Source organism: Demequina sp. NBRC 110051 (assembly GCF_002090055.1).
Lineage (GTDB): Bacteria > Actinomycetota > Actinomycetes > Actinomycetales > Demequinaceae > Demequina.
The window spans coordinates 1-43,994 of the sequence record NZ_BBRH01000022.1 but is presented as its reverse complement, the minus strand read 5'-3'; the positions used below and the strand labels follow the sequence as shown (position 1 = coordinate 43,994).

The window sequence follows — 43,994 nt, the reverse complement described above, 5'->3', positions numbered from 1 at the left end:
TCTGGTGTCATAGAGTCATGGCCATTTCAGCGGCACAGATCGAGCGCATCGGCTCCCAGATCCGGGAGTTGATGGACGTCGACGTGGCCGCGCTGTCGCGTGATGATTTCCTGGAGCAACTGGAGGCGGCCGCCACGCTCGAAAAGATCGCGGGGGCGTTCTCGGCACGCTACGCCGCCGACGTGAAGCGCCGTAGTGCCCCCGAGGAGCCCGGTGGTGGCTTCGCGCGACGTGAGGGCCATGGCAATGCGGGGAACATGATCTCGTCGTTCACCGGGGGTTCCGTGGCGCGTGCCAAGAACGCGATGGAGGCGGGGGACGCGTTTACGCCGGTGGCTGTGGTGGAGCCGGTGCTGTTGTCCAAGGCTGGTGCTGCGGGGGAACGAGGCCCCGTGCCTGTGCCCGCACCGCCGCCTGCGCCGGTCACCCGGCCCAAGTATCCGTTGGTCGCGGCGGCACAGACGGCGGGCGCGATGTCCATCGAGACCGCGGCCGTGATCGTCGAGGGGCTCAACTTGCTGCGCGACCGCGTCGAGCCGGACTATCTCGATTCGGTCGAGGCCGCCTTTGTCGAGAAGTCCGCAGGGTTGAGCGTGCACCAGATGAAGCGCGTGGTGTCGCGCGCGATTGCGAAGGTCGATCAGAAGGAGCTCGTCAAGCGTGAGCGACGCAATCACGAGGAGCGCTACTTCTGGTGGAAGCAGGACGTCTCGGGGATGGTGACGTTCCATGGCAAGCTTGACGCTGTCACGGCGGCGCCCATCATCACGGTGATCGAGCAACTGGCGACGCGTGACGTGCGCAAGCAATCTCGCGACGAGCAAGCCCCGGGGGACGACAAGCGCACCGTCGGACAGATCCGCGCCGATGCCCTCCATGAGCTGGCCCGCCACGCCTTGGGCTGCGGCAAGATGCACAAGTCAGGCGTGCGCACGTCCGTGGTGGTGCGCGTCGACAAGCGCGACCTGGAGCGCCAGACGGGCCTGGCGACCATCGACGGCATCGAGACGCCGGTGTCGCTCGAGGCGGCCGGGATGTGCTGCGGAGACGCCGAGTTCGTGATGCAGTTCGTCGACACCTACGGCAACGTGCTCCACCAGGATCCGAAGCACCGTAAGTTCACTCAGAAGCAGCGCGACGCCATGCTGGAACGCGACGGCGGCTGCGCACGGTGCCATGCGCCGCCCGCACACTGCGAGACTCATCACATCCGGTGGTGGATGTTCGGCGGCCTCACCACGGTGGACAACGGAGTCATGCTCTGCACCCGATGTCACCATGACGTTCACCGCTACGGCTGGATCATCGAGATCTTCAACGGCAAGGTCTACTTCACGCCTCCCGGCGGTGACGAGACGCAGAGGTTCGTCGGCGGCGACGCTGCCTTCGACCTTGACCTCGCTGCGCCTCCCACGCTCGGCGGCGAACCCGTCATCGACGATCACTTCATTGCCGACCTCCTCGAGAGTGACCGCAAGGTGGACGACTACTGGTGGCCCACTCCAGAGGAAGAAGCCGAGCTCAATCACTTCCTCAGCGTCTGACGGGAGAACTCTGCCCAGCGGCGGGTCGGGCACGAACGCCCTGCTCTCTCAGTCATGCCGCGCTACCGTGGTGCCAGTTGCCGCGGAAGTGGACCGGCCGCGCGTACGTCGCGACCAGTGAGGAGTTGACGCGTGGCCCAGCATCCCAACACCACCGCGCCGAAGGCGCGTGACAAGCGCGAACACTGGTCGGGGCAGACCGCATTTATCCTCGCCGCCATCGGCTCCGCCGTGGGCCTGGGGAACATCTGGCGCTTCCCCGGCGAGGCCTACGACAACGGCGGGGGAGCGTTCATGATCCCCTACCTGATCGCGCTGCTGACGGCAGGCATTCCGATCCTGTTGCTCGAGCATGGCATCGGCCATCGCTTCCGCGGCTCCGCCCCACTGAGCTTTCGTCGCATGCACCACAGGGCCGAGGCGGTCGGGTGGTGGCACGTAGCCATCTGCTTCATCATCGGGCTGTACTACACGGCGATCATCGCGTGGGCGCTGAGCTATTTCGTCTTCAGCTTTGACCTGGCCTACGCGGACGACCCCGCGGGCTTCTTCAGCGGCGAGTACCTCCAGGCGGCGGCGCCCGGCTTCTCGCTCGACTTCGTGCCCGGGGTGCTGATCCCGCTCGCGGTGATCTGGATCGTGACGATTGTGGTGCTGTGGCGGGGCCTGGCCAAGGGTGTCGAGCGGCTCAACGTGATCGGCATTCCGTTGCTGGTCGTCACCTTCGGGATCCTGGTGGTCCGTGCGCTGTTCCTCGACGGCGCCGCCGAGGGTCTTGACGCGCTCTTCACCCCAGACTTCTCGGCGCTCTCCAATCCCGACGTGTGGGTCGCCGCCTATGGCCAGATCTTCTTCTCACTGTCGCTCGGCTACGGCGTGATGATGACCTACGCGTCCTACCGCAGGCGTCGCTCCAACGTCACGAGCCCGGCCCTGGTCGTGGCATTTGGTAACAGTTCCTTCGAGCTGCTTGCCGGCCTTGGCGTGTTCGCGACCATCGGCTTCCTCGCCGCCCAACAGAATGTCGCGGTCGCCGATCTCGACGGGCTCACCGGCATCTCCCTGTCGTTCGTCACGTTCCCCACGGTCATCGCGCAGATGCCCGGTGGTCAGCTGTTCGGTGCCCTGTTCTTCGGCTCTCTGGTCGTCGCGGGATTGACCTCGCTCGTGTCGGTCCTACAAACCGTGTCGAGTGCGCTTCAGGACAAGTTCGGCTGGTCGCCGCAGCGCGGTGCGCTCACGGTCGGAATTCCGTCCGCGATCCTGTCGATCATCGGCTTCGGCACCACCACCGGCCTCAACCTGTTGGACGTCATGGACCAGTGGTCCAACCAGCTCGGCGTGGTGTTCGGCGCGGTGCTGATGATCGCGGCCGCACTGTGGCTTGCTCGCCGCGGACCCGAACTGTCGCGACACCTGTCCGCCATCTCCACCTTCCGCGTGGGTCGCGTGTGGACCATCGTGATCAACCTGGTCGCCGTGCTGTTGTTGTACATGTTCGTGTCCAAGTTCATCGCGCTCCTGGCAGACGGCTACCCGGGCTACCCCGGCTGGTACCTCGCCGCCTTCGGGTGGGGGACGCTCGGCTTCATCGCCGTCGTCGCCATCGCGATGCCCGCCTTCGCCTGGGCCAAGGACCACGGTGAGTTCCACCCGTGGCCCACCCGGCCGCAACTCGACCTGGCGCCCGACCCCATGCTCACGCCCGAGCCGGCGGCCGCTCCTGCACCGCCAACTCAACGCGCCACGCCGCCGCCCCCGCCACCGCAAGCAGACGACAAGGAGGGCCAGCCATGAGCGGCCCCGCCATCGCCCTGATGCTCGTGTCGATGATCGTCATCTGGGGTGGCCTCGCCGGAGCCATCTGGTTCCTGGCTCGCCGGCCAGAGCGCGACGACCTCCCGCCCGGTGGCGAGGACGAGCACGTCGATCCCGCCGCCTCGTAGCCGCGCGGTGGGAATGGCCCGCCTCTCGCGCCTGCCCGAGCGTCACTGACGCGCCCGGCCTACGCGTCCGCCTCGACCATCTGGCCCGCGTCCACGACCTCGCCTACCAGGCGCTCGATGACGTCCTCGAGCATGGCCGCGCCGATGACCTCGTCGGTGTCGGGGTCCTTCACCAACGCGATGTGCGTGCCCCGCGCCTGCATGGCGGTGAGGGCTCGCTCGAGCGAGGCATCGGCCGTCACCCAGGTGAATGGGCGCACCGCGGAGTCCGGGATGGGCTTGGTCGCGGTGCCCCGTTCGGGGTCCACGAAGTCCTTGAGGTGCAGGTAGCCCACGTACCGGTCATCCGCGTCCACCAGCGGGAATCGGGAGAATCCGGTGCGCAGCGACGCCTTGATCGCCTTCTGCGGCGTCACGTCGACGGGAAGCACCTCGAGCTCCTCGCACGGGGTGAGGACGTCGAGCACCGTCTCGAAGGACAGGGTGAGCGAACCCGACATCACCAGGTGCTCGTCCTCGTCGATGAGGCCCTCTTCGCGCGACTCGGCTACGAACGCGGCCACCTGGTCCGCGTCGAAGGCCGATTCGACCTCGTCACGCGGCGACACCCGCAGGGCTCGCAACACGATGTTCGCGAACCAGTTCAGTGCCACGATCACGGGCCGCAGGATCCACACGATGCCGTACAGCGCCGGTCCCAGCAGCAGCGCCGAGCGTTCGGGACCCGCGATCGCGATGTTCTTGGGCACCATCTCTCCCAGCACCATGTGCAGGAACACCACGATGAGCAGCGCGATGGCGAACGCGATGCCGTGCAGCCACGCGCCCTCGATGCCCAGCGCGCCCAGCGGCTTCTCCAGCTGATGCGCCACCGCGGGCTCGCCCAGGGCACCCAGGCCCAGCGAGCACGCCGTGATGCCCAGCTGAGCGCCGGCCATCATGAGGGAGACCTTCTCCATCGCGCGCACCGTGATGCGCGCGCTCCAGGAGCCGGCCGCCGCGCGCGGCTCGATCTGGCTGCGCCTGGCCGAGACCAGCGCAAACTCGGAGCCCACAAAGAATGCGTTGCCGAACAGCAGCAACACCGTGAGGCCAATCGCTACCCAGTCAGACATGGCTGCCCTCCTGCTCGGCGAAGTTCTTGCGCACGGCGTTCTCGTCCTCCGGCTCGATGATCTCGATGATGATGCGGTCCACACGGTGGCCGTCCACGCGCGTGACGGTCATGCGTACCTGGACAGGGGTGGGCAGGTCGTCCTCGTCCAGCTCGGCCTCGTTCATGGCCGCGACCTCGATAGCGTCGCCCGTGACGGGGAAGCGCTCCAGCTGCTCCGTGAGGAAGCCGCCAAGGGTGTCGGACTCCTTCGCCTCGGGAAGGTCAAGGCTCATCGCGTCGCCGGCCTCATCGGGGCGCAGCAGCCCCGACAGCGACCAGCGGTTGTCGTCCAGCTGGCGGTAGCGGGAGACGGGACGGTCCTGCTCGTCCTCGATCTCGCCCACGATCTCCTCGACCAGATCCTCGAGCGTGACGATGCCGTCCGTGCCGCCGTACTCGTCGACCACGACAGCGACCTGCGAGCCGGCGCGGAGGGCCTCGAGCACCGCCGCGAGCGGCATGGTCGACGGCACCGATTCCACCGGCATGCAGATCTCCGACACCGGGGTGGACTTCCGCTGACGCACCGGGACCGCGAGTGCACGCTTGAAGTGCGCCACTCCCACGATGTCGTCCACGTCCTCACCCGTGACGGGGAAGCGGGCGTGACCCGTACGAGAGGCGAGGGTGAGCACCTCGGCGACCGTCGCATCGGCCGCCACAAAGTCCACGCGCGTGCGCGGGGTCATCGCGTCGGACGCCGTGCGCTCGCGCATCTCAGCAGCACGCGCCAAACGCGTCGCGACGCGCGGCTCCAAGGTGCCCTGCGCCGCCGAACGTGACGCGATCGCCTCGAATTCCTCGGCCGAACGCGCCGACGCGAGTTCCTCGCGCGGCTCGATGCCCAGGCGGCGCACCAGCCAGTTGGCGGAGCCGTTGAGGAAGCGGATGAGCGGGCCCATGAACCACGTGAAGCCGCGGTTGGCGCCCGCGACCGCGCGGCCGATGCGCATCGGCTCCGCGATCGCCCAGTTCTTGGGCACCAGCTCACCGAAGACCATCTGCGTGGCCGTCGCGATGATGAAGGCAGCCGTGATCGCGATCGCCATGGCAGAGCCGGACGGCAGGCCCACGGCCTCCAGGCCGGGCGCGAGCAGGGTCGCGAGCGACGGCTCGGCGATGAAACCCACGAGCAGCGAGGTGACCGTGATACCCAGCTGGGCGCCGGAGAGCTCCGTCGACAGCGTCGTGATCGCCGACTTCAGCGACTGCGCGCGCTTGTCGCCAGAAGACGCCTCGCGATCCACGCTGGGGCGGTCGACCGTCATGAACGCGAACTCGGCCGCGACAAAGAGCGCGTTCGCGGCGATCAACAGGATCGCCAGCAGTAAGAGCAGCCACGCGGCGGTCATGCGACACCGCCGAGGTGGCTGGGGTGGACGGGGGCAGGCGCCGGGACTCGCGAACTCGCGAAGGGCCGGCGCTTCGGACTATGGCCGTCGGACATGCGGGGATTCTACGTGAACCTGGGCGTGCACGGGAGTGTCGGTTACGGTGAGTCAGACCATGAAAAGGGGGAAGGCGTATGACGGACTTCACCGTGGACACCGCCCATTGGCAGACGCGCCTGGAGGCGCTCGCGGACCGTTTTGGCGTCCCCGGCGCGCAACTGGGAATCCTCCGCACGGAGGCCGATGCCGCGGACGACCACATCGACGTCCTCAGCCACGGCGTCAGCCGTGTCGCCACCGGGCAGCCGGTGACGGGCGCGACCGTCTTTCAGATCGGGGCGATCACCAAGGTATGGACCGCCACCCTCGCGATGCAGTTGGTCGACGAGGGGCTCCTTGCCCTCGACACCAGAGTTTGCGACGTGCTGCCCGAGCTCACCCTCGCGGACAAGGTCGCTCGTGAGTCGCTGACCGTCTGGCACCTCCTCACCCACACCAACGGCATCGACGGTGACGTCTTTTCCGATACGGGCCGCGGCGACGATGCGCTCGAGCGCTACGTCGAGACCCTGCACGCGGTAGCCCAGGCGCACCCGGTGGGGGAGACGTGGTCGTACTCGAATTCGGGCTACATCCTGCTGGGTCGCGTCATCGAGCGGGTGCTCGGCTCTACCTGGGACGCCGCTATCCGCGACCGCATCGCGGGTCCGCTTGGCTTGGCGCGCACCTCGACACTGCCCGAGGACGCCCTGCTCCAGGACACCGCCTTGGGTCACGTGGTCGGCCTTCCCCATCCCGTGCCGGCCCCCGTGTGGGCGATGCCGCGCTCCGTGGGCCCCGCGGGGCTCGTCAACTCCACCGCCGCCGACCTGCTGACCTTTGTCCAGGCGCACCTGCATGGCGGGACGGGGCTCTCAGGTGAGCGTCTGCTCATGCCCGAGTCGGCCCGTGCGATGGCCGCCCATCAGGTCGACCTTCCCGACCGCGAATCCCTGGGCGATTCGTGGGGGCTGGGATGGATTCGCTTCGACTGGAACGGCGAGCGGCTCTTGGGCCACGACGGCGCCACGGTGGGCCAGCACGCGTTCCTGCGCATCCTTCCCGCGCAGGGCCTTGCGGTGACGCTGCTCGCCAACGGCGGCCAGTCACAGGATCTCTTCGAGACTCTCTTCAGGGAGTTCTTCGCGGACGTCGCGGGCATCGAGGCTGCCCCCGCGTTCGTCCCGCCGGCCGAGACCGTCGACCTCACTTTGGGTGCGTGGGAGGGCAGCTATCGCGGCGCCGCCCTGCAGCTGGACGCCTTCATGGAGGGGCCGCACCCGCGCATGCGCCTGACCATGCTGGGCGCGCTCGCGGACCTCGATCCCGAGCCGGTCCAGGAGTACGAGCTCACGGCCGTCGAGGCCAATGACTCGCGTCAGGTCTATGCCATCCGCTTTCGCGGCGGCGAGACCTGGTCGCCCGTGACCTTCTATCGCTCCGAGTCCGGCGGCGCTTACGCGCACTTCGGCGCGCGTGCCCTTCCCGCGGTCGACTGACATGACGGAGAGTTCCGTACGGCCCACCGGTGAGAGTGTCGAGGACTTTTTGGCGGCCGATGCCGTGGCCGCCGATGACTCTCTCGTCACCGTGGACGCGGTGCTGGTCGCGTCCCTTCCTGGCGCGAGCCGGCGCCTGTGGCGCGGGGTCTTCTGGGGCGGCACCGAGCAGGCCATCGTGGGCTACGGCGACATCACGCAGCCGCGCCCGCGCGGCGCGGATGTCGCGTGGTTCCTGGTGGGGCTCGCCCGCCAGCAGCGTCATGTGAGCCTGTACGTCAACGCGGCCGAGGGGCGCGAGTACCTGTCGCGCATCTACGCGCCCCGTCTCGCGGCGCCGGGACACAAGGTCAAGGCCGGCGCCGCCGCGTTGACGTTCGGCTCGGCCGACGACCTCGACCTTGAGGTGCTCGGCGAGATGGCCCGTCACGCCGCAAGCGTGCAGCCTTACTCCTGACGACCGGTCGTTAGCCCAGGCAGGACAGGATCTCGACCGTCTTCTGGGTGACGGTGGTGGCGGTGTTGCCCGCGGCATCGACCGCCGTCACCTCGACCGAGACCACCCGGTTGAGCAGGCCCAGGTCGAGCGCCGACAGGGGAGAGACCGCCCCGGTCCACGTATTGCCGCCGCTGGGCGCGAGGTCGACGTCGACCAAGGTCGAGCCCGCCACGCCGATCGCGAGCGTGACGTCCTCGACCCCCACGTTGTCGCTGGCCGTGACGGAGACCGCCGAGTCGGTCGCGCACAGCAGCGAATCCAGCAGCCAGGCCACCAGCCCGGAGACGTTGACCGCGTCGATGATGGGCTTCACGGTGTCACGCAGAGGCCCCTCGGGCACCACGTCGACGACCGTGTCCTCGAGTTCCTCGGTCGTGTCCTTGACCCCGTCACTCACGCCGTCGAGGACCTCGCCCACAGCGTCCGTGGTGTCCTCGACGACGCCGCCGACCGCGGGAGACGTCACCTCGGCCTCGACGGCGGAGTCACCGGTGTCGTTCCCGCCGGTGCCGCCCGCGCCGTCCGCGCCCCGAGCGCTGGCACCGTCGGAGCCGCTCGCGCCTTCTGAGCCACCCGACCCGGCGGTGCCTGTGGTGCGCGAGCCGGCCATCGCATCGGCCCCCGACGAGGAGTCCGCCGTCGTGCCGTCGTCCGGCACACAGACACCTGGGGTGTAGCGAACCCCCTGCACAGTGACTGCCTCGCGGCTGGTGGCCGCCTGTTGCGCGACGGAGTCGGCGCTCGAGGCGGTGATGAGGTCATCGGCCGAGGCCGCCCCGCCGATGGCCCACGTGCCGACGAGGGCGAGGACCGCCCCCACCGCGGCCGACGAGATGCCGACCGTCGTGGTCTGGGAACGTTGCGATGCTGGGGATTGGGTTGTCGGGGACATGGGACTCTCCTTTACGTGCTGTGCGTCATTGCATGCCGTGGAGCGGCTCCATGAACGTGATGCACGAGAAGGCGATGCGGTTGACACGCCCCGCGAAGTTTTTCTAGGGGGTGGGCGAGGAATCCTCCTGAGCCGCGTCGAGGACGCGCACCACGCGCGCGGGATTGCCGGCCACGACGACGCCAGCCGGCACGTCCTTGGTGACGACCGCGCCCGCCGCGACGACCGAACCGCACCCGATCGTGACACCGGGGCAGAGCACCACCGACCCGCCCAGCCACACGTCGTCCTCGAGCGTGATGGGGAAGGCGCGCTCCCATCCCTCGCGCCGGGTCTCGACGTCGAAGGCGTGGTTGACGGTATAGAAGCGGGCGTCGGGGCCGATGAGGGCGTGGTCGCCGATCGTGACGATGCCCGAACCAACGATCATGAGGTTTGCATTGATGAACACATTGCTGCCCATCCGTACGCGTTCCTTGTACTCGAAGTAGATGGGCGGGCGGAAGTCGAGCCCCGGCCCGCATGCACCCAGCAGGTCCTCGAGCATCTGCGTAGCGACCCCGGGCTCGTCGTAATACAGCCCGCTCAGCTCGCGCAGGCGCGCCAGAGTCGCGCGTTGCATGTCCGCGAGCTCCGGGCCCGCGCGGTAGCGAAACCACTCGTCGGCGGCGAGTTTCTCGTACTCGCTGCGGCTGTCGTCCTCGACCGGGGTCTCGGCCATCTTGGCGCGGTACTCGTGCGCGCTGTCGTCGGTCACGGTGGCTCCTTGCGGGGTGGGGGACCCCCACAACCTACGGGGTCACGCACACCCCTGGCCGGGACCTACGACGCGGCGTCGCTGAACTGGCGCTCCGGGTGGGGCAGGCGCGGCCCGCCGTCGAGGTCGTGGTGCAGATAGAACGCCCGGTCGCCCGTCGCGGGGTCGCGGTGCACAAAGCCGTGGCGCTGGTAGAAGCGCAAGGCGTCCGCGTCGGGCTCGTCGACGAAGACCTCGGCCGCCGCGATCCCGCGCGCGCGTGCCTGGGCGCCCAGCGCCGTCATGAGTGCGGACCCTGCCCCGCGGCCGCGCTCACTGGGCTTCACATACAGGTCCTCCAACGCCGCCACGTCGCCATCGCCGTAGGCTGTGGCCCTCAGTGCGACCGTTGCGAATCCGATCGCGGGCGCACCCACCAACACTGCGAAGAAATCGCGGCGCGCCAGTAGGCGGCTGAGGCGTGCCTCGACGACCGCGAGGTCGTCGACGGCAGCCTCGAACTCCCTGTTGAAGTCGCACAGCATGGCGGCAAGCGCCGCCGCGTCATGCGGCGTCGCGGTTCTGGTGGGCATCGTCGCCAAGTCCATGCTTCCGACACTAGGCGCGGGCGCACCCGCGCGCACGGTGAAACTTGCGCCGTGCGGGCGGGGTAGTCGTCATCGTGCAGGCGACGACGCCGTCACCGCGTCATCGGTGTCAGCGCCTCGTAGTCGGCCACCGTGCCGTCCGCGAGGCACGTCTCGATGATGCGCCGGCCCAGCTCGGACAGCTCTGGCGTGAGGAACTGCTCGAGCTCGGACTTGAAGAAGCCCGTGAGGATCGCACACCCGCGGTCGTAGACCTCCGTGCCCACCTGAGACTGCATCTCGGGCCGGAGCAGTGTGCGGCGCACCGACTGCCCGTCGAGCGTGACCTCGGTGGGGGCGTACCCGAACAGCGCGCAGCGCGCCGGCTCGAGCTGGTCGGCCCTCATCCGCCCGCCGCCCTTGCGGGCGAGCCACTCGCGGGTGAGCCACTCGGCCGCGAAGCCCACCTTGTAGGCGCCGATGTGTTGGTTGGGGGTGAGGACGTAGCGCGTCCTGTCGTAGGTCGTCAGCTGCTCGAGCAGCAGGTTCGCCGCGGCCACCTTCGTGCCCGTCGAGAACGGCCAATACGAGCCCACGCCCTCCGAGACCATGCCGCCGTGCGCCAAGGTGGCTACGGCATCGGCCGCCTCCCCAATCGAGGGGTTCTTATCGCCGCGCGGGGCGATCAGGCGCCACAGCCATGCGATGGCCGGCGGCACAAAGTGCGCCATGCCCATGATTCCGTAGGTTGGGTTGTCCCTGGTACAGGCGGGCATGCGCACGCCGAAGGTGCGCACGTCCACGGCGGCGGGCTCGTGCACGATCCCCTCGATCCCGCGCCGAGGGATCACCACGCGCGGGTTGGGGCAGGGCGTGCCGTCCGCGTCGGGGGTGTGCTCCCATGGCAGCACCGTCGCATCGGCCACGCCGTCAATGCTGAAGAACACCAGCGGCTCGTCGGGGTGGATGACGGCGCGCTCGAAGTGCGGATCCTGGCCGTACGAGGTGAGGTTGTCGACGCGGACGAACCAGCCGTCCTCGGCATCGGCCACGACCATCTTGCCGCTGCCGTCCTGGATCGACGGGTGGCACAGCGTCATGTCGTCGGTGACGGGCGCGAGGTCCGAGGTCTCCGCGAGGGTGAGGTGGTAGTCCTCGCCCGTGACCACATTGCGTCCCAGCAGCACGCGCCCGTCGTCCTCGCGGCGCAGCTCCTGGCACATCTCGGACTTGCCTCCGCCCGAGGCGCCCTCATGCATGATGACCGTCTCGTTGTCGTACGGCGTGGTCACCCTCACGGACGAGGCGTGTGCGGTGATCCAGCCCTCGGCTTCCCCGATGTCGAGCAGCACCGAGAACACGCCCTTCTTTGCGCTGGGGCCGGGGTACAGGTTGTACGCGAAGATCTCGTGAAGGTCCTCGGTGCGGTCGTGCACCACCACCTGCTTGCCGTCGAAGTGGGTGTGACGGAACGGGGGAGCGACGTAGAGGATCGACCGGGGCGTGAAGGGGCCCAGCTCGTCGAACGTCACCCATCCCTGGAGGTCCACGAGCGCCAGTGCGAAGAACGCCGCATTCATCGGCACGACCGCGAGCGACGGCGACCCATACGTCAGCCCGCCTGCCTTGAACGGCACCACCACGAGGTCCTGGTCCGCGAGCCATGCGAATGTGTCGGAGCGGGTGCCCGCGAAGGACTGCCCGAACCGGTCCGCGAAACGCGTCTTGTCCGTGGGTCGCGAATCCGCGATCACCATGCACTTCGGGTCGCGCCGGCGCATGTAGTCCTCGGGGTAGTTGACGGCCACGCCGTTGCGGCAGCGCGTCACGGTCGCTTCCGTGACGACCTCGCCGTCGACGTCGTAGTCGACCCGGTGGTGAGGGCCGCCGTCGGGCCCCAGCGCGAGCGCATGCAGTTCGTCGCGCGTCGCCGGCACGGTGACCGTGAGGGCGGCCGCAAGCGCCGCCGTGAGCTCCGGGCCCAGCGAGACGCTGGCGAGGACCGGGTTATCGAGCATGATGGACATGGACGGGCTCCTTCGCGTGCGGTGGCCTGGTGGCCTGTGCTGTGATGGTTGTGTGCGAGGCCCGGGCGCCCCACCTTCGAGTATTGCGACGGCAAAGAAATCTCCAAGGGACGTACGTCCCGGGGGCCGATGCGACGGCCGGGTCGCGTTTTTTCTGCACTTTCGCTGGGGTCCGCCAGGCCATATGCTCTGGCCAGGCACGAGCGGGCATGGACGCCCGCGCGGCCGTGAGGGGGCGTCATGGCGCAGACCGCGGAGATTCCTGGGACGGACGAGCGCGCCAGGAGTCGAGCACGCCGGGCGGGGGTGCGCGTCGCGCTGATCGTGACCGTCCTGGTGCTTGTGGTGGTGTGGATCGCGGCGCGCGCGACGCTCGATGACGGGGATCCGCAGGCGGTGGGAGGTCCCGAGGGCGCTCCCGTGGTGGCTGTGGACCCGGCGAGCGGCCTGACGGGGCCGGTGCAGACCTCGTGCGTGGAGCCCTTGGTGTGGGTGGCCTCTGACCTGCGGGCCGCGTTCTTGGCCACGGTGGTGTTCGAGGGTGAGGCGGCGGCGTGTGTCGACGTCTATCGCGTGCCCGATGAGGACCCCGCGAAGGACTACTACCGCGCGGTGGCGAGCGCTCGGTGGGCGACGCAGTCTCGTGACGCTCGGTGGGTGTGGCAGGCGACGGGGGAGCCGCGCGGTGAGGTGTGGGTTGAGCTCGCGTGGGAGCCCGCGACCGTGGACAACTATTGGATGACCGAGTGGGCCGAGTTCGGGCCCTGCCCCACGGGCGGCGAGACCGAGATCTACTACCTCCAAGGACTGGTGGCCGCCGACGACGAGTTCGGGTGCGGCCGCTCGCCGGTGGTGATCGGCCAGCCCGAGGCGGAGGTGGACCACGTCGCGTGGAGCGTTCCGGCGCCGCAGGAGCGCGACGCGACGGCCATGACGGTTGATGTCGCGGTGCCCGAGGGGGAGATGCCCCACTTCACGCTCGGGGTGCGTCAGGTCGATCTCGAGGGCTGATCCGGCGCGGCGCTTGCGCGCCAGTCGAACATGTGTTCGAATCCTTGCATGCGATGGGAAGGGCAGGCGATCGCCGCCGAGAGCGCCGACGCCCTGCCGGGCCTGGCGAGGATCAGCAACCTGGTGCGCTCGGTCACGACCCCCGAGTTCGCCGGCGTGACCTTTCACGAGGTGCTCGCGAAGACCGCGCTGAACAAGGTGGGCCAGTCGAGCGCCGTGCCCTTCACCTGGACCATCAACCCGTACCGCGGATGCAGCCACGCGTGCGTCTACTGTTTTGCGCGGCCCAGCCACCAGTACCTGGAGCTCGACGCGGGCCGTGACTTCGATAACCAGGTGATCGTCAAGGTCAACGTCGTCGAGGCGCTGCGCAAGGACCTCGCCAAAAGGTCATGGCAGCGCGAGCACGTGGCGCTCGGCACCAATACCGACCCCTACCAGCGCGCGGAGGGCCGCTACCGCCTGATGCCGGGCATCATCGACGCGCTCGCGGACGCGGGCACCCCGTTCTCGATCCTCACCAAGGGCTCGCTGCTGCGCCGGGACCTGCCGCGCCTGAGCACGGCCGCCGCACAGGTGCCGGTGGATCTCGCCATGTCGATAGCCATCATGGACGACGAGATTCAGCAGTCGATGGAACCCGGCACGCCCACGGCCACCGCCCGCCTCGCGACCGTGGCCGCCGCCGCCGAGGCCGGCTTCGACGTCGCCGTCTTCATGATGCCGATCCTGCCGTTCCTCACGGACTCCGAGGAACACCTCGACGCCGCTCTCGCGCGCATCAAGGCGGCCGGAGCGACCTCCGTCACCTATACCGCGCTTCATCTTCGCCCTGGTGTGAAGGAGTGGTACGCCCGCTGGCTCAACACCCACCGGCCCGACCTCACCCCGCGCTACCGCGAGCTCTATGACGACGGCTCGTATGCGCCCAAGGGATACCGGAGGTGGCTTGCCGACCGCATCAAGCCGCTGATCCGCAGCCACGGCCTGGAACGCGCCGTCGAGGACCCCAACACCGGCTCGATGGGATCGAGCGCGGGCGCGGTCAAGCGTGCCGAGGCACGCGACGGCAACGGCGAGTGGCGGCGCACCCGCGTCAGTGGCAGGGCTGGACGCGACGCGACCACGGGCGACGCGCCAGGGCACGGCGCCGAGCGCAATCTTGCCGAGCTGCAGGACGCGCTGTTCTAGCGTCGGTTGCCTACCAGGGCGCGATGTTGAGCTCGGTGCCGGCGATCACGGCGGTGCCGTCGTCGTGCAGGTCCAGCGCAGAGATTCCCACGTTGAGGGCCTGCTCCACGGCGTGACGTGAGCGCTCGTCGACGATCCACACCGCCGCGCCCTCGCCGTCGCTGACCATGATGCCGCGCTGGGTGAAGCCCGTGACCCACATTCGCATCGGCGCCCGCTCCCGGCCCATCGCCGACTTGAACGTCGGTACGGGGGTGCGCGTGCTCAGGTGAGCACGCACGGCGGACTGCTGTGCGGTAGTCATGGGGCCTCCTTCCGGCTCCTCGATGCTACGCCCGTCCGCGACGCGCTCGAGACGGCCGTGAGTCCCAGGGAGAGTCCGCGTGACTACGATGAATCCGCAGGCACCAGGGGAGGAGCGGCACACGTGGAGATCCTGATCGTCGGAGTCTTTGCGCTGGTGGCCATTGCCATCGCGACGGCCGTGAGCCCCCGCGTGGGCGTGGCGGCGCCGCTGATTCTCGTGGCGCTCGGCTTCGGTGCGTCCCTGCTGCCCGGGGTTCCGACGGTGGAGATCGACCCCGAGGTCATCCTTGCCGGCGTCCTGCCGCCGCTGCTGTTCGCCGCCGGTGCCTCGATCCCGGCCACCGACTTCCGCCGCGAGTTCCGCTCCATCTCCGGACTGTCGATCCTGCTGACGATCCTGTCGACCCTGGTGCTGGGCGCCTTCTTCCACTGGGTCATCGACGACCTGTCGTGGGCGTGGTCGTTCGCTCTCGGCGCGATCGTGTCGCCGTCGGATCCGGTCGCCACCTCGATCATCAAGCGGCTCGGCGTGTCGCCGCGCATGGTCAGCCTGCTCGAGGGCGAGAGCCTTCTCAACGACGCCTGCGCGCTCGTGCTCCTACGCGGCGCCGTCGCCGCGGCCGCCGCCGCGGTCACCGTGTGGGACATCGCGCTCGAGTTCATCCTCGCCATGACGGTCGCCGTCATCATCGGCATCGTCATCGGCCGCGTGAACCTGTGGGTGTCCAGCCGCATCAAGGACACCACCGCAAACACCGTCTTCACGCTCGCGGTGCCCTTCATCGCCTCGGTTCCTGCCGAGATGGTGGGCGCCTCTGGCCTGGTCGCCGCCGTCGTGTGCGGCCTCGTCACGGGCAACGGTGCCGCCAAGGCGCTGTCGCCACAGGTGCGCCTGTCCGATCAGCAGACCTGGCATGCGATCGAGCTGATCCTCGAGGGAGTTGTTTACCTCATCGTGGGCCTCGAGATCGTCGGTGTGGTGCGCGAGGTCGAGGCGGAGCACGAGGGCCTCGCCTTCGCCGGCATCATCGCGCTCGTCACGATCGTCCTCGTCCTGGTGCTGCGGGCCGCCTTCATCGCGCCCCTGCTCGCCGCCCAGGCCGCACGCGCACGCCGCGCCGAGCGACTCCGCCCTCACCTCGACGGCATACGGACCCGACTCGCCGACCCCGACACGCACACCGAGGCCATCAGGCAGGTGGGTCGCGCCGCCGGCGGCATCACGGGCCGACGCATCGCCCGCGGTGACGTCCCCCACGAGCATGTGGACCGCCACCTCACCCGTGCCCAGGCCGATGCCAGCTACCTCATGCGCGCCCCGCTGGGACGGCGGGAAGGAGCCGTCATGGTGTGGGCGGGGATGCGTGGCGTCGTCACGGTTGCCGCAGCCCAGACGCTCCCCACGGACACCCCCGATCGTGCCCTCTTGGTGCTGATCGCGTACCTCGTCGCGGTCGGATCCCTGGTGATCCAGGGCGGCACCGTGCGTTGGGTGGTCGAGTGGCTGAAGCCTTCACGCGGCGCGAACGCGGACGAGGCCGCGCGCGAGCAGGACGAGCTCGACGCCCACCTGGCCCAGGCGGTGGCCGATGCCGGGGGGAGCGCCGCCCTCGGCTCGAGAATCGCGGTGATCGAGGTCGAGCGCGCGGCCCTCATCGACGCACGCCACCTAGGCATCTTCTCCTCGGCGCTCCTGTCCGACACCCTCAACCGTCTCGACACGGAGCAGATCAGGCTCGAGCTCTAGCGCGAGTGACGCCGCCTAGACTCGCCGCATGACGTCCGCGCGCTTCACCCTTCTGGTCGCGGCCGCCGGGGTGTCCGTCGCGATGGCGCTCACCGGGTGCACGGCCGACGACTCGCGGCCCACCGTCACGGTGACCGCCTCGCCCGGCGCGAGCCCTACGGACGGGGAGACGACGGGAGAGCCCGCCACGGCATCGGCCGTCGACGCTGAGGTGGTGGAGCACGCGGGCAACCGCTACCGGGTCGTGACCCTCCCTCTCGACCAGTGGGACGTGCGGGTCGAGTGGCCCGACGAGACCGGGACCATGCTGCGCGACCTGCTGGAGGTCGAGACCGACATCGAGGTGGCCACGAACGCGGGCATCTTCAGTGACGACCTGACGCCGGGCGGTCTCCTGATCGCTGATGGGGAGGAGTTGTCCGCGGTCAACTTGCGCGAGGGCGGCGGCAACTTTCATCTGCTTCCCAACGCGGTCTTCGCCGTGCGCGAGGACGCCACGGCCGAGGTCACCGAGTCGCACGAGTTTAACCCAGCAGCCGGCTCCACGGTGACCCAGGCGACCCAGTCCGGGCCCGCGCTCCTGCTCGATGGCGACGTGCATCCGGAGTTCACCGAGGGCTCCGCCAATCTCGCGGTGCGCAACGGCGTGGGGGTGAGTCCCGACGGCGACACCGTGTACCTGGCGATCTCGCTGAGCCTGACCAATCTGTGGGACTTCGCCGGGCTGTTCGCCGAGCAGCTCGGCGTGGATGACGCCCTCTACCTCGACGGCGACATCTCCACGCTGTGGGTCGCCGGGGACGGGGAACCGGGGCCCCTTGATGGCCCTTACGCGGGGATCATCACGGTGCGCGAGCGCTGACACGACACGCGGATGGCGGACGGCAATTGTCCGTTGTGTTACAACTTGGCAAAACTTCCTGGCGCGCTCAGGCGCGCTGGTGCTACGTTGAGGCCGCTCGGCACCGGCCGGGCTCGATTCGCTCGAAGGGAGGCGACACGATGATGGATATCCAGAACTCGCTGGGCTTTGACGCCCGCCGTGTCGTCGCGCCCTGGCGCCCCGTAGTGCGCACGCAGTCGTTTAACGGCTAGCGACCCACGGCCCCACGCCCGCGGACCATTGAGTCCGCCTTGCGGACCTCTGCGTCTGCCCCGCGCCACCTGCTGCCCGCTGACTGGGTACGCGTGAGCGCCTCTCGCTCCTGAGCGCTATCCGCGCATCCAGGGGCGTCTCCTCCGTCGCGTCGCGAGCAGACCCTTGTGACGCGTGACGACAGGCCCCTCGACACGCACGAGGGGAGGTGAATCGACATGAACCAGTACCCCGTAGAGACCATGGCGCTGCTCGCGCAGCACCTGGCGAACCACCCCGAGCTGCTGCACGCGGACCGCGTCGCCGAACGCGACCACCGGCCGCGGCTGAGCGCGAGGGAGCACCTCGCCAGGCGCGCCCGGCGCGCCTACTACCGCGCGGTGCGGCGCGCCCGCGCCGCCCGCGCGGGCCTCGCGATGGCAGGTCGCGCCGCCTGATGGGCGGCGCGACCGCGCCTGCGCGGCCACGGCATCGGCCGTGTGAGAAGCCAGCGGAGCCCCTACGGCGTGGGCAGCCCGCCGTTGACGTTGATGGTCTCGCCCACCACGTAGCTCGACTCGGGGGAGGCGAGGAACACATAGGCGGGAGCGAGCTCGACCGGCTGGCCCATGCGGCCCAGGGCCGTGTTCTCGCCGAACTGCTCGACCTTTTCCGGCGGCTGTCCCTCCGTCACCTGGAGGGGAGTCCAGATGGGGCCGGGGGCGACCGCATTGACGCGGATGCCCTCGGCCGCCAACTGCATGGCGAGGCCCTTCGTGAACCCGTTGATCGCGTATTTGGTCGAGGCGTAGTCGATGAGGATGGGCGAGGGCTTGTACGCCTGTACCGACGTGGTGTTGATGATGGTGGAGCCAGGCCCCATACGCGCCAAGGCGTCCTTGGTCAGCCAGAACATCGCGTCGATGTTGGTGCGCAGGGTCTTGTCGAGCTCCTCCTCGTCGAACTCACGGAAGTCCTTCTGATAGACCTGGTTGCCCGCGTTGTTGACGAGGATGTCGAGCCCGCCCAGAGCCTCGACGGTGTCTGCCACCAGGCGCCTGCTGGTCTCTCGCTCACGAAGGTCGCCAGGCAGGAGCACCGCCTTGCGGCCCTCAGATTCGATGAGGCCGCCGATGCGTTCGGCATCGGCCCGCTCGGCCTCCAGGTAGTTGATCGCGACGTCGGCGCCCTCGCGGGCGAACGCGATCGCGACCGCCGCACCGATCCCCGAGTCGCCGCCGGTGATCAGCGCCTTGCGACCCGTGAGCCTGCCGGTGCCTCGGTAGGAGGTCTCGCCGTGATCGGCCGGGGGAGTGAGATCGGCGTCCGAGCCCGGGAAACGCTGGTGCTGTGCCTGCGGCTTCATGTCGGAAAAGCGCTCGGCGGGATTGTCGAACGAGAGCTGGTTAAAGGTCACGTTGTCCTCCTTGCTGTCGGCGTCCATGTCCTCACCGACAACCGGGAGGCGCCTGCGCTTGTTCCATCCTGTGGCCGATGCCGCCGCCAAGCCGTCCGTGCCAGGCTGGACGTCATGCCGACGTACCGCTCTGTCCAGTGGTCCTTCCAGAACACGCTGGTGGCGACCGCGCTGATCGTGTCCCTGATCGCGGTCGTCGTGCTGTTCTTCGCCGCCGACGGCTGGAACGAGGCGCCGTGGCTCGCGGGCGTCACCATCGCCGTGCTCGTCGCGCCGCTGTTCATCCCGATGGTCATTGAGGTGGGGACGGAAGGCATCCGCGTCGGGCTCGCGGGGATGACCGTGCGCACCATCGCGCTCGAGGATGTCGTGGCCGTCGAGCGGCGCGACTATAAGCCGCTGCGCGAGTTCGGTGGGTGGGGCCTCAGGTGGGGCGTGACTCACCGCAACGCGCGCGCGTACACGACGACGGGCTCCTCCGCCGTCGTGCTCACCCTGAGAGACAGCCGTGAGATCTACCTCGGCGTGGCCGACGAGCCCGGCCTGGTGGAGACTGTGCGCCTGAGAGTCGAGGCGTAGCGCGCCCGCGTCCTATTCGCCCGTGGGCTTCTCCTCGTGCCCGCCAAAGCCCTTGCGCATCGCGGAGAGCACCTTCTCGGCGTAAATGTCCAGGTCGCGTGAGGCGAAGCGCGAGTACAGCGCGGTCGTGAGCACCGGTGTCGGTACGCCCTCGTCGATTGCGGCGATCGAGGTCCAGCGGCCCTCGCCCGAGTCGGACACGTGGCCCGAGAACTCCGTGAGGTCGGGATCCCGGTGCAGTGCCTCGGCCGTGAGGTCCAGCAGCCACGATCCCACCACGGAGCCGCGTCGCCATACCTCCGCGACATCGTCCACCGGGATGTCGTACTGGTAGTACTCGGGGTTGGCCATCGGTGCGGTCTCGGCGTCCGCCGTCATCTCCCGCGAGCCGATGTTGGCGTTGCGCAGCACGTTAAGCCCCTCGGCGTAGGCGGCCATCAGGCCGTACTCGATGCCGTTGTGGACCATCTTCACGAAGTGACCCGCGCCGTTGGGGCCGCAGTGCAGCCAGCCGCGCTCGGCGGGCGTGGGATCGCCGGTGCGCCCCGGCGTGCGTTCGGCGGTGTCGATGCCGGGGGAGATGGTGTCCCAGATGGGAGCCAGGCGCTGCACCACCTCGGCCTCGCCGCCCACCATGAGGCAGAACCCGCGCTCCAGTCCCCACACGCCGCCCGACGTGCCGCAGTCGACCAGGTGGATGCCCTTGTCTGACAGTGTCGCGGCGTGCGCGAGATCGTCGCGGTAGTAGCTGTTACCACCGTCGATGATCGTGTCGCCCGGCTCCAGCACCGCGGCGAGGGACTCGATCACGCCCTGGGTGATGCGCCCGGCGGGCACCATCACCCAGATGGCGCGCGGAACCTGGAGCGCCGTCGCAAACTCCGCGACGTCGTGCACGGGGATGGCGCCCTCGGCGGCGAGCGCGTCGATGGCGTCCGCCGACACGTCATGCACCGCGACCGTGTGGCCGTCGCGCATGAGTCGCCGGCTGAGTCCCGCGCCCATCCGTCCTAGGCCGATCATTCCCAACTGCATGGGGGTCGTCGTCATCTGTGTCTCCTCGTCGTCGGGTCTCACGGGCCGATGCCGTGGTCGGCTGGGTAGGTCGGGTCGGTTTGCGGTGTGGCGGCGCGGGCGCCTAATGGCCGCCGTGATCGGGGGCCACGACGGGCCTGTGCCACGGCCCGTCCTCGCCGATGAGCCGGCCAGCGGCTTCCTCGGGTCCCCACGAGCCGGGCTGGTAGGGGATGGCAGGAGCGTGGTCGGTGAGCACCGCGTCGACCACGCGCCACGCGGCCTCGACGGACTCCTCGTGGGTGAACAGGGCGCTGTCGCCTCGCAGGGCGTCGGCCAGCAACCGCTCGTAGGGCTCGCGCTCGAGCGGGCTCTCGGTGGGAAGGCGTAGCTCCTGTTCGTGGCCCACAAACTCCTCGCCGGGCCGCTTCACGCGAACCGACAGGCCAATCTCCCCCTCGGGGGACAGGCGGAACCGCAACCGGTTGGGGTGCTGGTCGGGATCCTGGGCATCGTCGAAGAGCGCCTGCGGCGGACGCTTGAAGTCGACGACCACCTCGCCGGCCGAGACGGCCAGGCACTTGCCGGTGCGCAGGTAGAACGGCACCCCGGCCCAGCGCCACGAGTCGATCTGCAACCTGACGGCCGCGTAGGTCTCGACGTCCGAGTGCGGGTCCACACCATGCTCGTCGCGGTAGCCCACAAACTGCCCGCGCACGTAGTCCGAGCGGGTGAGCGGCCGCATCGCCTTGAACACGTTGGCCTTCGCCGCCTGCACCGCGCCGTAGCCCTGGTACGTGGGCGCCTCCATGGTGAGGAGGGCCACGATCTGGAACAGGTGGTTCTCGACCACGTCGCGCAGCGCGCCCGCGGACTCGTAAAAGGAGCCGCGGTCGCGCACGCCGAAGTCCTCCGCGAGGGTGATCTGGACGGACTGGATGTAGTTGCGATTCCAGATCGGCTCGAACATCGCGTTGGCGAAACGGAAGTACAGCAGGTTCATGATCTCTTCCTTGCCCAGGAAATGATCGATGCGGAAGATCGATTCCTCGTCAAACGCGTCGCGGATGACGGCGTTGAGTTCTTTCGCGCTCGCAAGGTCGCGCCCGAAGGGCTTCTCGACCACCACGCGCGCGTCCTCGTGCAGCCCCACGGACTTGAGGCCGGTGATGACCGTGCCGAACAGCGTCGGCGGGATCGCCAAATAGTGCGTGGGATGTGAACACTCGGCGAGGACCTCCCGCAGTTGCGCGAACGTCGCCCCGTCCCGATAGTCGCCGTCGACATAGCGCAGCAGATCCGTCAGCCGCTCGAGTGCCGGCTCATCGACGTCGTCGCCGTGCTTGGCGTGTACCGCCTCGCGCGCTCGCTCGCGCAGGTCCTCCACGGTCCACTGCGAGAACGCGACGCCGATGACGGGCACCGTGAGGGTGCCCGATTTCACCATGCGGTACAGCGAGGGAAAGATCGATTTGCGGGCGAGGTCGCCGCTGGCGCCAAAGAACACCAGAGCGTCGGACGGGGTGCCGGGTGCGGCTCCAGCCATGGTTCTCCCAACAACGAAACGGGCAGGTAGGTCGTCATTGCCAGCCTACGGGGCGCGACGCGGTCATGCACCAGCGCCCCCAGCCGGTCGCGCCGCCCCGGGCGACATGAACGCTCGGTGACATCGGCTCGCCCGCTCCGCCATGGCATCGGCCGCTGTCTATGCTGGCGGGCGGAATCCCACCTGGGGCGGCCTCGTTGACGCGGATATGCCCCAGTACAGCAACGATGCAAGGAGAGTCCTCATGACCGCCACCAGCCCGCTGGCCGCCCTGTCCGCCGCCGGCGTCTCGATCTGGCTCGACGACCTCAGCCGCGAGCGCCTCGCGAGCGGATCGCTCGCGCGCGACGTCGCGAGCAAGTCCATCGTCGGTGTCACCACCAACCCGTCGATCTTCGCCGCGGCCGTGTCCGGCTCCGACCAGTACGACGACCAGATCGCACAGCTCGCCGCCAGGGGCGTGGACGTCGAGGAGTCGGTGCGCATGATCACCACCGCCGACGTGCGCGCCGCGTGCGACGTGCTGCGGCCCGTGTGGGAGGCCACGGATGGCGTGGACGGGCGCGTCTCGATCGAGGTCGACCCCCGCTTCGCTCGCGACACCGAGGCGACCATCGCGGAGGCACGCCAGCTGTGGTGGCTCGTCGACCGCCCCAACGCCATGATCAAGATCCCCGCGACCGTCGAGGGCCTGCCCGCGATTCGCGCGGCCATCGGTGAGGGCATTTCCGTCAACGTCACCCTGATCTTCTCGCTCGAGCGCTACGCCGCGGTGGTCGACGCCTTCCTCGCGGGTCTCGAGGATGCCCACGCCGCCGGGCGTGACCTCAGCAGCATCGAGTCGGTCGCGTCGTTCTTCATCTCGCGCGTGGACTCCGAGGTCGACAAGCGCATCGCGGCACTCGGCCCCGGTTCGCCGTTGGCGGGCACGGCCGCCATCGCCAACGCCCGCCTCGCGTTCGAGCACCACGAGGACGTCCTCGCGTCCGAGCGCTGGGCGGCGCTCGCGGCCGCCGGAGCCCATCCGCAGCGACCCCTGTGGGCCTCGACGTCGGTCAAGAGCGACGCGTACCCCGACACGATGTACGTGGACGAGCTGGTGACCGCAGGAACCGTCAACACCATGCCCGAGTCGACCATCGACGCCTACGCCGACCACGGCCCCGTGCCCGCCTCGACCGAGGGATGGGACACCGTCCACGGAACCGGTGACGAGGCGCGTGCGACCTTCGCCGCCCTGACGTCCGCCGGCGTGGACATGGATGACGTCACCGCGCAGCTCGAGGACGAGGGCATCGCGAAGTTCGCCGACGCATGGGAGGACCTGCTCACGCGCGTGCGCGAACAGCTCGCTCGCTAGGCGTCAGGAGTCGGGCAGGGAGCCGCAGCGCTCGCGCGTGTAGGAGATCACCGTGCCGAGCGCTGCGGCGCCCTCGCTAACGGAGGCCGCGGCGTCCGGATCGGCGACGAGCGCGGTCATGGCCTCGTTATAGGCCTCCAGGGAGTCGACCGTCGCAAGAATGTTCGCCTCCGGCCCCGCATAGGCGTCCACATAGTGGAGGACGTCTGCGAAGGCCTCGTCCGCAGCGTCGTTGGATACCGCCGAGTCCGCATCGCTCCAAGCCTGGCCATCGATCTGTGCGCGGGCCGCTGTCCAGCGGTCTTTGACCACCGCGATCGCCTCGAGCATGCGTTCGCCCGCGGCGTTGACGACGTCCACGGCCCCGGCCCCCTCCTCGAGGTCCGCCTCCACGCCACCGGCATCCGTGGCGGCCAGGAGGTCCAACTGTGCCAGGTACCCCTCCCGCGCGGCGTCGCAATACGGGTCCACCCCGCCAGCGATCGAGCCGTCACCCGCGGACGTAGGAGCCGCCGATGCCGTGGGCGCGTTCTCCGCCCCGCCCGCCTGGGCGGTGGGTTGCGTGGGCGGCACCTCGTCGTCGCCGGAGCACCCGGCGAGGGCAAGCACCATCGCGAGGCCGGCCGCGACGAGGGTGCGCATAGGACGAGCGTGCCACCATCAGCGGCCCGCCGCCATACTCAGCGGTGCACTGCCACATTCAGCGGTGCACCACGACCTTCCCGATGACGGTGCCGGATTCCACGAGCCGGTGCGCCTCGCGGATGCCCGCCGCGGAGAAGTCGTCGATGTGTACCGTCGCGGTCGGGACGACTGCTCCGGTGTCGACCAGGTCGGCGACCTCGGCGAGCATGCGGCCCTGCTCGCCCATGTCCCACGTCTCGTACCGCGAGCGCGCGAACATGTACTCCCAGTGAAAGCCGATGGACTTGGGGAACAGCGGGAGCAGGTCGAGGTCGCCGCCGTCGATGGACACGATCTGTCCGAAGGGGCGCAGCAGGTTCCCGTAGGCCTCGATATTGCCCGGGGTGTAGGACGAAAAAACGTACTCGAGCCCGTCGGGAGCGAGCGCGCTCACCGAGGCCTCGAGGTCGCGGTGGTCAGCCACGGCATCGGCCCCCAGACGCCGGCACCACGCCGCAGTCTCGTCACGCGAAGCGGTGGCGATGACCCTCAGGGCCGTGAGCTGCTTGGCGAGCTGGATCAGGATCGAGCCCACGCCGCCGGCGCCGCCCACCATCAGGATCGTGCCGGAATCCTCCCGGTTGATCCGCATGCGCTCGAACATGCCTTCCCACGCTGTGATCGCGGTCAGCGGCAGCGACGCCGCATCGGCAAAGGTGATCGAGGCGGGGCGGCGGGACACGATGCGGTGGTCGACCGCTTGAAGATCGGCGTTGGCTCCCGCGCGGGAAGCGTCGCCCGACCACCACACCTCGTCTCCGATCGAGAATCCCTCGACCGCAGAGCCCAGACCCACCACGGTGCCGGCGCCGTCGAAACCCAGGATCTTCGGTGGCCCGCCGGCCTTCACGCGCGAGCGGCGCTGCACATCCGTGGGATTGACGGACACCGCCTCGACGCGGATGAGGAGGTCGGTGTCGCGCCCGGAGGGGTCGGGCACCTCGATGTCTTGGAGGGCGAGCGGATCGTCGACCGGACGAGCGTCGAGCGCGGCGATGGCGTGCATGGGGGTCCTTCCGTCATGGCGGGCCGGACCCGCCGGATTGTCCTAGTCGTGAGGTGACGCGGGCGAGTCAGGGGTGGGGGAGTCCGCCGCCATGGAGTCCGCCGCCATGGGGTCGGGCGCCGTGGGTTCGGGCACCGTGGCATCCGGTCCGGCGAGCCGTGACCTGGCCTCGATCGCGACATCGGTCGCCTGCGCCCACCCCAGCCCGGCCGCGCAGAGCGCGTGCGTGATGACCAGTTGAAGGCCGTCGGTATCGCCCAATGCTCCGGCTTCTGCGGCTTCGATGACGTCGATCGTGGCCTGCTCGATCAGCCAGCTGATGGCTGCGGGCGAGATGTCCGCGCGCACCTCGTGACGCCCGGCCGCGGCTGAGACGGCCTCGCGCAGGGTGGCGCGCAGGGGTGCGAGCGCCTTCTCGACGCCACGACGGTAGGGGCCGCGCGAGGCCATGCGGGTAAGTGGTAGCACCGGTGCCTGGTCCTGCCACACGCGGCCGATGAGCATGGCGATCTGGGTCAGCGGCGGACCGTCGTCGAGGAAGATCGCACCGGCCAGCCTGGTGGCGCCGCGCACCACCGTGGCCTCGACGAGCGCGGCACGCGTGGGGAAGAGTTGCCGGGCGGTGTCCTCGTCGACCTGTGCGCGCCGTGCGACGGCGCTGAGGGGAGCGCCCGCGTCCCGGCCCAGTACTTCCGACGCGGCATTCAGCATGCGATCGCGCGCCCCTGCCTGCTCTGCGGCGGTGGGGTGCGAGCGGTCGCGACGGAAAAACCTCACACGGCCACCTCGGCGAGCGCGGACCGGTAGACGGCCGCGACGCGGTCCAACATGGCGTTGGCGCGGTCGTCGACGCGCTGGCGTGATGCATCGGCCTCGAACCATTCAAGGCATTCACGGATGCCCTCGGCGAAGGAGATGCGCGCCTCCCACCCCGGCACCAGGTCCTTGATTTTGCTGGTGTCGTAGGCCGCGGGGTGCATCTTGTCACCGTAGATCGAACCAGCCTGGTCGGGCGCGGCCGCCACGAGGGCGTCGGAGGGCACGCAGACGCGTTGCTCGCCGAACTGTTCGGGGCTCAGCCCCGCGGCATCGGCGATAGCGCCGTAGATGGCGTTCCACGTCAGCGCCTCGTCCGAGGTGATGTGGACCGCCTCGCCCAGGGCGCGCTCGTTGCCGAATAGCCCCACGGCCGCCGCCGCGAGGTCGCGCGCGTGCGTCAGGGTCCACAGCGAGGTGCCGTCGCCGGGGATCACGACGTCAGCGCCGCGGCGCATGCGGTCCACGATCGTCCACGGGTGGCTGCTGTTGCCGGTAAAGGCGGGAATCTTGGAGGGGCCATAGGTGTGCGCGGGGCGGATGATCGTGTACGCCAGCCCAGCGGCGGCCGCCCGTTCGCGCAACACCTGCTCGGCGCTTGCCTTGAGCCGCGCGTAATCCCAGAACAGGTTCTCTTGGGGATCGTCCTCCCGCGTCAGGTGGAGCCGGTCGAACGTCTGGTAGCTCGCGGACGTGGCGATCAGGGCGTACTGGTCGGTCAGCGGCGCGAACGTCTCGACATCGTCGGCGACGTGCTCGGGGGTAAAGGCCACGGACTGCAGCACGGTGTCGAAGCGGCGCCCCGCGAGCGCACCGCGCAACGCGGAGGCGTCAGTGGCGTCCACCGTGACGACGTCGACGCCCGGCGGGGGCAGCGCGAGGGTGGAGCGGCCGCGGTTGACGAGGGTGAGGTCGTGACCGGCGGAGAGCGCAGCGGCGGCGACCTCCGAGGAGATGAGTCCCGTGCCTCCGACGATGAGGATGCGCATGGCCTCAGGCTAACGGGAGGCGATCGATTCCGGTCACCTCGGGGGCGTAGCCTGAGCCCATGATTGCCGACTGGGCGGTTGCGCTACAGCGCGCCGTGTCCGCCGACCTGCCTCGTGGGTGGCGTGATGCCGCCCCGTGGGGTTTTCCGGCACAGGCGGAGTTGGGACTGATCGGCGGGGTGTTCGCCGCGCAGGTGCCCGGCCGTGTAGTCGATTCGCTCGCGTCGCGCTACATGGTCGCGAGGCCCGGGCGCATGCTCGACAACCTCGGCGACCTTGCCCAGATCTCCGCCGACGACCTCGCGCGCTTCCTCGGCGACGAGTGGGGCTCCTCCACGGTGTTGGGGGTCCCGCGGCGCCGGGTCGAGGTCATCCTCGAGGCGGCGGCGCTGCTCGCCGAGCAAGGTGTGACGTCCGCGGCGGGTTTCCGCGAGGCGGCCGCCGATGCATCGCGTGGGGTGGAGCGCACCCTCATGGGCGTGCGCGGCATCGGCCCCGTCACCGCCGATTCCATTGCCGTGCACATGCAAGCGGACCTCCGTCCCGATACGAGGCTCGTCGCGTTCATCGCCGACAGCATCGGTGAAGACGCGGTCGCGCTCGGCGCGGACGGCGCGTCCGGCGCGCTCTCCGAGGCGGCGCGTCGCATGAGTGTCCAGCGTCGGGTCCTCCAGCACGCTCTGTGGGCCCTCGTGACCGCGGACGACGCGCCGGGGGAGGACGCAGCACTGTAGCGAGTGCGGCCGTCGCCTACACCAGGCCGTCGACCACTACACCAGGCCGTCGACCGTGCGCGCGAGCAGTGCCACGCGCGCCGGGCCGTCGGTGAGGGTGTGCTCGCCCAGGCGGCGGAATCCGAGCGCCTCATGGAACGACATGGAGCGCTGGTCGAGCGGCTCGAGCGCCACCTCGGTGGTGACCTCGTTGGCGCCGCGCTCGCGGGCGCGCTCGAACACCGACTCGTACAGGGCGCGGCCGATGCCGGTGCCGCGTGCCGCCGACGAGACCACGATGCGGTCGATGTACTGGTGGCGGGTGTGTCGCTCCTCGAACCAGCGGTAATTGGGCGACGTGTAGGGCTGCCCGCCTCCCAGGCTGAGGAGGAAGGCCGTGATGTCGCCCGCGCGGCTCGTCGCGACCAGCGCGACGTCGCACATTGCACGCAGCTCGGCGAGTGTCGCGGCCTCCAACGGGCGGATGGTCGGCGCGGCGTCGTTGTTCAGGCGCAGCACTGCGTCGAGGTCGGTCTCGCGCATCACGCGCAGGCGCAGGAACTGCATGGCGACATTGTGCCGTGCCCGTGTCACGAATGCGTGTCGTGCGCGGGTCGTCTCAGTTGCGAGGAACGTCCGTCATCGCGACAGGAGCAGGACCTTTCCCGTCGTCGCGCGGCCCTCGAGTGCCTCGTGGGCGCTCGAGGCGTGCTCGAGACCGAAGGTCGCGCCGATGCGCACGGTGAGGTCGCCGCCTTCGATCGCGCCGAAGAGCTCCGTGGAGCGCCAGCGACGCTCCTCTGGCGTGCGCAGATGATGACCCAGCGTGGGCCTGGTCACAAACAGCGACCCGCCCGCGTTCAGGCGCTGCAGGTCGAACGGGGGGACCTGTCCCGAGGCGCCTCCGAACAGCACCAGCGTTCCGCTCACCGCGAGCGACGCCAGTGAGCCCTCGAAGGTGGCCGCGCCCACGCCGTCGTAGACCACGGTGACCCCGTTGCCGCTCGTCAGCGCCCGTACCGCGGCGGGCAGGTCGCTGGTCATGTCGGCGAAGCGGTCGTAGCGGATCACCTCGTCGGCGCCCGCCTCCCGCGACAGGCGCTCCTTGTCCTCGCTTGAGACGGTCGTGATGACGCGTGCCCCGCGCGCGCGGGCGAGTTGGGTGAGGAGTAGCCCCACCCCGCCGGCACCGGCGTGCACGAGCGCGGTGTCCCCGGGGCCGAGGGGAAAGGTGGAGGTCGCGAGATAGTGCGCGGTCAGCCCCTGCAGCATCGCCGCGGCCGCGGTGGTGAGGTCGACGCCCGCAGGCACCGGGTACAGGTCGTCGGTCTTGACGCATACCTGCTCGGCATAGGAGCCGGGGGAGGAGCACCACGCCACCCGGTCGCCCACGGCCACCTCTGTGACGCCCTCGCCCACCCCCGCGACCACGCCCGCGCCTTCCGAGCCCGGCCGCCAGGGAAACTCGACGGGGTACACGCCCGAACGCTGGTAGGTGTCGATGAAGTTCACTCCGGCCGCCTGGACATCGACCAGCACCTCGCCGGGACCGGGAGTCGGCGGATCGACCTCGCGCACCTCCATCGCGGAGGCGGGGCCAGGAGAGGAGACGACGACGGCGCGCATGGCATCAGCGTGACACGCCTGGTGCGCGCCAGACCAGCAGACATGCAAACCTATGTATAGTTATGCACATGACACTCAAGGTCGCAGTCTCTGGAGCCTCCGGATACGTCGGCGGCGAGGTCCTGCGCGTCTTCAGCGAGCACCCGGATGTCGAATTCGGTGCCCTGACCGCGCACTCCTCCGCCGGCGATCGATTGGGGGTGCATCAGCCACACCTGCGAACCCTCGCGGATCGCGAGATCGTCGAGACGAGCGTGAACACGCTCGCGGGCCACGACGTCGTCGTGCTCGCCCTTCCGCACGGCACCAGCGGTGAGATCGCGGCGCAGTTGCCGCCCGAGACGCTCGTGCTCGACTGCGGCGCCGACCATCGCCTCGCCTCTTCCGAGGCCTGGGCCGAGTACTACGGCGGCCACCACTCGGGGACGTGGCCCTATGGCATGCCCGAGCTGATCACCGCAGACGGCCACCAGCGCGACAACCTCCTTGGTGCGAAGCGCGTCGCCGTGCCCGGCTGTAACGTCACGGCCGTCACTCTCGGCCTGCAGCCCGGCGTCGCCGCAGGCGTGGTGGATCCCACCGACATCACGGCCGTGCTCGCGGTCGGCTATTCGGGGGCGGGAAAGAAGCTTGCCACCAACCTGCTCGCCTCCGAGGGCCTGGGAGCGGCGAGCCCCTATGCCGTGGGCGGCACGCACCGCCACATCCCCGAGATCGTGCAGAACCTCGAGGTGGCCGGCGCGGCCGACGTCAAGATCAGCTTCACGCCCACGCTCGTCCCGATGGCCCGCGGCATCCTTGCGACCATCACCGCGCCGCTGGCCGCTGGCGTGAGCGCCGATGAGGTGCGCGCCGCCTGGGAGTCCGCCTACGCGGACGAGCCCTTCGTGCACGTGCTCCCCGAGGGTCAGTGGCCCACCACCGCCGCCACCCTCGGCGCGAACACCTGCCTGGTCCAGGTCGCCGTCGACAAGAAGGCCGGCCGCGTGGTCGTGGTCAGCGCGATCGACAACCTCGTCAAGGGCACCGCGGGAGCGGCCCTGCAGTCCATGAACATCGTGCTGGGGTACCCCGAAACCACCGGCCTGCAACTCCAGGGAGTGGCACCGTGAGCGTGACCGCAGCACAGGGATTCGTCGCCGCCGGCGTCGCGGCGGGCATCAAGTCCACCGGCGCGAAGGATGTCACCGTCGTCGTCAACGACGGGCCGTCCAAGGTCGCCGCCGGCGTCTTCACCACCAACCGCGTCGAGGCCTCCCCCGTCACGTGGTCGCGCGAGGCCGCCTCCGATGGCCGCATCGACGCCGTCATCCTCAACTCCGGCGGCGCGAACGCCTGTACGGGTCCCGAGGGCTTCGCGGACACCCACGCCACCGCCGAGCACGTCGCCCAGGTGCTCAGCGCCGCGGGCCGCGAGACCGCGCCTGGCGACGTCGCCGTGTGTTCCACGGGCCTGATCGGTGTGCGCCTGCCGATGGACAAGCTCCTCGCGGGCGCCGATGCCGCGATCGCGGACCTTACCGCCGACGGTGGCCAGGCCGCCGCCGAGGGCATCATGACCACCGACTCCGTCTCCAAGACCGCCGTCGCCACCCGCGACGGCTGGACCGTGGGCGGGATGGCCAAGGGCGCGGGCATGCTCGCCCCCGGGATGGCCACCATGCTGTGTGTGGTGACCACCGACGCCCAGGTGGAGCCTGCGACCGCCCAGGTGGCCCTCGCGTCGGCCGTCGCCGCAACCCTCAACCGCGTCGACTCGGACGGCTGCATGTCGACCAACGACACCGTGCTGCTGATGTCGTCGGGGGCGAGCGGCGAGGCCCCCGACGCCGCGGCGTTCGAGGAGGCGCTCACGGAGGTGCTCGCGAGCCTCGCGCGCCAGCTGGTCGCCGACGCCGAGGGTGCCGCGCACGACATCGCCGTCACCGTGCGCGGGGCGACCACCGAGGCCGCGGCCGAGGCCGTCGCCCGTGCCATCACACGCTCGAACCTGTTCAAGACCGCGATCTTCGGCAACGACCCCAACTGGGGCCGCATCATCTCGGCAGCCGGCACCGTGCCCGTCGACGTTGCACCCTTCGACGCCCGCACCCTCGACGTGTGGGTCAACGGCATCCAGGTCTGCCGCGCCGCCGGCGTAGGCGAGGACCGCGACCTCGTCGACCTCACGGGCCGGGAGGTCGAGGTGATCGTCGAGCTGCACGCCGGCGACGCCTCGGCCACCGTCTGGACCAACGACCTCACCCACGATTACGTCCACGAGAACAGCGCCTACTCCTCATGAGCACCGACATCGAGTACCCCGACCTCACGCCCCAGCAGAAGGTGGGCGTCCTCATCGACGCCATGCCCTGGATCGAGTCCTTCACGGGCGCGACCGTCGTCATCAAGTACGGCGGAAACGCCATGATCGACGACGACCTCAAGGCCGCCTTCGCTCAGGACGTCGTGCACCTGCGCCTGCTGGGCCTGCACCCCGTGGTGGTGCACGGCGGCGGCCCGCAGATCAACGACATGCTGAGCCGCCTGGGCATCGAGTCCGAGTTCCGCGGTGGCCTGCGCGTCACGACGCCCGAGGCGATGGACGTGGTGCGCATGGTCCTCACCGGCTCCGTCTCGCGCGAGCTCGTGGGCCTCATCAACGACCACGGCCCCCTCGCGGTGGGCCTGTCCGGCGAGGACGCCGGCCTGCTGCAGGCCAAGCGCCGCACCGCCGAGATCGACGGCGAGCCCGTCGACGTGGGCCAGGTGGGCGACGTCGTCAAGGTCAACCCCGCGGCGATCGAGGACATCATCCACGCCGGCCGCATCCCCGTGGTCAGCACGGTCGCGCCCGACATGGACGACCCCACCACCGTGCTCAACGTCAACGCGGACACCGCCGCCGCGGCCATCGCCGTCGCTCTGCGCGCCCGCAAGCTCGTCATGCTGACGGACGTCGAGGGCCTGTACGCCAACTGGCCCGACCGCACCTCCTTGGTGCGGCGCATCCACGCGAGCGACGTCGAGAAGCTGCTGCCCTCGCTCGCGTCGGGCATGGTCCCCAAGATGGAGGCGTGCCTGCGTGCCGTGCGCGGGGGCGTGCCCCAGGCGCACATTATTGATGGCCGCGAGCCCCACTCGGTGCTGACCGAGATCTTCACGACCTCCGGCATCGGCACCATGGTGCGCCCCGACGACACGGACCTGTGGGCATGAGCGCGCAGCAGCCCCTGAGCACCCACGGCGAGGCGGGCCTCGAGCGCGGCGCCGTCGACCTGCAGCGCTACCAGCACGCGCTCATGGGTACCTTCGGCGTGCCCATGCGTGTGCTCAAGCGCGGCGAGGGATCGTACGTATGGGACGCCGATGGCAACCGCTACCTGGACCTCCTGGGCGGCATTGCGGTGAACGCCCTGGGCCACGGACACCCCGCGTGGGTCGAGGCGATCGCGACGCAGGCCGCGACCCTCGCGCACGCCTCGAACTTCTTCGCCACGGAGCCCCAGATCGCCCTCGCGGAGAAGTTGCTCGACCTCGCGCAGGCGCCGACCGGCTCGCGCGTGTTCTTCGCGAACTCCGGCACCGAGGCGAACGAGGCCGCCATCAAGATGGCGCGCAAGATCGGCAAGGGCACCATCATCGCGCTCGAGGGCGGCTTCCACGGCCGCTCGACCGGCGCCCTCGCGCTGACCCACAAGGAGGCCTACCGGGCGCCCTTCGCTCCGCTCATCGGCGACGTGGTTTTCGTCCCCGTCAACGACGAACAGGCGCTGGCCGATGCCGTTCTCGCCCACGCCGCGGACCTTTCCGCGATCGTCCTTGAGCCCATCCAGGGAGAGGCCGGCGTCATCCCGCTGACCCACGCGTACCTCTCGAAGGCTCGGGAACTCACCCGCCGCCACGACGCGCTGCTGGTGTTCGACGAGGTCCAGACGGGCGTAGCCCGCACGGGTGCATGGTTCGCCCACCAGTTGCACGGCATTCAGCCCGACGTCATGACCCTCGCCAAGGGCCTGGGCGGAGGCTTCCCCATCGGCGCCGTGATCGCGTACGGCGAGCGCTGCGGATCCATGCTCGGTAAGGGCGAGCACGGCACCACGTTCGGAGGCAATCCGCTCGCCGCGGCAGCCGCGCTCGCGACGCTACGTGTGATCGAGGACGAGGACCTCATCGCCAACGTCAAGGCCGTCAGCGCCCACCTGCGCGAGCGCCTCGAGGCCATGGACGGCGTGCTCGAGGTGCGCGGTGAGGGGCTGCTGCTGGGCATCGGCCTCGCGGCGCCCGTGAGCGCCGAGATCGCCCAGGCCGCCGTCGCCGCGGGCTTCATCGTGAACCCGCCCAGCCCAGACACGATCCGCCTGGTGCCCGCGCTGACCCTGACGACCGCCGAGGCGGACACCTTCCTGACCTGGATCGAGGGCCACCTGGCCGCGCATCCCCTGACCGAAAGCGAGCGGTGATGACCCGTCACTTCCTGCGCGACGACGACCTCACGCCTGCCGAGCAGCGCGAGGTCCTCGAGTTGGCCCTCGCCATGCGCGGCGACCGGTTCTCACGCCGTCCCTTCGAGGGGCCGCAGGCCGTGGCGATCATCTTCGACAAGCACTCCACCCGTACGCGCGTCTCGTTCTCCGCGGGCGTCGCCGAGCTGGGCGGATACCCGCTCGTGATCGACTCCCAGAACTCCCAGATGGGCCGCGGCGAGCCTGTCCGCGACACCGCGCGTGTGCTCGAGTCCATGACCAGCGCGATCGTGTGGCGCACCTTTGGTCAGGAACTGATCGAGGAGATGGCCGAGGGCACGAGCGTGCCCGTCGTGAACGCCCTCACCGATTCCTTCCACCCGTGCCAGATCCTCGCGGACCTCGCGGCGGTGGCCGATGCCCGCGGCGGCGTGGGGGCTCTTGCTGGCCTCGACCTGGCCTACGTGGGCGACGGCGCGAACAACATGGCGCACTCGTACCTCCTGGGCGGCGCGCTGGCGGGGATGCACGTGCGCATCGGCACTCCCGCCGACTACCTCCCTGACGCCGACGTGGTCGCGCGGGCGGAGGAGATCGCTGCGTCCACCGGTGGCTCGGTCACCGTCACGACCAGCCACGACGAGGCCGTCACCGGCGCGGACGTCATCGCCACAGACACCTGGGTGTCGATGGGGGACGAGGCGCAAAAGGCCGAGCGTGCCCAGGTCTTCACCCCCTATCAGGTCAACGCCCGTGCGCTCGAGCTCGCCGCGCCCGGCGCGCATGTGCTGCACTGCCTGCCCGCCTATCGCGGCCAGGAGATCACCGCCGACGTCATCGACGGCGACCAGTCGCTCGTGTGGCTCGAGGTGGAGTACCGGCTGCACGCCCAGAAGGCGCTGCTGACGTGGCTGGTGGAGCACTGAGCGTGATGACCCAGACCATCCCCGCGACGAAGGCAGCGCGCCAGGCGCTCATCCGTCGCATCATCGAGACCGAGGCGGTGCGCTCTCAGGGCGAACTCGCCCTGCGGCTCGTGCAGCAGGGGATTCACGTCACGCAGGCCACGCTGTCGCGCGACCTCGTCGACATCGGCGCCATCAAGGTCCGCGGGCTGGGCGGCGCTCACGTGTATGCGACCTCGGACTCCCTCACGGCGTCCGAGGACACCGATCAGCGCCTCACCCGCCTGTGCGGGGAACTCCTGCTCGCCGCGGATGGTTCGGCGAACCTCGCGGTGATCCGCACCCCCTCGGGAGCCGCGCAGTACCTCGCGAGCGCCATCGACCAGCACGAGGACATCGAGATCCTCGGCTGTGTGGGCGGCGACGACACCATCATGGTGATCTCGCGCGACCCCGACGGCGGCCTGCGCCTCGCGCAGCGCTTCCTGGAGCGAGCCGCGGGCGGCGGTCACTCGTAGGCCGTTCGCCCCTCGCCCCAGCAGCAGTTTCCGGCCCCGCGCCGGCATCATCATTCACAGCAATACAAGGAGACAGACATGACGGACAGAGTCGTACTGGCCTATTCGGGCGGACTCGACACCTCGGTAGCAATCGGCTGGATCGCCGATGCCACGGGCGCCGAGGTCATCGCGGTGGCGGTGGACGTGGGCCAGGGCGGTGAGGACCTTGAGGTCATCCGCCAGCGCGCGCTCGACTGCGGCGCGGTCGAGGCCTACGTGGCCGACGCCCGCGACGAGTTCGCCGAGGAGTACTGCATGCCCGCCCTGCAGGCCAACGGCCTGTACCAGGAGAAGTACCCGCTGGTCTCGAGCCTGTCGCGCCCCGTGATCGTCAAGCACCTGGTGAAGGCCGCTCGCGACTTCGGCGGCACCACCGTGGCCCACGGCTGCACCGGCAAGGGCAACGACCAGGTCCGCTTCGAGGTGGGCATCACCTCGATCGCCCCCGAGCTCAAGTGCATCGCCCCCGTGCGTGACCTTGCGCTCACCCGCGACAAGGCCATCGAGTACGCCGCCCGCCACGAGCTGCCCATCGAGACCACCAAGTCCAACCCGTTCTCGATCGACCAGAATGTCTGGGGCCGCGCCATCGAGACCGGCTTCCTCGAGGACATCTGGAACGCGCCCACCAAGGACATCTACAACTACACCGACGACCCGGCCTTCCCGCCGGTGCCCGACGAGGTGGTCATCACCTTCGAGCACGGCATCCCCGTGGCGATCGACGGCGAAAAGGTCACCCCGCTGCAGGCGATCGAGATCATGAACAAGCGCGCGGGTGCCCACGGCATCGGCCGCATCGACATCGTCGAGGACCGCCTGGTCGGTATTAAGTCGCGCGAGGTCTACGAGGCCCCCGGCGCGATCGCCCTCATCGAGGCGCACCGCGAGCTCGAAAATGTCACGCTCGAGCGCGAGCAGGGCCGCTTCAAGCGCCACGTCGAGCAGAAGTGGTCGGAGCTGGTCTACGAGGGCATGTGGTCCTCGCCGCTCAAGGACAACCTCGACACGTTCATCTACGACACCCAGAAGTACGTAAACGGCGACATTCGCATGGTCCTGCACGGTGGCCGCGCCACCGTGACCGGCCGCCGTTCGGACACGGGGCTGTACGACTTCGCGCTCGCCACGTACGACGAGGGCGACGCGTTCGACCAGTCCGCCGCCCGCGGCTTCATCGAGATCTACGGCCTGGCCGCCAAGCAGGCCGCGGCGCGCGCCGAGCGCCTGAACGGCTGAGAGGACACACCCCGTCATGAGTGAGCAGCACGGTACGAATGAGGGACACCTGTGGGGAGGCCGGTTCGCCGACGGCCCCGCCGAGGCCCTCGCGCGCCTGAGCAAGTCCACGCACTTCGACTGGCGCTACGCCGACGACGACCTGCGCGGATCGATCGCTCACGCCCACGCGCTGCAGCGCGCCGGGCTGCTCACGGATGACGAGACCTCGACCATGGTCGACGGCCTCGAGGCGCTGCGCGGTGACGTGGCGTCCGGGGCTGTCGGCCCGGCCGAGTCCGACGAGGACGTCCACGGTGCCCTCGAGCGCCTGCTGATCGAGCGCATCGGCCCCGAGGTGGGCGGCAAGCTGCGCGCCGGCCGGTCCCGCAACGACCAGATCGCAACCCTGCCACGCATGTACCTGCGCAGGCACGCCCGCATCATCGCCGTCGGCATGCTCGATGTGGTGGACGCGCTGCTTGAGCAGGCCGACCGTCACCTGGACGCGCCCATGCCCGGCCGCACGCACTTCCAGCACGCGCAGCCCGTCACCTTGGGTCACCACCTCATGGCGCACGCGTGGCCGCTGCTGCGCGACGTCGAGCGCCTCACCGACTGGGACGCACGCGCCGCGTTCTCGCCGTACGGCGCGGGCGCATTGGCGGGCTCGACCCTGGGCCTCGACCCGCAGGGCGTCGCCGACGAGCTCGGCTTCCTCGCGCCGTGCGAGAACTCCATCGACGCGACCGCCTCCCGCGACGTGATCGCCGAGTTCACGTGGGTGACGGCCATGCTCGGCGTGGACCTGTCTCGCATCGCCGAGGAGGTCATCGCGTGGGCGACCGTCGAGTTCGGCTTCGCGGGCCTCGACGACGCCTACTCGACCGGGTCCTCGATCATGCCGCAGAAGAAGAATCCCGACATCGCGGAGCTGGCCCGCGGCAAGGCCGGGCGCCTCATCGGCGACCTCACCGGTTTGTTGGCGACCCTCAAGGGTCTGCCGCTCGCGTACAACCGCGACATCCAGGAGGTACACGAGCCGGCCTTCGACGCCGTCGAGACGCTCGAGGTGCTGCTGCCCGCCTTCGCCGGCATGATCCGCACCCTCGTGTTCCGCGAGGAGCGCCTCGCCGAGCTCGCCCCGGCGGGCTTCTCTCTCGCGACCGACATCGCCGAGTGGATGGTCAAGCAGGGCACCCCGTTCCGTGTGGCCCACGAGGTCGCCGGCGCGTGCGTGCGCTTGTGCGAGAAGCGCGGCAAGGAACTGCACGAGCTCACGGAGGAGGAGCTGCAGGCCATCCACCCCGACCTCACCGTCGACGTCCTGTCGGTGCTCACGGTGGAGGGCTCCCTCGCGGCCCGCGACGGCATCGGCGGCACCGCGCCGGTGCGCGTGGTGGAGCAGGGCAAGGCGGCGCGCGCCCGCGTGGCGCACTTCCGTCCCTGGGCCGAAGCGGCCAGCTAACCACCAGGCCTCCCGCCGCGATGACGCACCTCAGCCTCGAAGCCATGCTCGACGACGCGCTGCGCCTGCTCGCGTGCGAGTCGCCGTCCTCCGACCTGGAGGCCGTCGCGCGCAGCGCCGGGCTCACCGCAGAGGTACTCGGGGCCCGCTTCGCCGCCGCGGGTCTGCCCGCCGCGCCCGAACGGATCGTCATCGACGGCGTCACGCACCTGTGCTGGCGGTTCGCCGGCCCCACCCGCGTGCTGCTCCTCGGCCATCACGACACCGTGTGGCCCCACGGCTCCCTCGCCACGCACCCCGCGAAGGTCGCCGACGGCGTCCTCACCGGGCCGGGCTGTTTCGACATGGTCATCGGCCTGGTGCAGGCCGCTCACGCGGTCGCCGCGCTGGCCGCGTCGTATGGGGCCGATGCCGTGGCTGGGGTCACGTTCCTCGTCACCGGGGACGAGGAAGTCGGCTCCCTCACGTCCCGCGCGCTGATCGAGGAGGAGGCTGCGGGGGCAGATGCCGCCCTCGTCCTTGAAGCGGCCGGTCCTGGCGGCGCCCTCAAGACCGAGCGCAAGGGCACCTCGATGTACACCGTGCAGGTGCGCGGCCGTGCGGCACACGCTGGCCTCGAGCCCGAGTCAGGCGTCAACGCGGGGATCGAGCTCGCGCACCAGATTCACGCCATCGCCGCGCTCGGCGACCCCATGCTCGGCACGACGGTCACGCCCACCTCCGGTCGGATCGGGAGCACGCTGAACACCGTGCCCGCCTCCGCGGCGATCGATGTCGACGTGCGTGCGACGAGCGCCGCCGAGCTCGAGAGGGTCGACGCGGCCATGCGTTCCCTCACAGCCCAGTTGCCCGGGGCGTCCCTCTCCGTCGACGGGGGCATCAACCGCCCTCCGCTCGAGCGCCGCCATGCCCAGGCACTGTACGCACGCGCCGACCGCCTCGCGCCCACGGTCGGCGTCACGCATCTCACCGCATGTGCCGTGGGTGGCGCCTCCGACGGCAACTTCACCGCTGGCATCGGCGTCCCGACGCTCGATGGCCTCGGGGGCGTGGGCGGGGGAGCGCACGCCGACGACGAGCACGTCCTGGTCGACCACATCGTCCCCCGCACCTCCCTGCTTGCGGCACTGGTCCGCGACCTTCTGACGAGCCCGGCATGACCGACACGGTCGTGACCTCGGCCCGAGCGGACGCCATCGCCGCGGCCCAGCGCGCCGGCGTCACGATCCGAGCGCTCGCGCCGGCACAGACGTGGCGCGCCGGTGCGCTGCTGACCGAGCTGTGGGGGACCGCCGTGGTCGAGCCGCCCCTCATGTCCGCCCTGGCACACTCGGGCGCCTATGTCGTCGGCGCCTTCTCAGCCGACCAGGATGACCTCGTCGCCGTCTGCGTCGGCTATTTCTCGCAGCCGCTCGGCGACACCCTCCACTCGCACGTCGCAGGCGTCATCCCCTCACACGTCCGCCGTGGCATCGGCCTCGCGCTCAAACTCGACCAGCGGGCTTGGTGCCTGGAGCGCGGACTCAACCGCATCACGTGGACCTTCGACCCGCTCGTCGCGCGCAACGCGGCCTTCAACATCGGCCGACTGGGTGTCGCCGTCGACGCCTACGTTGAGGACTTCTACGGCGAGATGGCCGATGCCGTCAACGGCGGCCACGGAAGCGACCGGCTCGTCGTGGGCTGGGATCTGGCTCGGCCCCTTGGCACGCCGCGGCCGCCTTCCGGCGCGACGCTGCGCGTCGAGGCGCCCGCGGATATCGAGGGGCTACGCGCCGCCGATCCCGCCCAGGCCGCCGCCTGGCGGTCGCGACTGCGTACGGAGCTGGCCCCACGCATCGGCCATGGATGGCGAGTGACCGGCTTCGACGACCACCACTATCTCCTGGAGGAGAGCGCATGATTCTCGACACCGTGACGCTGCGGCTGCTGCGCATCCCGCTCGTGGCTCCGTTCACCACGTCGTTTTCCACCCAGACCGCGCGCACGGTTCTCACGGTGAGGGTCGACGCCCGCGTGGGCGGCACCGAGGTAACCGGATGGGGTGAATGCGGGGCGCTGGCCGAGCCGGTCTACTCCGAGGAGTACGCCGCGGGCGTCGTCGACGTCACCGAGCGCTTCCTGCTGCCGCTCCTGTCCGAGGCCTCGCGCGAGGATCGCCTGACGGCCGAGACCGTCGGCGAGCTCCTCAGCCCCATCGTGGGGCACCGCATGGCCAAGGCGGCGCTGGAATCGGCGATCCTCGACGCGCAATTGAAGGCCGCGGACCAGTCTTTCGCGCAGTACCTTGGCGCCACGCGGACCCGTGTGCCCTCGGGAGTGTCGGTCGGCATCCAAGATTCGGTGCCGCAGCTACTCGACACGGTCGCCGGCTATCTCGACGAGGGCTACCAGCGCATCAAGCTGAAGATTCAGCCCGGCTGGGATGTCGCCCCCGTACGGGCAATACGCGAGGCGCATCCCGACGTGGCACTCCAGGTCGACGCCAACGCCGCGTACACGCTCGTCGACGCGGCGCACCTGCGCAGGCTCGACGACTTTGACCTGCTTCTGATCGAACAGCCGCTCGCCGAGGACGACCTGCGCCAGCACGCCGAGCTCGCTCGCGTGATGAAGACCCCGATGTGTCTGGACGAGTCGGTGGTCTCCGCTGCCTCGGCAGCCGACGCCATCCACCTGGGCGCCGCCGCGGTCATCAACATCAAGCCTTCGCGAGTCGGCGGCTACCTCGAAGCGCGCCGCATCCACGATGTCGCACGCGCGAGCGGCATCGCCGTGTGGTGCGGGGGCATGCTCGAGACCGGGATCGCGCGCGGTGCCAACGCCGCCCTCGCAGCGCTCCCCGGGTTCACGCTGCCGGGCGACATCTCCGCGTCGTCGCGCTTCTATACCGAGGACGTCACCACGCCGTACGTGCTCGAGGACGGGCACATTGCCGTTCCCACCTTCGCGGGGCTGTGCGAGGACCCCGATCCCGCCGCGCTCGACCGGTTCGGTGAGGCGCCGCGCGTCCTCGCCGTCGCGTAGGCCTCGCTCGCCGCGCCCCGTACTCTGGGCCGATGCCCTCCGCTCTCGTCGCCTCCGTCGCCAGCCGGGTACGCACGTCACCACCTACGCCCGGCGGTGCGCGCATCGTCCTGATCGACGGACCCGCGGGTGCGGGCAAGACCACCTTCGCGGACCGACTGTCGATGGCTCTCGACGGTGCCCCTGTGCTCCACGCCGACGACATGTACGAGGGATGGGAGGGCCTCGCCACACTCACCGACCTGTTGGTGAGACGGGTGCTCGCGCCCCTGGCACAGGGGCGCGCGGCCGAGTTCGCGTGCTGGGACTGGCACGCGGGGCGCCGGGGAGCGGCCCTCCATGTGGAGCCCGCGCCCGTCGTGGTCATTGAGGGCGTGGGCGTCGGTCAGCGGGCAGCGCGGGCGTTCGCCAGCCTGCTGGTGTGGGTCGAGGCGCCTGCGCACGTGCGTCACGAGCGTTGGCTCGACCGTGAGGGACCGCAGAGCGAGGGCCACTGGACCCGGTGGGCACAGAGCGAGGCGGAGCATTTCGCGCAGGAGCACACCCGCGAGGCCGCCGAGGTGACGGTCGACGGCGCAGCCTCACGCCCCGGTTCTCAGGGCGTGCCGCATATCTGAGAGACCTCTCAGGTGAAGGGGCATACCTTCGTATTAGTCGCTGGGTACGCGACGACCCGAGTCGGTTGGACCCTCATGGATGTCCACCCCTCAGCGCCGATTCGAGGCTTCTGGGCGCGTACCCAGCGACAACTCATATCCCCAGGGCCCGTTCCACTGAGGGTTGCCCGCGTCAACGGCGATGCGGGCGCTTCACTTTCACTCACGCGCGCCTGGCACAATGGGCTCACCATGACAGAGCACATCCTCGACGAGCTCGCCTGGCGCGGGCTGATCTCCCAGACCACCGGTGACGACGAGCTGCGCGCAGCTCTCGACGAGGGACCCATCACGCTCTATTGCGGTTTTGACCCCACGGCGCCCAGCCTCCACATCGGCAACCTGGTGCAGATCCTCACGGTCAAGCGCTTCCAGCAGGCAGGCAATAACCCGCTGCTGCTCGTGGGTGGTGCGACCGGACTGATCGGTGACCCCAAGATGGCAGGGGAGCGCACGCTCAACCCCGTCGAAGTCGTGCACCAGTGGGTCGAGCGCATTCGCGGCCAGATCGAGCCGTTCCTCGACTTCGAAGGCGATCACGCCGCCACGATGGTCAACAACTTCGACTGGACCAAGGACATGTCCGCGATCGAGTTGCTGCGTGACGTGGGCAAGTACTTCCGCATGGGCACCATGCTGGCCAAGGACACGGTGGCGCGCCGCCTGAACTCCGATGACGGCATCTCCTACACGGAGTTCAGCTACCAGGTGCTGCAGGGCATGGACTACCTCGAGCTGTACCGACGCCATGGCTGCAGCCTGCAGACCGGCGGCTCGGACCAGTGGGGCAACCTCACGTCGGGGACGGAACTCATCCGTAAGGCCGAGGGCGTGAGCGTGCACGCCATGTCGACGCCGCTGATCACCAAGGCAGACGGCACCAAGTTTGGTAAGACCGAGTCAGGCACCGTGTGGCTCGACCCCGCAATGACGAGCCCGTACGCGTTCTACCAGTTCTGGCTCAACCAGGCCGATGCCGACGTCGCCAACTACCTCAAGGTCTTCACCTTCCGTACGCGCGAGGAGATCGCCGAGCTCGAACGGCTCACGGCGGAAGAACCGTTCAAGCGCGAGGCGCAGCGCACCCTGGCGCATGACGTCACCTCCCTTGTCCACGGCCGTGAAACGGCCGATGCCGTGGTCACCGCCTCGCAGGCACTGTTCGGCCGTGCGGAACTCACCGACCTGGACGAGGCCACCCTCGCGGGTTGCGCCGCCGAGTTGGGCTCAGCCGAGGTGGCAGGCGACACCCTGGTGATCGATGCACTCGTCGAGGCTGGCATCGTCACGTCCAAGTCGGATGCCCGCAGGGCGGTCCAAGACGGCGGCGCCTACGTGAACAACGTCAAGGTCGATGGCCTCGAGGCGGCGGTGGGGGACACTACTGCACTCGCCGGCGGCTGGTACGTCCTCCGTCGCGGAAAAAAATCTGTGGGACTTGTGAGGGTCTAGCCGCACCCGACACGACCCCTGGCGACCGTCATAGTGATGTTTGCCAGGGGTTTTGTCGTCTAATGGAGGGCGACACGCCCGAGATTCCGCCGATTTGACGGGGGTACGTTCAAGCCCGTAATGTCTTCCTCGCTGCCAAGGAAGGGAGCGCGGGACGAAAGCGAAAAGCTCGAGGCCCGCCCCGCCAGACAGCCAATCTCCACTGAGAAACCCGGGTCGCTGAAGCGTGCTCGAGGGTGTAAGGTTGAGAGCCCTGGACGAAACACGGTTGAAACCGGCTGAAAACGCCGATTTGACACCGCGGATCGAACAGTGTAAGTTAGAAGGGTTGCCCCAAATCCGAGCCGAAAGGCAAAGATGAGGTGAGCTTCCGATCTTTGAGAACTCAACAGTGTGCCACATAGTCGATGCCAAAATCTCCGGCATCTGCCCTAAAATTGGGGTTGGATGTAGGATTCCTTTGGTAATGAAATGAATGTCAGTGACATTTGTTCTCTTGCTAGAGATTAAACCGGTTCTTTGGAACCACTTCGTTTGTTGATGAGCCTGTTTGCAGGTTTCTGATAAAGCATTTACGGAGAGTTTGATCCTGGCTCAGGACGAACGCTGGCGGCGTGCTTAACACATGCAAGTCGAACGGTGAAGCGAGAGCTTGCTCTTGTGGATCAGTGGCGAACGGGTGAGTAACACGTGAGTAACCTGCCCCAGACTCTGGGATAAGCCTTGGAAACGAGGTCTAATACCGGATAAGCGGCACCACCGCATGGTGAGTGTTGGGAAAGATTTTTTGGTCTGGGATGGACTCGCGGCCTATCAGCTTGTTGGTGAGGTAATGGCTCACCAAGGCGACGACGGGTAGCCGGCCTT

At 69.3% G+C, this 43,994-nt stretch carries 42 protein-coding genes and 1 rRNA gene; 27 read left to right on the top strand and 16 right to left on the bottom strand.

The window, feature by feature from the left end:
• The 3 genes from B7K20_RS12445 to B7K20_RS12435 all read left to right on the top strand — a co-directional run.
• On the top strand, positions 1 to 1,544 hold a 1,544-nt coding region (locus B7K20_RS12445; RefSeq protein ID WP_234985832.1), incomplete at its 5' end, for an HNH endonuclease signature motif containing protein.
• 132 nt (positions 1,545 to 1,676) lie between these two features.
• Complete coding sequence (locus tag B7K20_RS12440; protein ID WP_084102847.1) at positions 1,677 to 3,341, top strand: sodium-dependent transporter; 1,665 nt, start codon at positions 1,677 to 1,679, stop codon at positions 3,339 to 3,341.
• Positions 3,338 to 3,490, top strand: coding sequence for a methionine/alanine import family NSS transporter small subunit (locus B7K20_RS12435; protein WP_084102846.1), 153 nt, complete (start codon positions 3,338 to 3,340; stop codon positions 3,488 to 3,490). The genes B7K20_RS12440 and B7K20_RS12435 overlap by 4 nt, the downstream gene beginning before the upstream one ends.
• Positions 3,491 to 3,549: 59 nt before the next feature.
• Here B7K20_RS12435 and B7K20_RS12430 read toward each other — a convergent pair whose 3' ends face one another.
• The gene (locus tag B7K20_RS12430; protein ID WP_084102845.1) at positions 3,550 to 4,605 is read right to left on the bottom strand and encodes a hemolysin family protein; all 1,056 of its coding nucleotides are present in this window, start codon (positions 4,603 to 4,605) and stop codon (positions 3,550 to 3,552) included.
• Positions 4,598 to 5,998, bottom strand: coding sequence for a hemolysin family protein (locus B7K20_RS12425; protein ID WP_084102844.1), 1,401 nt, complete (start codon positions 5,996 to 5,998; stop codon positions 4,598 to 4,600). Before B7K20_RS12425 ends, B7K20_RS12430 begins: the two co-directional genes overlap by 8 nt.
• 173 nt (positions 5,999 to 6,171) lie before the next feature.
• Here B7K20_RS12425 and B7K20_RS12420 point away from each other — a divergent pair, with 173 nt between their 5' ends.
• Positions 6,172 to 7,575 carry a serine hydrolase gene (locus tag B7K20_RS12420; protein ID WP_084102843.1) on the top strand — a complete coding sequence of 468 codons (1,404 nt, stop codon included), beginning with the start codon at positions 6,172 to 6,174 and terminating at the stop codon, positions 7,573 to 7,575.
• 1 nt (position 7,576) lies between these two features.
• Positions 7,577 to 8,032 carry a DUF1801 domain-containing protein gene (locus B7K20_RS12415; protein ID WP_084102842.1) on the top strand — a complete coding sequence of 152 codons (456 nt, stop codon included), beginning with the start codon at positions 7,577 to 7,579 and terminating at the stop codon, positions 8,030 to 8,032.
• Positions 8,033 to 8,042: 10 nt separating this feature from the next.
• Here B7K20_RS12415 and B7K20_RS12410 read toward each other — a convergent pair whose 3' ends face one another.
• The 4 genes from B7K20_RS12410 to B7K20_RS12395 all read right to left on the bottom strand — a co-directional run bounded on the left by B7K20_RS12410 (position 8,043) and on the right by B7K20_RS12395 (position 12,316).
• Positions 8,043 to 8,966 (bottom strand): hypothetical protein, encoded by a 924-nt coding sequence (locus tag B7K20_RS12410; protein ID WP_084102841.1) that lies wholly within the window; start codon positions 8,964 to 8,966, stop codon positions 8,043 to 8,045.
• A 103-nt stretch (positions 8,967 to 9,069) separates the two neighbouring features.
• The gene (locus tag B7K20_RS12405) at positions 9,070 to 9,723 is read right to left on the bottom strand and encodes a sugar O-acetyltransferase (protein ID WP_234985831.1); all 654 of its coding nucleotides are present in this window, start codon (positions 9,721 to 9,723) and stop codon (positions 9,070 to 9,072) included.
• 65 nt (positions 9,724 to 9,788) lie between these two features.
• On the bottom strand, positions 9,789 to 10,295 hold the full coding sequence (locus B7K20_RS12400) for a GNAT family N-acetyltransferase (RefSeq protein WP_200809104.1): 507 nt from the start codon (positions 10,293 to 10,295) through the stop codon (positions 9,789 to 9,791).
• Positions 10,296 to 10,402: 107 nt separating this feature from the next.
• Entirely contained in the window at positions 10,403 to 12,316 is a 1,914-nt protein-coding gene (locus B7K20_RS12395) for a DUF4914 family protein (protein ID WP_084102839.1), read from the bottom strand.
• Positions 12,317 to 12,556: 240 nt separating this feature from the next.
• Here B7K20_RS12395 and B7K20_RS12390 point away from each other — a divergent pair, with 240 nt between their 5' ends.
• Both B7K20_RS12390 and B7K20_RS12385 read left to right on the top strand, forming a co-directional pair.
• The gene (locus tag B7K20_RS12390; RefSeq protein WP_144018685.1) at positions 12,557 to 13,327 is read left to right on the top strand and encodes a hypothetical protein; all 771 of its coding nucleotides are present in this window, start codon (positions 12,557 to 12,559) and stop codon (positions 13,325 to 13,327) included.
• A gap of 48 nt (positions 13,328 to 13,375) precedes the next feature.
• Positions 13,376 to 14,518, top strand: a complete 1,143-nt coding sequence (locus tag B7K20_RS12385) for an Rv2578c family radical SAM protein (RefSeq protein WP_084102837.1) — start codon at positions 13,376 to 13,378, stop codon at positions 14,516 to 14,518.
• 10 nt (positions 14,519 to 14,528) lie between these two features.
• Here the strand turns inward: B7K20_RS12385 and B7K20_RS12380 are convergent, their stop codons facing one another.
• Entirely contained in the window at positions 14,529 to 14,822 is a 294-nt protein-coding gene (locus tag B7K20_RS12380) for a hypothetical protein (protein ID WP_084102836.1), read from the bottom strand.
• A 123-nt stretch (positions 14,823 to 14,945) separates the two neighbouring features.
• Between B7K20_RS12380 and B7K20_RS12375 the strand changes: the two genes are divergently transcribed.
• From B7K20_RS12375 to B7K20_RS12365, 3 genes are all read left to right on the top strand, one after another.
• Entirely contained in the window at positions 14,946 to 16,571 is a 1,626-nt protein-coding gene (locus tag B7K20_RS12375; RefSeq protein ID WP_084102835.1) for a sodium:proton antiporter, read from the top strand.
• Between the two features lie 28 nt (positions 16,572 to 16,599).
• Positions 16,600 to 17,433 carry a phosphodiester glycosidase family protein gene (locus B7K20_RS12370; RefSeq protein ID WP_084102834.1) on the top strand — a complete coding sequence of 278 codons (834 nt, stop codon included), beginning with the start codon at positions 16,600 to 16,602 and terminating at the stop codon, positions 17,431 to 17,433.
• Positions 17,434 to 17,885: 452 nt separating this feature from the next.
• Positions 17,886 to 18,104 (top strand): hypothetical protein, encoded by a 219-nt coding sequence (locus tag B7K20_RS12365; protein WP_084102833.1) that lies wholly within the window; start codon positions 17,886 to 17,888, stop codon positions 18,102 to 18,104.
• A 62-nt stretch (positions 18,105 to 18,166) separates the two neighbouring features.
• On the opposite strand, the gene B7K20_RS12360 is transcribed toward B7K20_RS12365, so the two are convergent.
• Positions 18,167 to 19,090 (bottom strand): SDR family oxidoreductase, encoded by a 924-nt coding sequence (locus B7K20_RS12360; RefSeq protein WP_084102832.1) that lies wholly within the window; start codon positions 19,088 to 19,090, stop codon positions 18,167 to 18,169.
• A gap of 87 nt (positions 19,091 to 19,177) precedes the next feature.
• Between B7K20_RS12360 and B7K20_RS12355 the strand changes: the two genes are divergently transcribed.
• The gene (locus B7K20_RS12355) at positions 19,178 to 19,642 is read left to right on the top strand and encodes a hypothetical protein (RefSeq protein WP_084102831.1); all 465 of its coding nucleotides are present in this window, start codon (positions 19,178 to 19,180) and stop codon (positions 19,640 to 19,642) included.
• Between the two features lie 12 nt (positions 19,643 to 19,654).
• Here B7K20_RS12355 and gnd read toward each other — a convergent pair whose 3' ends face one another.
• Positions 19,655 to 20,692 (bottom strand): phosphogluconate dehydrogenase (NAD(+)-dependent, decarboxylating), encoded by a 1,038-nt coding sequence (gnd, locus tag B7K20_RS12350; protein ID WP_234985830.1) that lies wholly within the window; start codon positions 20,690 to 20,692, stop codon positions 19,655 to 19,657.
• A gap of 88 nt (positions 20,693 to 20,780) precedes the next feature.
• Positions 20,781 to 22,202, bottom strand: a complete 1,422-nt coding sequence (zwf, locus tag B7K20_RS12345; RefSeq protein WP_084102830.1) for a glucose-6-phosphate dehydrogenase — start codon at positions 22,200 to 22,202, stop codon at positions 20,781 to 20,783.
• A gap of 244 nt (positions 22,203 to 22,446) precedes the next feature.
• Between zwf and tal the strand changes: the two genes are divergently transcribed.
• Complete coding sequence (tal, locus tag B7K20_RS12340) at positions 22,447 to 23,562, top strand: transaldolase (RefSeq protein ID WP_084102829.1); 1,116 nt, start codon at positions 22,447 to 22,449, stop codon at positions 23,560 to 23,562.
• A 3-nt stretch (positions 23,563 to 23,565) separates the two neighbouring features.
• Here the strand turns inward: tal and B7K20_RS12335 are convergent, their stop codons facing one another.
• The 4 genes from B7K20_RS12335 to B7K20_RS12320 are packed head-to-tail and all read right to left on the bottom strand — an operon-like array spanning position 23,566 to position 27,057.
• A complete protein-coding gene (locus B7K20_RS12335; RefSeq protein ID WP_084102828.1) occupies positions 23,566 to 24,204 on the bottom strand; it encodes a hypothetical protein in 639 nt (212 codons plus the stop codon).
• Positions 24,205 to 24,262: 58 nt separating this feature from the next.
• Complete coding sequence (locus B7K20_RS12330; RefSeq protein WP_084102827.1) at positions 24,263 to 25,252, bottom strand: zinc-binding alcohol dehydrogenase family protein; 990 nt, start codon at positions 25,250 to 25,252, stop codon at positions 24,263 to 24,265.
• A 42-nt stretch (positions 25,253 to 25,294) separates the two neighbouring features.
• A complete protein-coding gene (locus tag B7K20_RS12325; RefSeq protein ID WP_084102826.1) occupies positions 25,295 to 26,029 on the bottom strand; it encodes a TetR/AcrR family transcriptional regulator in 735 nt (244 codons plus the stop codon).
• Positions 26,026 to 27,057, bottom strand: coding sequence for an NAD-dependent epimerase/dehydratase family protein (locus tag B7K20_RS12320; protein ID WP_084102825.1), 1,032 nt, complete (start codon positions 27,055 to 27,057; stop codon positions 26,026 to 26,028). The genes B7K20_RS12325 and B7K20_RS12320 overlap by 4 nt, the downstream gene beginning before the upstream one ends.
• 59 nt (positions 27,058 to 27,116) lie before the next feature.
• Between B7K20_RS12320 and B7K20_RS12315 the strand changes: the two genes are divergently transcribed.
• Positions 27,117 to 27,791: a hypothetical protein gene (locus B7K20_RS12315; protein WP_084102824.1), complete on the top strand. Its 675-nt coding sequence runs from the start codon at positions 27,117 to 27,119 to the stop codon at positions 27,789 to 27,791.
• 36 nt (positions 27,792 to 27,827) lie between these two features.
• Here the strand turns inward: B7K20_RS12315 and B7K20_RS12310 are convergent, their stop codons facing one another.
• Both B7K20_RS12310 and B7K20_RS12305 read right to left on the bottom strand, forming a co-directional pair.
• Positions 27,828 to 28,337, bottom strand: a complete 510-nt coding sequence (locus B7K20_RS12310; protein ID WP_084102823.1) for a GNAT family N-acetyltransferase — start codon at positions 28,335 to 28,337, stop codon at positions 27,828 to 27,830.
• Between the two features lie 72 nt (positions 28,338 to 28,409).
• Positions 28,410 to 29,396: a quinone oxidoreductase gene (locus B7K20_RS12305; RefSeq protein ID WP_084102822.1), complete on the bottom strand. Its 987-nt coding sequence runs from the start codon at positions 29,394 to 29,396 to the stop codon at positions 28,410 to 28,412.
• Positions 29,397 to 29,464: 68 nt separating this feature from the next.
• On the opposite strand from B7K20_RS12305, the gene argC reads away from it, so the two are divergent.
• The 14 genes from argC to B7K20_RS13165 all read left to right on the top strand — a co-directional run.
• Complete coding sequence (gene argC / locus B7K20_RS12300) at positions 29,465 to 30,508, top strand: N-acetyl-gamma-glutamyl-phosphate reductase (RefSeq protein WP_200809103.1); 1,044 nt, start codon at positions 29,465 to 29,467, stop codon at positions 30,506 to 30,508.
• Entirely contained in the window at positions 30,505 to 31,680 is a 1,176-nt protein-coding gene (gene argJ / locus B7K20_RS12295; protein WP_084102820.1) for a bifunctional glutamate N-acetyltransferase/amino-acid acetyltransferase ArgJ, read from the top strand. The genes argC and argJ overlap by 4 nt, the downstream gene beginning before the upstream one ends.
• Positions 31,677 to 32,594 (top strand): acetylglutamate kinase, encoded by a 918-nt coding sequence (gene argB, locus B7K20_RS12290; RefSeq protein ID WP_084102819.1) that lies wholly within the window; start codon positions 31,677 to 31,679, stop codon positions 32,592 to 32,594. Before argJ ends, argB begins: the two co-directional genes overlap by 4 nt.
• Positions 32,591 to 33,838 (top strand): acetylornithine transaminase, encoded by a 1,248-nt coding sequence (locus B7K20_RS12285; protein WP_084102850.1) that lies wholly within the window; start codon positions 32,591 to 32,593, stop codon positions 33,836 to 33,838. Before argB ends, B7K20_RS12285 begins: the two co-directional genes overlap by 4 nt.
• Entirely contained in the window at positions 33,838 to 34,767 is a 930-nt protein-coding gene (gene argF / locus B7K20_RS12280; protein ID WP_084102818.1) for an ornithine carbamoyltransferase, read from the top strand. Before B7K20_RS12285 ends, argF begins: the two co-directional genes overlap by 1 nt.
• A gap of 5 nt (positions 34,768 to 34,772) precedes the next feature.
• On the top strand, positions 34,773 to 35,264 hold the full coding sequence (gene argR, locus B7K20_RS12275) for an arginine repressor (protein ID WP_084102849.1): 492 nt from the start codon (positions 34,773 to 34,775) through the stop codon (positions 35,262 to 35,264).
• Positions 35,265 to 35,342: 78 nt separating this feature from the next.
• Positions 35,343 to 36,545: an argininosuccinate synthase gene (locus B7K20_RS12270; protein ID WP_084102817.1), complete on the top strand. Its 1,203-nt coding sequence runs from the start codon at positions 35,343 to 35,345 to the stop codon at positions 36,543 to 36,545.
• 16 nt (positions 36,546 to 36,561) lie between these two features.
• Positions 36,562 to 37,992: an argininosuccinate lyase gene (gene argH / locus B7K20_RS12265; protein ID WP_084102816.1), complete on the top strand. Its 1,431-nt coding sequence runs from the start codon at positions 36,562 to 36,564 to the stop codon at positions 37,990 to 37,992.
• 44 nt (positions 37,993 to 38,036) lie between these two features.
• Entirely contained in the window at positions 38,037 to 39,152 is a 1,116-nt protein-coding gene (locus B7K20_RS12260) for a M20/M25/M40 family metallo-hydrolase (protein WP_234985829.1), read from the top strand.
• Positions 39,149 to 39,895 carry a GNAT family N-acetyltransferase gene (locus tag B7K20_RS12255; protein WP_144018683.1) on the top strand — a complete coding sequence of 249 codons (747 nt, stop codon included), beginning with the start codon at positions 39,149 to 39,151 and terminating at the stop codon, positions 39,893 to 39,895. The genes B7K20_RS12260 and B7K20_RS12255 overlap by 4 nt, the downstream gene beginning before the upstream one ends.
• Positions 39,892 to 41,019 carry an o-succinylbenzoate synthase gene (gene menC / locus B7K20_RS12250; protein WP_084102814.1) on the top strand — a complete coding sequence of 376 codons (1,128 nt, stop codon included), beginning with the start codon at positions 39,892 to 39,894 and terminating at the stop codon, positions 41,017 to 41,019. The genes B7K20_RS12255 and menC overlap by 4 nt, the downstream gene beginning before the upstream one ends.
• 32 nt (positions 41,020 to 41,051) lie before the next feature.
• Positions 41,052 to 41,636: a hypothetical protein gene (locus tag B7K20_RS12245; RefSeq protein ID WP_084102813.1), complete on the top strand. Its 585-nt coding sequence runs from the start codon at positions 41,052 to 41,054 to the stop codon at positions 41,634 to 41,636.
• 231 nt (positions 41,637 to 41,867) lie between these two features.
• A complete protein-coding gene (gene tyrS / locus B7K20_RS12240) occupies positions 41,868 to 43,127 on the top strand; it encodes a tyrosine--tRNA ligase (RefSeq protein WP_084102812.1) in 1,260 nt (419 codons plus the stop codon).
• Between the two features lie 571 nt (positions 43,128 to 43,698).
• Positions 43,699 to 43,994, top strand: a 16S ribosomal RNA gene (locus tag B7K20_RS13165); the annotation flags it as partial.

Coding starts and splice junctions, on each gene's coding strand:
- B7K20_RS12245 (WP_084102813.1), top strand. CDS start 41,052: ATGCCCTCCGCTCTCGTCGCCTCCGTCGCCAGCCGGGTACGCACGTCA.
- B7K20_RS12320 (WP_084102825.1), bottom strand. CDS start 27,057: ATGCGCATCCTCATCGTCGGAGGCACGGGACTCATCTCCTCGGAGGTC.
- B7K20_RS12395 (WP_084102839.1), bottom strand. CDS start 12,316: ATGTCCATCATGCTCGATAACCCGGTCCTCGCCAGCGTCTCGCTGGGC.
- B7K20_RS12365 (WP_084102833.1), top strand. CDS start 17,886: ATGAACCAGTACCCCGTAGAGACCATGGCGCTGCTCGCGCAGCACCTG.
- B7K20_RS12380 (WP_084102836.1), bottom strand. CDS start 14,822: ATGACTACCGCACAGCAGTCCGCCGTGCGTGCTCACCTGAGCACGCGC.
- B7K20_RS12360 (WP_084102832.1), bottom strand. CDS start 19,090: ATGGACGCCGACAGCAAGGAGGACAACGTGACCTTTAACCAGCTCTCG.
- B7K20_RS12435 (WP_084102846.1), top strand. CDS start 3,338: ATGAGCGGCCCCGCCATCGCCCTGATGCTCGTGTCGATGATCGTCATC.
- B7K20_RS12305 (WP_084102822.1), bottom strand. CDS start 29,396: ATGCGCGCCGTCGTCGTCTCCTCTCCTGGCCCCGCCTCCGCGATGGAG.
- argR (WP_084102849.1), top strand. CDS start 34,773: ATGACCCAGACCATCCCCGCGACGAAGGCAGCGCGCCAGGCGCTCATC.
- B7K20_RS12355 (WP_084102831.1), top strand. CDS start 19,178: ATGCCGACGTACCGCTCTGTCCAGTGGTCCTTCCAGAACACGCTGGTG.
- tal (WP_084102829.1), top strand. CDS start 22,447: ATGACCGCCACCAGCCCGCTGGCCGCCCTGTCCGCCGCCGGCGTCTCG.
- B7K20_RS12330 (WP_084102827.1), bottom strand. CDS start 25,252: ATGCACGCCATCGCCGCGCTCGACGCTCGTCCGGTCGACGATCCGCTC.
- argF (WP_084102818.1), top strand. CDS start 33,838: ATGACCCGTCACTTCCTGCGCGACGACGACCTCACGCCTGCCGAGCAG.
- B7K20_RS12425 (WP_084102844.1), bottom strand. CDS start 5,998: ATGACCGCCGCGTGGCTGCTCTTACTGCTGGCGATCCTGTTGATCGCC.
- B7K20_RS12400 (WP_200809104.1), bottom strand. CDS start 10,295: ATGCCCACCAGAACCGCGACGCCGCATGACGCGGCGGCGCTTGCCGCC.
- B7K20_RS12410 (WP_084102841.1), bottom strand. CDS start 8,966: ATGTCCCCGACAACCCAATCCCCAGCATCGCAACGTTCCCAGACCACG.
- B7K20_RS12260 (WP_234985829.1), top strand. CDS start 38,037: ATGCTCGACGACGCGCTGCGCCTGCTCGCGTGCGAGTCGCCGTCCTCC.
- B7K20_RS12420 (WP_084102843.1), top strand. CDS start 6,172: ATGACGGACTTCACCGTGGACACCGCCCATTGGCAGACGCGCCTGGAG.
- menC (WP_084102814.1), top strand. CDS start 39,892: ATGATTCTCGACACCGTGACGCTGCGGCTGCTGCGCATCCCGCTCGTG.
- B7K20_RS12285 (WP_084102850.1), top strand. CDS start 32,591: ATGAGCGCGCAGCAGCCCCTGAGCACCCACGGCGAGGCGGGCCTCGAG.
- argC (WP_200809103.1), top strand. CDS start 29,465: ATGACACTCAAGGTCGCAGTCTCTGGAGCCTCCGGATACGTCGGCGGC.
- B7K20_RS12415 (WP_084102842.1), top strand. CDS start 7,577: ATGACGGAGAGTTCCGTACGGCCCACCGGTGAGAGTGTCGAGGACTTT.
- argH (WP_084102816.1), top strand. CDS start 36,562: ATGAGTGAGCAGCACGGTACGAATGAGGGACACCTGTGGGGAGGCCGG.
- B7K20_RS12315 (WP_084102824.1), top strand. CDS start 27,117: ATGATTGCCGACTGGGCGGTTGCGCTACAGCGCGCCGTGTCCGCCGAC.
- B7K20_RS12390 (WP_144018685.1), top strand. CDS start 12,557: ATGGCGCAGACCGCGGAGATTCCTGGGACGGACGAGCGCGCCAGGAGT.
- argB (WP_084102819.1), top strand. CDS start 31,677: ATGAGCACCGACATCGAGTACCCCGACCTCACGCCCCAGCAGAAGGTG.
- B7K20_RS12370 (WP_084102834.1), top strand. CDS start 16,600: ATGACGTCCGCGCGCTTCACCCTTCTGGTCGCGGCCGCCGGGGTGTCC.
- B7K20_RS12385 (WP_084102837.1), top strand. CDS start 13,376: ATGCGATGGGAAGGGCAGGCGATCGCCGCCGAGAGCGCCGACGCCCTG.
- B7K20_RS12270 (WP_084102817.1), top strand. CDS start 35,343: ATGACGGACAGAGTCGTACTGGCCTATTCGGGCGGACTCGACACCTCG.
- B7K20_RS12430 (WP_084102845.1), bottom strand. CDS start 4,605: ATGTCTGACTGGGTAGCGATTGGCCTCACGGTGTTGCTGCTGTTCGGC.
- B7K20_RS12335 (WP_084102828.1), bottom strand. CDS start 24,204: ATGCGCACCCTCGTCGCGGCCGGCCTCGCGATGGTGCTTGCCCTCGCC.
- tyrS (WP_084102812.1), top strand. CDS start 41,868: ATGACAGAGCACATCCTCGACGAGCTCGCCTGGCGCGGGCTGATCTCC.
- zwf (WP_084102830.1), bottom strand. CDS start 22,202: ATGGCTGGAGCCGCACCCGGCACCCCGTCCGACGCTCTGGTGTTCTTT.
- gnd (WP_234985830.1), bottom strand. CDS start 20,692: ATGACGACGACCCCCATGCAGTTGGGAATGATCGGCCTAGGACGGATG.
- B7K20_RS12310 (WP_084102823.1), bottom strand. CDS start 28,337: ATGCAGTTCCTGCGCCTGCGCGTGATGCGCGAGACCGACCTCGACGCA.
- B7K20_RS12255 (WP_144018683.1), top strand. CDS start 39,149: ATGACCGACACGGTCGTGACCTCGGCCCGAGCGGACGCCATCGCCGCG.